The organism is Streptomyces sp. BA2, assembly GCF_009769735.1.
In the GTDB taxonomy this organism is placed as follows: Bacteria; Actinomycetota; Actinomycetes; order Streptomycetales; family Streptomycetaceae; genus Streptomyces.
This window is the reverse complement of the sequence record NZ_WSRO01000002.1, coordinates 9,308,519-9,366,189: the sequence shown is the minus strand read 5'-3', so window position 1 is coordinate 9,366,189 and position 57,671 is coordinate 9,308,519. Positions and strand designations below refer to the sequence as shown.

46 protein-coding genes and 6 pseudogenes (2 of these 52 running past the window's edge) are annotated in these 57,671 nt (G+C 69.9%); 22 read left to right on the top strand and 30 right to left on the bottom strand.

What is annotated here, in order from left to right:
- From E5671_RS44840 to E5671_RS44795, 10 genes are all read right to left on the bottom strand, one after another.
- On the bottom strand, positions 1 to 1,684 hold the 5' portion of the coding sequence (locus E5671_RS44840; protein WP_160509909.1) for a condensation domain-containing protein. It extends 347 nt beyond the left edge of the window; 1,684 of the gene's 2,031 nt are visible here — the first part of the coding sequence; it begins with the start codon at positions 1,682 to 1,684; its stop codon lies off the left edge, out of view.
- Entirely contained in the window at positions 1,681 to 3,108 is a 1,428-nt protein-coding gene (locus E5671_RS44835) for a class I SAM-dependent methyltransferase (RefSeq protein WP_160509908.1), read from the bottom strand. The genes E5671_RS44840 and E5671_RS44835 overlap by 4 nt, the downstream gene beginning before the upstream one ends.
- Positions 3,105 to 4,499 (bottom strand): class I SAM-dependent methyltransferase, encoded by a 1,395-nt coding sequence (locus E5671_RS44830; protein WP_160509907.1) that lies wholly within the window; start codon positions 4,497 to 4,499, stop codon positions 3,105 to 3,107. The genes E5671_RS44835 and E5671_RS44830 overlap by 4 nt, the downstream gene beginning before the upstream one ends.
- 13 nt (positions 4,500 to 4,512) lie before the next feature.
- The gene (locus tag E5671_RS44825; protein ID WP_160509906.1) at positions 4,513 to 6,117 is read right to left on the bottom strand and encodes an ABC transporter ATP-binding protein; all 1,605 of its coding nucleotides are present in this window, start codon (positions 6,115 to 6,117) and stop codon (positions 4,513 to 4,515) included.
- A complete protein-coding gene (locus E5671_RS44820) occupies positions 6,114 to 6,899 on the bottom strand; it encodes an ABC transporter permease (RefSeq protein WP_160509905.1) in 786 nt (261 codons plus the stop codon). The genes E5671_RS44825 and E5671_RS44820 overlap by 4 nt, the downstream gene beginning before the upstream one ends.
- Positions 6,899 to 7,876 carry an ABC transporter permease subunit gene (locus E5671_RS44815; RefSeq protein ID WP_160509904.1) on the bottom strand — a complete coding sequence of 326 codons (978 nt, stop codon included), beginning with the start codon at positions 7,874 to 7,876 and terminating at the stop codon, positions 6,899 to 6,901. The genes E5671_RS44820 and E5671_RS44815 overlap by 1 nt, the downstream gene beginning before the upstream one ends.
- Positions 7,873 to 9,411 carry an ABC transporter substrate-binding protein gene (locus tag E5671_RS44810; protein WP_160509903.1) on the bottom strand — a complete coding sequence of 513 codons (1,539 nt, stop codon included), beginning with the start codon at positions 9,409 to 9,411 and terminating at the stop codon, positions 7,873 to 7,875. The genes E5671_RS44815 and E5671_RS44810 overlap by 4 nt, the downstream gene beginning before the upstream one ends.
- A 57-nt stretch (positions 9,412 to 9,468) precedes the next feature.
- Positions 9,469 to 16,395 carry a type I polyketide synthase gene (locus E5671_RS44805; RefSeq protein ID WP_160509902.1) on the bottom strand — a complete coding sequence of 2,309 codons (6,927 nt, stop codon included), beginning with the start codon at positions 16,393 to 16,395 and terminating at the stop codon, positions 9,469 to 9,471.
- Positions 16,392 to 20,399, bottom strand: a complete 4,008-nt coding sequence (locus E5671_RS44800; protein WP_160509901.1) for a non-ribosomal peptide synthetase — start codon at positions 20,397 to 20,399, stop codon at positions 16,392 to 16,394. The genes E5671_RS44805 and E5671_RS44800 overlap by 4 nt, the downstream gene beginning before the upstream one ends.
- 64 nt (positions 20,400 to 20,463) lie before the next feature.
- Positions 20,464 to 21,201 (bottom strand): methyltransferase domain-containing protein, encoded by a 738-nt coding sequence (locus E5671_RS44795; RefSeq protein WP_160509900.1) that lies wholly within the window; start codon positions 21,199 to 21,201, stop codon positions 20,464 to 20,466.
- Between the two features lie 113 nt (positions 21,202 to 21,314).
- Here E5671_RS44795 and E5671_RS47565 point away from each other — a divergent pair, with 113 nt between their 5' ends.
- A complete protein-coding gene (locus E5671_RS47565; protein ID WP_160509899.1) occupies positions 21,315 to 22,511 on the top strand; it encodes a cytochrome P450 in 1,197 nt (398 codons plus the stop codon).
- Between the two features lie 300 nt (positions 22,512 to 22,811).
- Here the strand turns inward: E5671_RS47565 and E5671_RS44785 are convergent, their stop codons facing one another.
- Together E5671_RS44785 and E5671_RS44780 are read right to left on the bottom strand one after the other, a co-directional pair.
- A complete protein-coding gene (locus E5671_RS44785) occupies positions 22,812 to 23,015 on the bottom strand; it encodes a hypothetical protein (RefSeq protein ID WP_237330993.1) in 204 nt (67 codons plus the stop codon).
- A gap of 17 nt (positions 23,016 to 23,032) precedes the next feature.
- A complete protein-coding gene (locus E5671_RS44780) occupies positions 23,033 to 23,473 on the bottom strand; it encodes a Fur family transcriptional regulator (protein ID WP_336606024.1) in 441 nt (146 codons plus the stop codon).
- Positions 23,474 to 23,824: 351 nt separating this feature from the next.
- Between E5671_RS44780 and E5671_RS44775 the strand changes: the two genes are divergently transcribed.
- The 7 genes from E5671_RS44775 (at position 23,825) to E5671_RS46770 (ending at position 29,960) form a co-directional block, all read left to right on the top strand.
- Positions 23,825 to 24,760, top strand: coding sequence for a metal ABC transporter solute-binding protein, Zn/Mn family (locus E5671_RS44775; RefSeq protein ID WP_160509896.1), 936 nt, complete (start codon positions 23,825 to 23,827; stop codon positions 24,758 to 24,760).
- 8 nt (positions 24,761 to 24,768) lie between these two features.
- Complete coding sequence (locus E5671_RS44770) at positions 24,769 to 25,656, top strand: metal ABC transporter ATP-binding protein (RefSeq protein ID WP_160509895.1); 888 nt, start codon at positions 24,769 to 24,771, stop codon at positions 25,654 to 25,656.
- Positions 25,656 to 26,570, top strand: a complete 915-nt coding sequence (locus E5671_RS44765; protein WP_160509894.1) for a metal ABC transporter permease — start codon at positions 25,656 to 25,658, stop codon at positions 26,568 to 26,570. Before E5671_RS44770 ends, E5671_RS44765 begins: the two co-directional genes overlap by 1 nt.
- Before the next feature lie 56 nt (positions 26,571 to 26,626).
- The gene (locus E5671_RS44760) at positions 26,627 to 26,938 is read left to right on the top strand and encodes a DUF1490 family protein (RefSeq protein WP_160509893.1); all 312 of its coding nucleotides are present in this window, start codon (positions 26,627 to 26,629) and stop codon (positions 26,936 to 26,938) included.
- A gap of 2 nt (positions 26,939 to 26,940) precedes the next feature.
- Positions 26,941 to 29,124, top strand: a complete 2,184-nt coding sequence (locus E5671_RS44755; protein WP_160509892.1) for a heavy metal translocating P-type ATPase — start codon at positions 26,941 to 26,943, stop codon at positions 29,122 to 29,124.
- Between the two features lie 362 nt (positions 29,125 to 29,486).
- Positions 29,487 to 29,624, top strand: a complete 138-nt coding sequence (locus tag E5671_RS44750) for a hypothetical protein (protein WP_443032772.1) — start codon at positions 29,487 to 29,489, stop codon at positions 29,622 to 29,624.
- A 123-nt stretch (positions 29,625 to 29,747) separates the two neighbouring features.
- Complete coding sequence (locus E5671_RS46770; protein WP_237330401.1) at positions 29,748 to 29,960, top strand: hypothetical protein; 213 nt, start codon at positions 29,748 to 29,750, stop codon at positions 29,958 to 29,960.
- On the opposite strand, the gene aztD is transcribed toward E5671_RS46770, so the two are convergent.
- The 4 genes from aztD to aztB all read right to left on the bottom strand — a co-directional run bounded on the left by aztD (position 29,954) and on the right by aztB (position 34,343).
- Positions 29,954 to 31,153: a zinc metallochaperone AztD gene (gene aztD / locus E5671_RS44740; RefSeq protein ID WP_160509891.1), complete on the bottom strand. Its 1,200-nt coding sequence runs from the start codon at positions 31,151 to 31,153 to the stop codon at positions 29,954 to 29,956. The genes E5671_RS46770 and aztD overlap by 7 nt on opposite strands.
- 88 nt (positions 31,154 to 31,241) lie before the next feature.
- The gene (aztC, locus tag E5671_RS44735; RefSeq protein WP_160509890.1) at positions 31,242 to 32,201 is read right to left on the bottom strand and encodes a zinc ABC transporter substrate-binding protein AztC; all 960 of its coding nucleotides are present in this window, start codon (positions 32,199 to 32,201) and stop codon (positions 31,242 to 31,244) included.
- Positions 32,198 to 33,436, bottom strand: coding sequence for a hypothetical protein (locus tag E5671_RS44730; protein ID WP_160509889.1), 1,239 nt, complete (start codon positions 33,434 to 33,436; stop codon positions 32,198 to 32,200). Before E5671_RS44730 ends, aztC begins: the two co-directional genes overlap by 4 nt.
- 10 nt (positions 33,437 to 33,446) lie before the next feature.
- Positions 33,447 to 34,343, bottom strand: coding sequence for a zinc ABC transporter permease AztB (gene aztB, locus E5671_RS44725; RefSeq protein ID WP_160509888.1), 897 nt, complete (start codon positions 34,341 to 34,343; stop codon positions 33,447 to 33,449).
- 14 nt (positions 34,344 to 34,357) lie between these two features.
- Here aztB and aztA point away from each other — a divergent pair, with 14 nt between their 5' ends.
- The 6 genes and pseudogenes from aztA to E5671_RS46765 form a co-directional block, all read left to right on the top strand.
- Complete coding sequence (aztA, locus tag E5671_RS44720) at positions 34,358 to 35,101, top strand: zinc ABC transporter ATP-binding protein AztA (protein ID WP_443032771.1); 744 nt, start codon at positions 34,358 to 34,360, stop codon at positions 35,099 to 35,101.
- Positions 35,102 to 35,285: 184 nt separating this feature from the next.
- Positions 35,286 to 36,335 (top strand): permease, encoded by a 1,050-nt coding sequence (locus E5671_RS44715; protein ID WP_160509886.1) that lies wholly within the window; start codon positions 35,286 to 35,288, stop codon positions 36,333 to 36,335.
- Positions 36,332 to 37,084 (top strand): TIGR03943 family putative permease subunit, encoded by a 753-nt coding sequence (locus E5671_RS44710; RefSeq protein ID WP_160509885.1) that lies wholly within the window; start codon positions 36,332 to 36,334, stop codon positions 37,082 to 37,084. The genes E5671_RS44715 and E5671_RS44710 overlap by 4 nt, the downstream gene beginning before the upstream one ends.
- A 374-nt stretch (positions 37,085 to 37,458) precedes the next feature.
- Entirely contained in the window at positions 37,459 to 38,400 is a 942-nt protein-coding gene (locus tag E5671_RS44705) for an NADP-dependent oxidoreductase (protein ID WP_160509884.1), read from the top strand.
- Between the two features lie 70 nt (positions 38,401 to 38,470).
- A pseudogene (locus E5671_RS44700) lies at positions 38,471 to 39,260 on the top strand (IS5 family transposase).
- Between the two features lie 352 nt (positions 39,261 to 39,612).
- Positions 39,613 to 40,035 (top strand): annotated as a pseudogene (locus tag E5671_RS46765) (hypothetical protein); the annotation flags it as partial.
- 13 nt (positions 40,036 to 40,048) lie between these two features.
- Here the strand turns inward: E5671_RS46765 and E5671_RS44695 are convergent.
- The 4 genes and pseudogenes from E5671_RS44695 to E5671_RS44680 form a co-directional block, all read right to left on the bottom strand.
- Positions 40,049 to 40,366 (bottom strand): annotated as a pseudogene (locus E5671_RS44695) (transposase); the annotation flags it as partial.
- Complete coding sequence (locus E5671_RS44690; protein ID WP_160509883.1) at positions 40,336 to 40,611, bottom strand: hypothetical protein; 276 nt, start codon at positions 40,609 to 40,611, stop codon at positions 40,336 to 40,338. The pseudogene E5671_RS44695 and the gene E5671_RS44690, both read right to left, overlap by 31 nt.
- Complete coding sequence (locus E5671_RS44685) at positions 40,599 to 41,123, bottom strand: hypothetical protein (protein ID WP_160509882.1); 525 nt, start codon at positions 41,121 to 41,123, stop codon at positions 40,599 to 40,601. Before E5671_RS44685 ends, E5671_RS44690 begins: the two co-directional genes overlap by 13 nt.
- A 350-nt stretch (positions 41,124 to 41,473) precedes the next feature.
- Positions 41,474 to 42,574 carry an FAD-dependent monooxygenase gene (locus E5671_RS44680; protein WP_160509881.1) on the bottom strand — a complete coding sequence of 367 codons (1,101 nt, stop codon included), beginning with the start codon at positions 42,572 to 42,574 and terminating at the stop codon, positions 41,474 to 41,476.
- 165 nt (positions 42,575 to 42,739) lie between these two features.
- On the opposite strand from E5671_RS44680, the gene E5671_RS44675 reads away from it, so the two are divergent.
- From E5671_RS44675 to E5671_RS44660, 4 genes and pseudogenes are all read left to right on the top strand, one after another.
- The gene (locus tag E5671_RS44675) at positions 42,740 to 43,702 is read left to right on the top strand and encodes a TetR/AcrR family transcriptional regulator C-terminal domain-containing protein (RefSeq protein WP_336606023.1); all 963 of its coding nucleotides are present in this window, start codon (positions 42,740 to 42,742) and stop codon (positions 43,700 to 43,702) included.
- Between the two features lie 255 nt (positions 43,703 to 43,957).
- A complete protein-coding gene (locus E5671_RS44670) occupies positions 43,958 to 44,458 on the top strand; it encodes an NUDIX domain-containing protein (protein WP_237330979.1) in 501 nt (166 codons plus the stop codon).
- Between the two features lie 302 nt (positions 44,459 to 44,760).
- Positions 44,761 to 45,660, top strand: a complete 900-nt coding sequence (locus E5671_RS44665; RefSeq protein ID WP_202122775.1) for a CocE/NonD family hydrolase — start codon at positions 44,761 to 44,763, stop codon at positions 45,658 to 45,660.
- A pseudogene (locus tag E5671_RS44660) lies at positions 45,621 to 45,851 on the top strand (MMPL family transporter); the annotation flags it as partial. The gene E5671_RS44665 and the pseudogene E5671_RS44660, both read left to right, overlap by 40 nt.
- 56 nt (positions 45,852 to 45,907) lie before the next feature.
- Here the strand turns inward: E5671_RS44660 and E5671_RS44655 are convergent.
- Positions 45,908 to 46,831 (bottom strand): serine hydrolase, encoded by a 924-nt coding sequence (locus E5671_RS44655; protein WP_160509878.1) that lies wholly within the window; start codon positions 46,829 to 46,831, stop codon positions 45,908 to 45,910.
- A 654-nt stretch (positions 46,832 to 47,485) separates the two neighbouring features.
- On the opposite strand from E5671_RS44655, the gene E5671_RS44650 reads away from it, so the two are divergent.
- Positions 47,486 to 48,493 carry a phage baseplate protein gene (locus tag E5671_RS44650; protein WP_237330400.1) on the top strand — a complete coding sequence of 336 codons (1,008 nt, stop codon included), beginning with the start codon at positions 47,486 to 47,488 and terminating at the stop codon, positions 48,491 to 48,493.
- 192 nt (positions 48,494 to 48,685) lie between these two features.
- Here E5671_RS44650 and E5671_RS44645 read toward each other — a convergent pair whose 3' ends face one another.
- The 5 genes and pseudogenes from E5671_RS44645 to E5671_RS44625 form a co-directional block, all read right to left on the bottom strand.
- Positions 48,686 to 48,970, bottom strand: a complete 285-nt coding sequence (locus tag E5671_RS44645) for a type II toxin-antitoxin system PemK/MazF family toxin (protein WP_160510829.1) — start codon at positions 48,968 to 48,970, stop codon at positions 48,686 to 48,688.
- Between the two features lie 303 nt (positions 48,971 to 49,273).
- A complete protein-coding gene (locus E5671_RS44640) occupies positions 49,274 to 50,308 on the bottom strand; it encodes an NADP-dependent oxidoreductase (RefSeq protein WP_160509876.1) in 1,035 nt (344 codons plus the stop codon).
- A gap of 166 nt (positions 50,309 to 50,474) precedes the next feature.
- Positions 50,475 to 51,371: an RNA polymerase sigma-70 factor gene (locus E5671_RS44635; protein ID WP_160509875.1), complete on the bottom strand. Its 897-nt coding sequence runs from the start codon at positions 51,369 to 51,371 to the stop codon at positions 50,475 to 50,477.
- Between the two features lie 93 nt (positions 51,372 to 51,464).
- Entirely contained in the window at positions 51,465 to 51,758 is a 294-nt protein-coding gene (locus E5671_RS44630; protein ID WP_202121504.1) for a hypothetical protein, read from the bottom strand.
- A pseudogene (locus E5671_RS44625) lies at positions 51,742 to 52,083 on the bottom strand (pyridoxamine 5'-phosphate oxidase family protein); the annotation flags it as partial. The pseudogene E5671_RS44625 and the gene E5671_RS44630, both read right to left, overlap by 17 nt.
- 1,058 nt (positions 52,084 to 53,141) lie before the next feature.
- On the opposite strand from E5671_RS44625, the gene E5671_RS44620 reads away from it, so the two are divergent.
- Positions 53,142 to 53,702, top strand: coding sequence for a nitroreductase family protein (locus E5671_RS44620; protein WP_160509874.1), 561 nt, complete (start codon positions 53,142 to 53,144; stop codon positions 53,700 to 53,702).
- A gap of 55 nt (positions 53,703 to 53,757) precedes the next feature.
- Positions 53,758 to 54,450 carry a maleylpyruvate isomerase family mycothiol-dependent enzyme gene (locus tag E5671_RS44615; RefSeq protein WP_160509873.1) on the top strand — a complete coding sequence of 231 codons (693 nt, stop codon included), beginning with the start codon at positions 53,758 to 53,760 and terminating at the stop codon, positions 54,448 to 54,450.
- A 62-nt stretch (positions 54,451 to 54,512) separates the two neighbouring features.
- On the opposite strand, the pseudogene E5671_RS44610 reads toward E5671_RS44615, so the two are convergent.
- The 4 genes and pseudogenes from E5671_RS44610 to E5671_RS44595 form a co-directional block, all read right to left on the bottom strand.
- Positions 54,513 to 54,660: pseudogene (locus tag E5671_RS44610) on the bottom strand (IS5/IS1182 family transposase); the annotation flags it as partial.
- Positions 54,661 to 54,677: 17 nt separating this feature from the next.
- Complete coding sequence (locus E5671_RS44605) at positions 54,678 to 55,004, bottom strand: DUF1048 domain-containing protein (protein WP_160509872.1); 327 nt, start codon at positions 55,002 to 55,004, stop codon at positions 54,678 to 54,680.
- A gap of 1 nt (position 55,005) precedes the next feature.
- On the bottom strand, positions 55,006 to 55,362 hold the full coding sequence (locus tag E5671_RS44600) for a DUF1048 domain-containing protein (RefSeq protein WP_160509871.1): 357 nt from the start codon (positions 55,360 to 55,362) through the stop codon (positions 55,006 to 55,008).
- Positions 55,359 to 55,685, bottom strand: coding sequence for a PadR family transcriptional regulator (locus E5671_RS44595; RefSeq protein ID WP_160509870.1), 327 nt, complete (start codon positions 55,683 to 55,685; stop codon positions 55,359 to 55,361). Before E5671_RS44595 ends, E5671_RS44600 begins: the two co-directional genes overlap by 4 nt.
- A gap of 1,265 nt (positions 55,686 to 56,950) precedes the next feature.
- Between E5671_RS44595 and E5671_RS44590 the strand changes: the two genes are divergently transcribed.
- Positions 56,951 to 57,671: the 5' portion of a sensor histidine kinase gene (locus E5671_RS44590; RefSeq protein ID WP_160509869.1), read on the top strand. Its footprint extends 479 nt past the window's final position; only the first 721 of its 1,200 coding nucleotides appear in the window; its start codon is at positions 56,951 to 56,953; its stop codon lies off the right edge, out of view.

The window sequence follows — 57,671 nt, the reverse complement described above, 5'->3', positions numbered from 1 at the left end:
CGACCTGTGCCGACCAGCCCTCCTTGTCCACCAGGGATTCGACGGTGGTCAGCACGTCCTGGAACATGCGGTCCACCTCCTCGGCCGCGAAGAGCTCCTCCACCAGCGAGAAGACGACGACGAGTTCGCCGCGCAGCTCGAAGAGGCGGACCTCGAGCGCAACCTGAGGGGTCCTCAGCTGCTGGTGGTGGCTGAGCAGATCGATACGGCCCAACGGGCCCGCCTCATGGGGGACTTCACTGCCCAGCGCGGCGTCCACCCCGAGGGTGCTCTGGAAGACGACAGGGGCGACCGGGCGGCGGGTACCGCGGCGGCGGCCCAGCTCCCGGGATACCTCGACTCCGGTGATCAGGTGGTGGGCGAGGGCGTCGCCCATGGCCTCCTGTGCGCTGACCGCCAGATCGGCGAAGGCGGGGTTCCGCGGCAGCTCGACCGGCATGAGCATCGTGGACGAGAACGCGCCCACCAGGCGCGGCACATCGGGGTGCAGCGGAAGACGGTTGAGCTGGAGGGTGTTGAGCAGGAAGCGCCGGTGTCCGCAAGCACGGGCCACGGCAGCGGAGAACACGGCGAACATCGCGGCCGACGGTGTGACCCCGTGCTCGGCGCAGTGGGCGCGCAGCGCGGCCCACCGTTCGGCGTCGAGGACGGCCTGCCGGGTGCCCATCAGCGTCGGCCGGACGTCGGCCGGGTCCGCCACGAGGGGCAGCGCCGGGGGCAGCGGGAAAGCGTCGAGGCGCTCCCACCACCAGTCCCGGTCCTGGCGCCACTGCTCGGTGTCGGGCAGGTCGCGCAGGCTGGTGACGTAGTCCCCGAAATCGACGTCCAGCGGGGCGAGTACCGCGTTGTAGTCGGACACGAGCGCGAACAGATCCCGGTAGAAGACGCCGGACGACCAGCCGTCGATGATCAGCAGGCTGGTCGAGGAGTGCAGGCGGGCACGGTGTCCCGGGAGCAGGGTGAGCCGCATGTCGAGGCCGCAGCCCGTGGCCGGGTCGGGGCCCTCGGTGCTCATCTCCTGCCGGATCACCGCGAGGGTGGTGGCGACCTCCTCCTCCCCCGCGGTACTGAGGTCCATCACCCGCAGGCGCGGCATGGCGTCGGGGTCGTCGAGGGGGAGGATCCGCTGCCTGCCGTCGGGCAGGACGCGGGCCCTGAGTACCGACTGGTGTTCCGCCAGGCGCTCCAGCGCGTCCTGGAGCGCCTCGGCGATCTCTTCGCTGTCGATGTCCTCCAGACCGATGTCCACGTAGTGGTGGGCGGAACGGTAGGACAGCTCCCAGGCGTCCTGCTGGCCGACGAAGTACCCCTGCTGGAGCGGAAGGAGCGGGAAGGGCGCGTCCGGGTCGGCGCGCCGCTCGACGTCCAGATCCAGCGTGCGCGGCACGCCGCTGCCAGCGGTGCCGCGCTCGTGGAGGAGCGCCGCGAGGTGCACGGCGGTGTGTTCGACGCGTACGTCCGACAGGGCGAGACTCACCCCTAGGCGCTTGCGGACCAGGGCGGCCATGCGGACGGCGAGGACCGAGTCGCCGCCCAGGCTGAGGAAGCTGGCGTCGCCCGGTATGGACGCGGTGTCGGTGTCCAGTACGTCGGCCCATACACCGCGCACGGCCTGCACGAGGTCGTCCGGGGCGGCGGGGAATGAGGGGGAGGTCGCGGTGGCGGCTGCGGCGGGCGGGGTCAACTGGTGGCTCCAGACGTGGTGGTGGGAAGTACGCGGTCCACGGCGTGGACGCGGGCGGGTCGGGCGGCCCCTGGCAGCCGGGCGAGCGCCTGGGCGACCCGGGCGGGGTCGGGGCGTCCGTGGCCGGGACTGGGGCGGCCCGCGATGACGTGCTGGCCGAGGGCGGCCAGGGGGTGCCCGGCAGGTGGCAGGACCGGCAGGGGCCGGAACCCTGCGGCGTCGAGCTGCTTGGCCCACTCCTCCTCGCTGAAGAAGACCCGGTCCTGTCCGGCCCGCAGGTCGGTGAACCAGCCCTCCTCGTCGGGCTGCGGCGACATCAGCAGGTACATCGAGGTGAGCGCCTGATAGCGCTCCCGGCAGGACTCGACGAGCACCAACAGGCCATCGGGTGTGAGGAGTTCGCGCAGGGCTGCGAGTGCGCGGCCCGCGTGGCGGGCGTTGTGCAGGACGTTCGCCGCGAGGATCACGTCGTGGGAGCCGGGGGCGAAGCCCTGCACGGCAGGGTCGGCGTTGATATCGAACAGCGCTGTGCGCAAGCCGGGGGTGGCACCGAAGCGGGTGCGGGCGGCCTGGAGGAAGAAGTGCGATACGTCGGTGAAAAGATAGTCGATGCGGGCGTCGCGGACCGCATCGAGCACGGCCTCCGTCGTTCCGCCCACCCCCGCTCCCGCCTCCAGGACCCGGAGCGGCCGCCCCCCGTTCTCCCGTCGGTGGGCTTCCTGCGCAATCAGGTCGGCGGCGGCGTGGTTGGCCCACCGACTCGGTGCGCTGTCACGGTAGTTACCCTCGGCCGTTCCCGTGTCCCCCTCCGGGAAGAGCACTCCCTGCAGGCTCGTACGGTCCTGGAGGAGGAGCGGCAGCCGGTCGGCAGCGGCGAGGAAGAACCGCGTCATGGACTCCGGATAGCCCATGCCTCGGCGCGCTTCGTCGAGGGTTCGGCGGGCGCGAGCGTGCTGCGCGCGATCTGGTGCGGTGAGATCTCGGTAGCCGCCGGCTACCGGGTCGTGTGCGAGCCGCCCCTCGTCGACCAGGGTGCGCAGCCAGCGCCGGACGATCCACGCGTGGCGGGGCACGGCACCCAGGGCATTCACCACCTCGGCGGCTGTGCGGGGCTCCGGGCCACGGAAGAGCCGAGTGCGGTCGAGGATGCGCGCGATGGTCAGCAGGGCGTTCTCGTCCAACAGCCGCATCAGCGCCGGGAGTTCGGTGAGATCCGTGCCGCTGATGGCGGCATCGCCGGAGGCGGCGGCGTGGGTGGCGGAGGCGGAGCCGGCGCCGCTGACGCCCTCCTCCGCGGTGGCCGGACCGGCGACCAGCAGGGTGTCTCCCGCGGCGCTCGGGACCAGTTGCCAGGCGGCGACCTCGGTCAGACCGGACAGGACTTCGGCCAGGGCTTCGGTCGCCGGGGTGGAATAGGTGGTCATCCCGATGCCTCCGACGCCTCGTCCACCACGATTCTTGGCGGCACGGTGCCGGGTGCCGTGCGGCGGATGTGGTCGCGCAGGACTTCCGGCAGCCGGCGTCGCACGAACGCCGGCAGCGGCTCGTGGGCCAGTCTTCCGGCGAGTGCGTCTGCCGGAGGGTGGGCTGCCGCGGTGGCACAGTGTGCCGGTGCGGCGACGGCGAGCATCCGGGGGTCAGCGGGGTCGAGCAGCACGGCGGCGTCCATACCTGTCAGCACCTGCCGCAGGTCGTAGGGCGTGACGGCGTCCGGGGCGTCCGTGAGGAGCGCGTTGGCAATGCCGTGCAGGACAACAGGGCCGGAAGTGAGGGCCGCACGCAGCTCGGCGGGGAGCTGTTCGCCTCCGGGACCCTGCCACGGCAGTCGGCGCACCTCGGACGCGTCCGGGGCGCCTGCGGTGGGGCCCACGTGCAGGACGAGGTCGTAGCGGTAGCGGGTGAGTTCCGAGTCCTCCGCCATGGTGCGGGCGTGGACGCTCATGCGGACGGTGCGCGGGTGGGCAGCGAGGATCTCGCGTACGGCCTCGGGGGCGAAGGAGAGTTCCCCGTCAGCGGCCACGGCCGCGGCGACCCGCGCGGTGATGTCCGCGTCGGACGCCTCGGGGTCGCGGGCCCTCTCCATCCGGCCGAAGTGATCTTCGAGGAGCGCCGAGTGGCGGATGTCGCCGATGATCACCGTGCCGCCGTCCTCCACCGCGGCCAGGGCATGGTGCAGGAATGCCGTCAGATACAGAAGGTTGGGGAAGCACTGGGTGACGGAGTTCAGCAGAACGCAGTCGGGGCGTGCGCCGGGGCCGAACACCCCTTCCATCGCCTGCCGCACGGCGGACGACTCCGCCTCGTGGGCTGCCGCACGGACGAAGGCGGTGCGGGGCAGGCCGGCGGCGCGCAGCCGGTCGACCGCCACGTCGGTCACGTCGGTGCCGACGTAGCCATCGAGCCGGGTGTGCAGCCGGTGGGCCAACAAGCCGGTCCCACAGCCGAGTTCCAGCAGTCGGCGGGGCCGCTGGGCAAGGATGAGTTCGACCGTACGGTCCACCCAGTCACGCATGTGAGCAGCGGACAGGGGCTCCCCGGTGCCGGAGGTGCGCCAGCCGGACAGATCGAGATCATCGGCATGCCGGCCTTCTCCGGTCTCGTAGACCCACTCGTACACCTCGGCCCAGTGCGCCAGGTGCTCGCGCACCAGGGGGCCAGGGGTCGGGAGGACGGCTGTCGCGCTCGGACGGGGCGTGACAAGCAGGACTCCATCAGGGCCGGGGCGTATGTGGGCCACCCAGGGGTGGTCGGCGATGAGTTCGGTGATCCTCCGCTGATCGGTGGCGGCTGTCGATTCGGTCGTGTCATCGGGCATCTGGAGGCTCCGTTCAGTGGGTGAGGGGGCGCGCGGGCGCGGCGTAAAGGGGGGCGGCGTGTGGAATCGGGACAAGGCGGCCCTCACGCAGTTCGAGTACGTCGTCCGCGCGGGCGGCGACCGCCGGGTCGTGGGTGGCGGTCAGGATCGCGGTGCCTGTCGCACGGACCCGGTCGAGCAGGTCCAGTACGGCCCGGGCGGTTCCGGCATCGAGGGATGCGGTGGGTTCGTCGAGGAGCAGTACGTCGGGGCGCGCGGCCAGGGCCCGGGCGAGGACGACGCGCTGCCGCTGACCACCGGAGAGCCGGTGCGGGCGCCGCGCCTCGGAGCCGGGAGGCAACCCGACGTCCACGAGGAGAGTCCGCGCCTCAAAGAGGGCGGCGGCCCGGCCCAGGCCGTGGAGCACGGACAGCGGCCTGGCCACGGCCCGGTCCACGCGGTGGGCCGGGTTGAGTTCGTCGACGGCGCTCTGCCCGACAAGCTGCACGGCGCGCAGTTGATCGCGGCTGCGGTGCCGGGTGGGTCCCGGCACCGGCGTGCCGTGCAGCACCAACGTCCCGCCCGCTGCGGGCCGCCGCCCGACAAGCGCGTGCAGAAGTGTCGTCTTGCCGGCCCCCGAACTGCCGATCACGACGGTGGAACTCCCGGCTGCCAGCTCCAACGCCCCGTCCTCCAGGAGCACGCTCCCGTCGGGAGTGGCCAGGCGGAGGTGTTGTACCGAGAGGAGGGGATGGCGCCGGGCCTCATCCGGCGGACCGTCGCGGAACGGCACGGCCTCCCGGCCGCCCCGAGGCATCGGCCGCTTTGAGCGCGAAATCTCCGCGGGCTCCAGCAACGGCTCCCCATCGCTGAGAGCCACTTCAGCAACGCCGTCCCCCGATCGCCGGTCGCAGCGCGCCCCCCGGAGTACCCCCGCGCCGCCCTCGGAGCGGCGCAGACCACCGGCGGTCGCAGCGACGCGCAGCGTCGTGTCCGCCAGTTCCCCGAACAGGGACTCGTCGTGACTCACCACGAGCACGCAGTGGTGCGGTGAGCCACGGCGGGCCGCGACGGCCCGCGTCACCAGGGACGCCGTCGTGGGATCCATGGCCGATGTCGGCTCGTCCAGGATCAGGAGTGCGGGGTCGGTGGCCAACGCGCGGGCCAGGGCCACCCGTTGGGCCTGGCCGCCGGAGAGTTCGGCCGCGCGGCGCGCGGCTGTCTCGGGTGGCAGGTCCAGGAGGTCGAGCTGTTCGGCGACGTACGAGGATCTGGTGTCGCGGTCGGTCGTGAGGTTCTCGCCGATCAGGCGGTCGACCCGCCACAGCGGATGGAGCCCCGCGCCGGGGTCCTGGCCCAGCCACCCGCACCGCGTGCGGCGCCATGTGCGGGCGGCCCGGCCCTGCCTGACGGGGGTGCCCTGCCAGCGCACGGTCCCCGCCGACCGGTGAAGGGACGGAGGCAAGGTGTCCAGGAGGGCGTGCAGCAGCGTCGTCTTGCCCGACCCCGAAGCGCCGGTGATGAGCACGACCTGGCCCGCTGCGGCCCGCAGGCCGGTCGGCGGCAGGATGACAGAACCGTCCCCCGCCCGGCGCACGATCAGCCCCTCCGCCGCGAGCAACTCCGGAGTTGTCGTCATGCGACGTACTCCCTTCCCTGCCCCACCCGGTGCGCCGCCGCGGCCAGCGCCCACGCGCAGCCCGCGAGCAGCGCGGCGGGCGCCAGAAGCGCCCACGGATTGAGAGCGGCCCCCGGCAAGTTCTCACTGAGCATCAACGCCCAGTCCGCTTCCGGAGGTTGAGGGCCGAGCCCCAGGACGGCGAGGGCCGATGCGATCTGCAGCGCGGTCACCAGGCGGAGCCCCGCGTCGGCCGTCACCAGGCCGCGCAGCGCGGGCAGCACCTCGCGGGCGAGGACGTAGGGCACTGTCTCGCCCCGTTCCTGGGCTGCCCGCACATGCCCGCTCTCCCGCAGCAGAGCCGCCTCACCGGCCACCACACGTGCGGTGAGCGGTGTGCCGCTGAGCACGGACGCCACCACCACCGCCGTCGCGCCCGGCAGGGCGACGGCGAGGACCAGCGCGAGGACCAACGCGGGCACCGAAAGGAGCAGGTCGCACAGCCAGAAAACCGCTCGGGCGACAAACCCGCCGGTCCACCCGGCGGCCAACCCGAGCACGGTGCCGCAGCTCGCTGCCACCACCGCGGCCAGTAGTGACACCGCCATCAGGTCAGTGCCTCCGTACAGCACACGTGACAGCACGTCACGGCCCAGGCCGTCCGTCCCAAGGAGCGCTTCGGAGCCCGGCGGCCGCCAGGGCACACCGACTTGTTGTTCTGGGTGGTGCGGGGCCATGTACCGCCCCAGGAGGACAAGGGCAGCCGTGGCCGGTGCCACGGCGAGGACAGGCAAAGCCCGCATCAGGCCCTCCCCCCGGCCACCGCCGGGACGGTCGGCGCGCTACCGCGCCCCGTGGCCCCCGCCCGCCCCGAGGGACGTACGTCAAGACGGTCGGCGACCAGCATGCACAGCAGAAGGACGACGATCGGGGGCAGCGCGGCGGCCTGCACGACGGGTACGTCCCGCACGGCGACCGCCGACACCAGCAGGCTGCCGGTGCCGGGGTAGCCGAACACCGTCTCCACCAGCGCCGTGCCCGCCATCAACCCGCCCGCCACCAGCGCGGTCACCCGCGCCGCCGGAACCAGCAGGAAGGGCAGGACGTGCCGAATCAGGACGAGGCCGGGTGGCAGGCCCCGCATACGGGCGTCGTCGACATGCGGGCGGCGCAGGGTATCGAGGAGCGTTCCGCGCAGCAGTGCGGTGGCGTACGCCGCCGAGGGCAACGCCAGCGTGAGGGCAGGCAGCACCAACGCCTCCGGTGCGTCGAAGGGCGAGCCGCCCGGCGGCAGCAGGGACACGGCCGGAAGCCAGCCCAGGATTCCGGCGAAGACCGTGCCGAGGACGGCCGCGTGCACCGACTGCGGTATCGCGGCGACCCCGGTCGCCGCCGCGCCGCCGCGACCGCCGCGCAGAAACGCGACGGTCAGGGCGGCGGCCGTCAGCAGCGCGGTGAGGGCGAGGGCGAGGGCGGCGAGGACGGCCGTGGCGGGCAACCGCTCGGCGAAGAGCCCGGTCACGGCGCGACCGCTCACCAGAGACCGGCCGAGATCGCCGCGCACCGCGCCGGACAGCCAGTCGAGATAGCGCACCGGGGCGGGCCGGTCGAGGCCGAGCCGCTCCCGTTCTTGGGCGAGCTCCCCCTCCGACGCCCGCCCCGCGCCACGGACCTCGCCCGCGTCGCCGGGCAGCAGCGCGGTGGCGGCGAACACGACCGCCGTAGCCGCCACCGTCAGCAGGACGGGTCGGAGTACCGGGAGGAACGGGCGGAGCGTCACTTGGCCATCCAGACCTGGTCGATGAACATCCGCTGGAAGCCGGGGCCTTCGGGCAGCCCCTGCACGCCGCGGGCCGCCAGGTCGAGACCGTCGCCGGTGCCCCACACGACGTATCCGCCGTCCTTCCACAGGTCCCGCTGGATCCCGGCGAGCAGGGTGTTGCGCCGGTCGGCGTCGAGCGTGCCCATGGCCCGCGTGAAACCGGCGTCGAACTTCTTGTTCTTCCAGGCCGTCTCGTTGGTCGGGGACGTGGAGAGGAGGCCGACCCGTACCAGGTCGGGGAAGGAGATGCCGCCGTAATAGCCGGTGTAGAAAGCCTTCTTCGCGTACACGGCCGTCCAGTACGTGTCGGCGGGTTCGACCTTGACCTTGGCCTTCACGCCGATCTCGGACAGCTGGCGCGAGTAGAGGGTGGCCGCGGTGTCCATGCCGGGGTACGCGGTGGTGGTGTGCAAGGTCAGGCTAAGACCGTCGGCATGGCCTGCCTCCTTGAGTAGCCTCTTCGCCTTCGCGACGTCACGGCGACGCTGCGGAAGGTCGTCGGGGTACGAGGGGTCGTACGGGGTGGGCAGGTCGTTGGCGATCTGCCCGTAGCCCAGAAAGACCGTGTCCACGAGAGCCTTGCGGTCGGTGGCCAAGCGGAACGCCTCCCTGACCCGGGCATCGTCAAACGGCTCGGTGTCCGTACGCATGATGAAGGGGTACTCGGTGACGCCCTTGCGCCGTACGACCTGTGATCCACCGGCGCCGCCCGTGCTCTTGACCGCGGCGGGGCTCACGCTGCCCGCGACGTCGGCCTGTCCCGAGGTGACGGCGTTGGCGCGGGCCTGCGGATCGGCGACGGCCTGGATCTCCAGGCGATCCAGATGCGGGCGAGGCCCCCACCAGCGGTCGTTGCGGACCAGTACGGCCGCCTGCGCCCCGGACTTGCGCACCTTGAACGGCCCGGATCCGGGGACGGCCTTCGCGAAGTCCTTCGTCCCCTCGGGCACGACGAAGCTGATGGACTCCAGGGCCTTGGCCGCCTCGGCCATAGGCGCGCGGGTGGCCAGGACCACCGTGTGATCGCCGTCCGCCTTGGACGCCTTCATGTCGAAGTCGGCGAGCCGGCCGTAGTTCTCGGCGGACTTGCCCGCGATGCGGCGCAGGGAGTACAGCACGTCGTCGGCGCGCACCGGGCTGCCGTCGGTGAACTTCGCGTCGTCGCGGAGCCGGAACGTCCAGCGGTCCAGGTCCTTGTTCGGCTTCCAGGACGCGGCCAGGCGCGGCTTGGGCGAACCATCCTTGCCGGGGACGGTCAGGACGTCGTACGTGAGCGCGAAGCGCAGCAGGTCGGATTCGTTGCCCAGTCCGCCGTGCGGGTCGTCGCTCGCGGTGGCGGGCGAGCCGGACACGGCGTAGCGGAGTGTTCCGCCGTCGACCGGTTTCTGGTCGGAGCCGGCCGCCGTGTCCTGGGCGCCGTCGGATGACGAGCATCCGGTGAGCAGCAGGGCGCCGATGGCGGCCACAGCGAGTGAAGGGGTGTTGAGTCTCATTGTTCTTTCCGGGTCAAAGGGAGTGGTCGTGAGGCGTGTGACTGACGCGCGGCCAACTCAGCGGCGTTGATGCCGCCCGGCGGTCACGGCGGCGAGCGCACGGTCTGTCAGGGCGGCGATCCGGGCTGCCGCCGGTCCGGTCAGGAGGGAGTAGTGGTGGCCGTCGACGGACACCTCCTCGACCGGGCCCGGCACATGGGGCCGCCAGCCCAGGCAGTCGAGGTCGGGGGCGTCGTCGACCCCCATGCCGACTCCGGCGTTGCTGGGCGATGGCTGCGCGGCGCGGAAGAGCAACAACCGCGTGTCGGAGGAGGCCAGTTGGCCCGCCTGATGATCGCCGAGGGCACGGAGATGCCGCTCGAAGGTCTCCAGCCGTACGTCGGCGGTCTCCCGAGGCCCGACGAGCCCGGCCTCACGCAGCCTTGCGGCGACCGCGGACCGGGCGTCCGGGGACGGCTTCGCGAGCAGTCGCCGGGCCTCGTCCTCACCGAGGCCGAGGTCCATGTCGAGGAACGCTTCGAGGGAGCGCAGATAGCGGACGGCGGCGATCGCCCGGTCCTCGTCGGGCCCGGCTCCGCCGAGGGACCGGATGCGGTCGGGCACGTTCGAGTCGATCATCACGAGGAGGTCGGTGCGCTCTCCACGCCGTTCCAGCTCGCAGGCCATGGCGTGGGCGAGGGTGCCGCCCATGGACCAACCACCCAGGAGGTAGGGGCCACCTGACTGGTAGGAGCGGATGGCCGCCAGATACTGGTCGGCCATCCCCGCGATGTCCTGGGCGCCGACTCCGCCGGTGAGTGCCGGATCGGTGAGCGCCACGACGGGACGTCCGTCCGTGAGCAGCCCGGCCAGTTCGCCGTAACAGAGCACGTCGCCCCCGGAGGGGTGGATCAGGAACAAGGGCCGGTCACTGTTGCCCTCACGCAGCAGCAGCGCGGCGTCGACATCAGCGCCGCCACCGGCGCCGCGGGCGTGGGCAGCCGGGTCGGCCGCTCCCGTCTTCGGCTCCCGGAGTTCCTCCCAGGCGGCCTCGCCCCGCGCCAGGCGGCGCAAGTGGGCGACGTACTCGGCGAACACCCTGTCCGCCTCGTCGGCGGACAACTCGCTTTCCAGTACGTCCCACTGGAGCAGCAGCGCACCATGCTGTTCGAGCACCTGATGGTCGAGCCAGGTCTGCGGGGTGCTGCTCACTCCGTGGACCGGCGTGCCGACCCAATCCAGGTCATGGCCGCCGCCGAGCGGCCCGGACAGACCCAGGGCGCTGGTGAAGACGACGGGCACGGACTCGGTGCGTCCCGTGCGCACGGACTTCTCGGCGAGCAACTCCAGTGCGGAGAACTCTCGGTGGTCGAGATCCTCGAAGAGCGTGCGTTGCGCGCGGGCGGCGGCACTCGCGAACGAATTCTCACTCGACCGGTCGACGGTGTGAAGCATCAGGGAGGTGAAGTCGCCCACGACCTCGTCCGCACCGGGCAGCCCGGAGGGGCGGTCGAAGAGAGTCAGCGTGAGGGAGAACCGGTCCTGACCGGACCAGTCGGCCAACGCGTCCCCGTACGCAGCGAGCAGGACGGCGGTCGGCGTCAGGCCGCGCCGGGCCGCCTCCGCCTTGAGCGAGGCCCAGTCACCCGGTTCGAGCTGGGCGCTGCGCCGTCCGAAGCGGGGACGCTCCTCGCCCTGCGCGGTGCTCAACGGCAGGGCGGGAGCACCGGGCAGGGCGTCGATCCGTGCCCGCCAGTAGGCCGCCGCGCGGGCACGCTCGGGAGACCCGGCGCGTCGCTCCAGGGCTGCCACGCACTCCTCGAACGTCGTGCGCACCGGAGGCAGTTGGTGCTCCGGCTTCTCGTACAGGGCCCGCAGCTCGCGGTCCCAGATCAGATAGCTCGCGGTGTCGCAGACCAGTACGTCGACATTGACGAAGAGCCGCACGATGTCGCCGGGCAGCCGGGCCGCTCTGATGTCGACAAGGGGCCAGCGGCCGGGACGCGGCTCCCTGCGCACCAGGCGCGCGCGGATCTGCTCCAGCTTCCGCGCACGCTGGTCCTCGCTCTGCCCGGTCAGGTCCTGGACGCGGATGCGGTAGCGGGGCACCCGGTCGAGGACGCGGTTGCGGCCTTCAGGGGAGATGACCGCGCGGAGCATCGGGTGGCGGGCGATGACGCGGTTCCACGCCTCCTCGTAGCGCGCCGTGTCGAGGCCGGGGCAGTCGTACTCCAGGTGGAAGGAGCACGGCACGTCGCCTAGCCGGTAGCCACCCGAGCCGCCGACCCAGTAGGCGTGCTGTACACGCGTCAGGGGGAACTCGCCGCTGTCGGCAACTGGTTGCTCTCCCGCATCGACCGGCGCTGTCTCCTCGATTCTAGTTCCGGACCCGGGGGGTGCTGCGGAGCTCACGGGCATCAGCTGTGCGAGTGCCGCGACCGTGGGCCGGGCAAGGAGGTCCTGGAGGCGCAGGACGACGCCCCGTTCGTCGCGCAGCCGAGCCAACATGCGGGTGGCCAGCAGGGAATGGCCGCCGAGTGCGAAGAAGTCCGCGTCGCGGTCGGCCACAGGGAAGCCGAGCAGCTCGGACCAGAGTCCGGCGAGCAACTCTTCCGCGACGCCCTGGAGCGCGGGCGCTCCCTGCCCCGGGGTGCCGTCGGCCGTCTCGCGGCGGCCCGGAACGACGGTGGCCGTTCCGGCGGTACGTGCGGCCAGATCCGCCGGGGAGACCGCGAGGGACGCGGGTGCGCGGCCTTGTCCGGCGAGCGCGAGCAGCCGGTCCACCGAGCGCATGCCGTCCCGCAGGCCGATCGAGTGCCGTGAGGCGACGACCCGTTCGGTGCCGCCGGAGCCGATGCGCCAGCCGTCCCAGGCGACGCTGACCCAGCGGGTGCCTCCGGCCCGTTCAGCGTCCTCCCGTTCGGCCAGCGCGTCGAGGAAGCGGTTGGCCGCGGCGTAGGGGGCGAGTCCCAGGCCGCCGACGAAGGTGGTGGCCGACGACATCAGGAGTACGTGCGCGGGGCGCAGTTCGTCCGGCAGTCCGCGCAGAGCGGATCGCAGCGCCATCGCCCCCGTCACCTTCGCCCGGGCGTGGTCCCGAACGGTCTCCTCCGCCACGGCACGCAACGGGGTGACCGCGGCTGAGGCCACGACTCCGGCCGCGTGCACGATGAGGCCGAGCGGGCCGTACTGCTGCGCCACCTCCCGCAGCAGGGCCGCGGTGGCGTCGGGATCCGCCGCGTCGACGGCCCGTACGTCCAGTTCGATGCCGTCCTCGCGCAGCCGCCGTACGGCTTCGGCGCGCTCGGCCGACGGGCTGCCCGGCACCGGGTCGGCCGGCAGTCCATCGCGGCCAGTGACGACCACCCGCCAGGAGCCGCGTGCGAGATGTGCGGCCAGGGCGAGACCCACGTCGCCGAGCCCGCCGATCACGACGGCGGTGTCGCCGCGCAGCTCCGGCTCCGGCTCTGGGGGCTGCCAGGGAGTGATGCCACGGACCCAGCGGTGGCCGCCGCGGTACGCCGCCTCCAAGCCGCTCGGCCCGCCACCCGTCAGCGCGGCCGCCTCCTCGCACACGCTCCGGACGTCCTGCGCACGCACCGGCCCGGCCGGGAGGTCAAGGGTGCGCCAGCGAAGTCCCGGGAACTCCTGGGCCAGGACGCGCGGCACGGCGAGTCCCGCCGCACCGTCGGGTGCCGGCCGGTCGGCGCTCTCCACGTGCTGCGCACCGGCGCTCACATGCAGCAGGCAGGCGGTAGCAGCCCAAGGGGCGGCGGCCTGGGCCACTCGGGAGTACCCCAGCACCGAGTCGGCAACGCGCCGGGCGGGGTCGGCGGAGGCCGCTCTCGCGCTGAGACCGGCGGTGGCTTCCCGGCCCGCCAGCTCGGACGCGGCGGCTCGATCAGAAAGCTCGGCCCGGTCGGACAGGTCGGCCTGGTAGGCCCGCTCATGGCCGGTGTCGCCCTTCGCGGCCTCGCCGTCCGCGCCCTCGACACGCGCGTCGGCGCCGTGACCGGCATCGGCAGGTACGTCGACGCCATCCCCATCCGCGCCCTCCGCGTCGACCATGACGATCCCCGCACACGGCAGCGCCGGTTCGGCAGCGGCCTCCGCCAGCGTGACCGGGTGGGCCCCGGCGGCGGTCAACTCCTCGCGGACCGCGCTCAGCAGCGGCGAGTCCGCGTACCCGTCGACGAGCCAGCGCCCCTCGAGGCGCCCGAACGCGTCCACGGGAGGCGTCCGGTGCCACACCGGTACCTGGAACGGCTCCTCCTCGTCGGGCTCGGCCGGCGCATACGGCATCGGGGCGCCCGGGCGTGTCTCCTCGGGCGGGTCGATCCACAGCCTCCGGCGCTCGAACGGCAGACCGGGCAGGGCAATCCGGCGGCGTCCCGGCCGGTGGATGGCTTCGGGGTCGAGGCTGACGCCGTGTGTCCACAGCTCGCCGGCGGCCGTGAGCAGCGCGGCCCGCGCGCCCCGGCTGTCCTCGCGTCCCGGGAAGGTGGGCAGCGTGGCGACGACATTCGCCGCGCCGTGCTGACGTACGAGTTGCAACAGGCCACTGCCGGGACCCACTTGGACGACGACGGCAGGTCCCGTGCCGAGGGCGGTCGTCAGGGCGTCGGAGAACCGGACCACGGACCGCAGATGTGGCACCCAGTGGTCGGCCCCGGGCGGCGAGAGCAGCAATTGGCCGGTGAGCGTCGTGGCGAGGGGCACGGCAGGCGTGCCGGGCAGCGTCGCTTCGGCGGCGGCGCGCAGCTCCGGCAGGACGGGGTCGACCAGACGGGAGTGTGCGGCGGCGTCCAGGTGGAGCCGCGCGGAGTGGACGCCGTCGGCGGTGAGGTCGCGCTCAAGGGCGACCACAGCGGCCACGGGTCCGGAGACCACGCAGGACCGCGGCGCGTTCACCGCCGCCAGGTCAAGGTCCGGGTGATCGCCGAGCAGCTTGACGGTCTCGTCCTCGGGCAGGGCCACGCTCAGCATCACGCCGCCGCCCGCTGTGCGGGACATCCCGCGGGAGCGCACGTCGACCAGGGTGGCGGCATCGCTCAGCCGGAGCGCTCCGGCGGCCACGGCGGCGGCGTACTCGCCGAGGCTGTGTCCGACCAGCGCGTCCGGCTCGATTCCCCAGGAGCGCAGGGTGCGCGCAGTGGCGAGCGAGACGGTGAACAGGGCCGGCAGGCCGTACACGGGGTCCCGCAGCAGCCGCCCGGCCGACTCGTCCGAGGGAGCGGCGGCCAGGAGCGCGCCGAGGCCGGACCCCCTGCCATCGCCCCGCGCGTCGAAGAGCGCGGCGCACTCCGCGACCGTGCGCGCGAACTCCGGTTCATCGTCCAGGAGTTCCCGCCCCATGCCCGGGTACTGGGCTCCGCCGCCGGGGAAGGCGAGGACGACCCTTGGCCGGGTCGGCGGGACGGTGCGCCGGGGTGCGGAGGTGAAGGCACGGAGGGTGTCGCCGGGCCGGTCGCCGATGATCGCGGCCGCCCGGTGGGACCGTTCGCTCCGGCCGGTGTGCAGGGTGTACGCGGCGTCGGCCGCGTCGGCACCGGGCTGTTCCAGGGCGGCAGCCGTGGCATCGGCCAGGCGCTCCAACGCATCGTCCCGATGCGCGGAGAACAGGGCCAGTTGGGGTCGGCGGTCGGCTGAAGCGACCGCCCGCCGCGGCGCGCTGCCGAGGACCACATGGCAGTTGGTGCCGCCGATCCCGAAGGAGCTGACGCCCGCGTGGCGCAACCCCGCCCACTCGCCCGCCTGGTGGGGCACGGTGAACGGCGAGTTCTCCAGGTCGAGATCGGGGTTCAGCGGCAGCGCGCCGAGCGAAGCGGGCAGCACCCCATGGTGCAGCGCGAGCACGGTCTTGGCGAAGCCGGCGATGCCCGCCGCCGCGTTGGCGTGCCCGATGTTGCTCTTGACGGAGCCGAGGGCGCACCAGGCGGGGCCGTTCTGACCGAACACCGTCTTCAGGGCGGCGAGTTCGACGACATCTCCGAGCCGTGTCGCGGTGCCGTGGGCCTCGACGTAGCTGACCATGTCGGGCGTGACACCGGCCAGGGCGAGGGCCTCGGAGATCGCGCGTGCCTGACCGCGCGGCGAAGGCGCCGTGAAGCCCGTTCGGTCCGCTCCGTCGTTGTTGACCGCGGAACCGTGCAGCACGGCGAGGACCGGATCACCGTCGGCGAGTGCGTCCGCGAGGCGGCGCAGGACGGTGACGCCCACCCCTTGGCTGTGCACGATGCCGGTGCCCTCGGCGGAGAACGTGCGCACCTGCCCGTCCACGGAGAAGATCCCGTCGGGTACGTGGAGGTAGCCACGGCCCTGCGGCACGATCAGCGATGAGCCACCGGCCAGAGCGGTGTCGCACTCCCCTGCCAGCAGGGACTGCGCGGCCAGATGGACGGCCACCAGCGAGGTGGAGCAGGCGGTTCCCACGGCGAGCGCCGGTCCGGTGAGGGCTAGGCGGTGGGCGACGTGCAGCGGCAGGTAGTCTCCCACGCCCGAGATCGCCGCCTGGAGACTGCCCACCGGGTCGGCGGCGGAGTCGGCGTACCGGCGGGCGAGGTTGCGCGTCAGGTAGTCGCTGTGGGCGGACCCGGCGAAGACTCCGACGGCGCCCGCCCCCGCACCCCCACCGTGCCCGGCCCGTTCCAGGGCCCGCAGGCACGCCTCCAGGAACAGCCGCTGCTGCGGGTCCATCAGGGCGGCCTCGGCATCGGTCAGACCGAACGGCTCCGGGTCGAACAGGTCCTGCCCTTCGATCACGCCGCTCACCGGCACATGCGCGGGACTGCGCCGCAGTCGGCCCGGCAGACCGCCCTCAGCAAGTTCCTGCTCGGTGTGACGAGTCAGCCCGCTGCGTCCCGCCACCAGCAGGTCCCAGAAAGCCTCGGTGTCCGGGGCGCCCGGGAAGCGGCAATCGAGGGCGGTGACAGCAATCAGCTCGTCCTGTGCGGCCCGGTCGGCTGCCCCGGGTGCGTAACTCTGTTCCGTGGTCGGCTCGTTCATCGGGCGGTCTCCCGGGCGAGGGCACGCGCGGCGACCCGTGAGGCCCGGCGTTGCTGAGGTACGGGTGCGGCGGCGACCCGCGGGTTCGCCTCGTCTGTCACAGTCGGCACGTGTAGTTCGCTGATACGGGCGGCGAGAGAGCCGATGCCGGCGTGCGCGAACATGTCGGCGAGCGCCAGGCGCGGTGCAACGCTCTGCCGGAGCCTGCGATGGGCGAGGACCAGGGTGAGCGAGGTCGCCCCCAGCGCGGCGAAGGTGCTGTCGGCCGTCACCGGGCTTCCCGTCAGATCCGCCAGGACGGCGGCGACTTCATCGAGCACGGCCCGTTCTCGCGCGGGGTTGGCGTGCCGTGCCGCGGGCGTACTCGATGCACTGGTGCCCGGAGGCGGGACCGGACTGGGGGTCGTCGCGCTGCCCGGGGACGCCGGATGGTGGACGACCTCGGCCAGTCCGCCCGTACAGAGGCGTGGTTCGAGACGGGACGGTTCGGCCAGTTCCTGCACCCGTCGCAGCCAGAGCGCGGTCGCCTCGAGGGCTTGGTCGGGGGCGAGCGCACCGGGCCTGAGCACGATCGCGGCCTCAAGCCCGAGCGCGGCGGCCTCGTCGAGCGCTTTGGCGGCCCAACCCGCGCTCGTTGGCCCGTCGTTCATACCTGCGGGCTCGACAGCGGTCGCCGGTTGCGCGACCGTGGCGCGGACTTCGCCGCTCGCAGCCCGTTCCTGATACGGATTCGCCAGCGCCGCATGGTCGATCTTCCCGTTCGCGGTGACCGGCAACTGCTCCAGGACGACGAACCGGCTGGGGATCATGTACTCGGGCAGCCGCTCGCGCAGCGCACCCGCCAGCTCCTCGGGTGACGGCAGAGACGCCGGGCCCTCTCCGGTCCCCTTCGGCGAGAGATGGGCGACAAGCCGGGGCCGCCCGTCGGGCCCGGGTACGGAGGAGACGACGCACTGGCGCACTCCGGGGTGTCTCGCGAGCACCGACTCGATCTCGCCCAGCTCGATCCGGTGCCCTCGGATCTTCACCTGCCGGTCGGCGCGGCCGAGGAACTCGATGGTCCCGTCCACCCGCCAGCGGCCCAGGTCACCGGTGCGGTAGAGGCGGCGCCCGAGAACCGGGTGGCGGGCGAAGCGCTCCGCGCTCTGGACAGGGTCACCGGTGTAGCCGCGGGCGAGCCCGTCGCCGCCGATGAACAGTTCACCCGCCTCACCGACCGGACATGGAGCGCCCTGTTCGTCGAGTATGTGGAAGGACTGGCCGCGCAGCGCCCGCCCGTAGGGAATGCTGCGCCAGTCCGGGTCGGTGCGCTGGACGGGGTGGGTGATGGACCAGATAGACGCCTCGGTGGCGCCGCCGAGGCTCATGAACTCTGCCTGCGGGGCAAGGGCGCGCAGCCGGTCGGGCAGGGTCAGCGGGATCCAGTCGCCGGAGAGCATCACCAGACGGAGGCTGCTCAGGGCTGCGGTGGCCGCTTCCGTTTCCATCTCCGCGTACTCGACGAGCATTTCGAGGAGTGCGGGGGCGGTGTTCCACACGGTGACGCCATGACGTCCCGCCTGTTCGAGCCAGTGCTGCGGGTCGCGTTGGCGTGTGGGGTCGGGGAGGACGAGGGAGCCGCCCGCGCCCGGGACTCCGTAGATGTCGAAGACGGAGAGGTCGAAGCTGAGGGCGGACAGCGCGAGTACGCGGTCATCGGGGCCGATAGCGAACCGGTCAACGATGTCGTCGATGGTGGTGCGGGCAGCGCAGTGCTGGATCTCAACACCCTTGGGACTGCCCGTGGATCCGGAGGTGAAGATCGTGTACGCGAGGTCGTCCGGGCCGGGCGTCTTCGGCTCCGTCACGTCTTCTGGGACGGACCCGCGCGTCGGCCTGCCCGCGGCAGTCAGCCGATGCACGGTTACGCCCTGCGGCCAGTTGATGCTCACCCCGCGTCCGGCCAGCGCGTGCCGCACACCGGCTCGTTCGCAGACGGCGGCGATCCTGACCTCGGGCCAGTCCGGCTCGACGGGCAGATAGCCCGCCCCTGCCGCGCTGACACCCAGCACCGCGGTGATCTGCGCGACGCCCTTCTCGCAGGCCACGGCGACGAGTTCGCCGGGCCCTGCCTGGTGGGCGGCGAGCAGCGTGGCCGTGGCGGCGGCGTTCTCCGCGAGCCGCCCGTGGGTGACGGTGCCGGATGCCCCGTGCAGGGCGGGCCGTTCCGCGTGCCGGTGGGCGGCCTCCTGTACCGGGGAGTGCAGCAGGGGCCCGGCGTCCGGGAACGGGTTGACGTCGAGCGGTTCCTCCGGATTGAAGGTCGGGTCCCAGCCGAGCGCGGGATCCTGCCACGCGGCGCTCTCCGCGAGACGGCACAGCAGCCGGACATGAGCGTCCAGCAATGCCCGTACGTAGCCGTCGGGGAACGCCCCTTCGACGGAGTCCCAGGCGAGCCGGAGTCGGCCGCCCTCGTCCCACACGATGTGGTCGAGGAGGACCTGCGGGGTCTGGGAGATGCCGTAGACCTCGTCGCCGATCCACGCGGCGGGCGGTTCCTCGTCGCCGCTGATGCCCACTCCGCTGGTGAACACCACCGGGTAGCGGGGGCCCGCAGCGGTGGCGGCGCCCTCACCGGGCGCTTCGGGCACTAGGTCCCTGAGCACCTCGACGCCCGAGACGGAACGGTGGTCCAGGTCTTCCCAGAAGCGACGGTTGACCTCCGCGGCATAGGAGGCGAACCCGTCCCAGTGTCCGGGGGTGAACGGCGGTGTTGCGACGAGTGCGGTGGTGGTGAAGTCTCCGACCACGTCGGCGGCCTCGCCCGAAGTCTCGGGCCGGTCGAACAACGTGGTGTTGAGGGTGAGCCGCTCTCCGGCTCCCCAACGGCCGAGCACCGCGGCGAAGGCGGCGAGCAGAGTGGCGGTCGGCGTGACCCCGGCTTCCGCGCAGCGGGCCCGGACCGCGGCCCAGGTGTCCGCGTCGAGGGAGGCCGCGCTCCGCACGAACCGGGGAGGAGTAGTGTCCGCCGACTCGCGCAGCACGGGAAGCCGTGGGGCAGGGGGCAGGGCGGAGGCGCGCTCGGCCCAGTACGCACGGTCGCGTATTCGTCGCGAGGTCCATTCCGGATCGGCGGCTCGTTCCCGCTGAAAGCGCGCGAACTCCGTGGCAGGGCGAGGAAGGTGCGCGGTGGGGTCGGCGACGAGCCGACCCCACTGACGCATGAGGAGCATCCAGCCTGCGAGGTCCGTGATCAGTACGTCCACGCCGATATGGAGCCGTGTCCTGCCGTCCGGCAGCAGCGCCGCGTGCAGGTCGAAGAGCGGCCAGGTGCCGGTCGGCCGGACCTGGTGGGAGAGTTCGTCGCGCAGGCGGGACAGCGCGGGGCCGATGTCGTCCGGGGAGGCGTTACGGAGATCGCTGGTGCCGATCCGGTAAGGCCCGACGTCGGTGAGGATGCGCTGCTGTCCGCGTTCGTCGACGGTCATGCGGAGCATCGGGTGGTGCTCGATCAGCCGGTTCCAGGCCGCTTCCAGACGCTGGAGATCCGCGACGGGGTCCGTGGCGACGCGGTCGTACTCGTAGTAGTAGAAGGTGGCGACGCCGCCGAGCGGCAGTCCCTCTTCCCGGCCGACGAAGTAGGACGCCTGGACGGGAGTGAGCGGGAAGGGCGCGCCGTCGTCCTCTGACTCTGAACCCGCTGTAGCGGCAGGGGCGTCGAGGGCTCCCGGCGCATGGGCCCGCAGTGCGGCGGTGAGCCGGGCCGCGATGTCCTGTGCGGTGGCGCCATTGAGGAAGGCCGTGAGGGGAAGGTCGGCATCGGTCCGCTCGCGGATCCTTCGCCGCAGCCGCACGGCGGTGAACGACTCGAGACCCAGGGCCGACAGAGGCGTGTCGGGGGTGATCAAGTCGCTCTGCGTGCCGAGCACTTCACCGATGCACTCGACGGTGTCGGCGAGCACGTCGGCGCTCGCGAGAACGCCGTTGCCCGCGAGGACTTCTCCGGCAGGGACGAACTGGCTCATCCGGACTCCGCTCCGTAGATTCCATGGCTGATCTGGGGAAACGTTCAAAGGCACGGGGCAGGCGCTAAGCGCCCTGGCGCGTGAGGAGGTGGAGACCGAGCCCGGGCTCTCCCACGGGCCGCATCGCCAGTCCGGCCGTGGCGGCCTCCTCGGCCAGCGTGCTTTCGCTCGCCACCCACCAGCGGTAGTCGACCGTCACCTCGGACAGAGGTCGGCCGTCCCGCAGGACGCGGTACTCCATGCGCCAGGTGATCTCGGCGTCGCCCGAGGGCTCCGCACTCCCCCACCCCTCGTAGTGGAGTGCGCCAACAGCCACGGAAGCCATCCGGGTGCGCGGCACGCGCTCCGGCCTGACGGGTGGGGTGACATTGACGACGAGTACGCCGCCGGGGGCGAGGCGATGGGCCGCGCTCGCCCACAGGGCCCGCCGTTCGGCCGGTGGCAGATGCCCCAACACGTTCAGGGCGACGATCGCGCGCGTGCCATCCGGAAGCGGCGTCCGTGCGGCGTCATCCGCCAACACCGTGACCCGGGAACGCAGTTCGGGATCGTCATGCACACGGGCCAGGAGCACCGCGCGCATGGCCGCGGAGGGCTCCACCGCGAGAACGGGCCCGTCGCCCGGCAGGGCCGCGCAGATGACCGCGGCTCCGCGGCCCGTCCCGGCCCCGAGGTCAACCACCGGGCCGGTGCCCGCCTTCACTTCCTGGAGCACTCCGCTCAGCGCCGGCGCCAGCGCCTCCCAGGCCCCGGCGATCATCAGGTCCAAGTACTCGGCTGAGCGTTCGTACGGATCCACCACGTCAACCACCCCCCGCGATAGTTAAACACGATTGTCATTTCCATTTGAAGTATTGCAGAGTTCGACAACGAACGCACCGAGATCGCCGACGCATCCGCCTTGAGGAGACGCCCGTGCCCAACTCCCCTGATCTGCTTGCAGAGTTCCCCTTGAGGCGACCGGACGGCATCAGTCCGCCGCCACTCCTCGCCGAGCTGCGGGACGGCGAGCCACGTCGCGTGCGGCTCCCCTACGGCTCCGAGCCATGGCTCCTGACCCGCCACGCCGACGTGCGTGCCGCCCTCGCGCACCCCGGCCTCAGCGCCGACTCCAGCAACCCCGGCCTGCCCCGGGTGTCACCGCTGCCGCCGGGGCCGAGTCAGGTGTCTTTCCTGCGGATGGACGACCCGGACCATGGGCGCCTGCGGCGCACGGTCACCCCAGAGTTCACCCATCGCCGGATCCAGGAGCTGCGTCCCGGGATCCGCATGACGGCCGAGCGGGTCTTCGACGCACTGGCCCGGCGCACGCCCCCGGTCGACTTCATCGAGGCCGTGGCGCTGCCGCTGCCCGCACTCGTCATCGGTGGCGTACTCGGCGTGCCCGAGGAGGATCTCGACTTCTTCGGCGGCAAGTGCGCGGTCATCGCCTCGACCGTCGCGAGGCCGGAGGAGATCGGCGCCGCCTACGCGGAGATGACGGCCTATCTGGACGACCTCATCGCGGCGAAGGAGAAGGAACCGGGCGAGGATCTGCTCGGTCGGGTGATCCGGCGGCATCTCACCACCGGCACACTGGACCACGGTGAGCTGGTAGCCGTGGCGCAGCTGCTCATCGCGGCGGGGCTCGACACGACGTCGAACATGATCGGCCTCGCCTGCGCGATGCTGCTGCGGCACCCGGAGCAGTTCGCGGCGCTGCGCGCGGACGCGGACCTGATCCCGTCCGCGGTCGACGAGCTCCTGCGGATCCTGACGATCGTCCAGCACGGCACGGTGCGCGTGGCGACCCGCGACGTGACAATCGGCGGGTTGCGGATCGCCGAGGGCGACGGCGTCATCTGCTCGCTGGTCGCCGCCGATCACGACGAGGGCGTGTTCCCGGACGCGGGCCGCTTCGATGTCCGCCGGGACGCGAGCGCCCATCTCGCCTTCGGTCACGGGGTACACCAGTGCCTCGGGCAGCCGCTCGCCCGGGCCGAGTTGGAGATCGTACTGCGGTTGCTGTGCGAGCGGTTCCCCACCCTGCACCGCCCCCACGATGCGGAAGAACTGCGCTTCCGGGAGGAAAGCTTCGTCCACGGGCTGCACACGCTGCAGGTCGCCTGGTAAACGCGCAGAGGGCGCCGGGCGGACTGGAAGGCTCCGGGCCACCCGGAGTTCGGGGCCGAACTCGGCGAAACCGGAGGTTGACGGCGCGCCCCGGGGCGAAGCCCCTACGCGGCCAATTCCACCGCCTTCACAGCGAACGGCGTCCGGTACAGCTCCGCGTAGCGCCCACCCGCTGCGAGCAGCTCCTCATGTGCCCCGCGCTCCATGATCCGCCCGACCCTCGACCACGAGGATGGGCCCCGGAGGGGCCCCTCTTCTCCGCGGCCCATGGTGTGGCGCCCCGGGGCTGGTCAGCGTGGGTCAGGCTCCTTCGTCTGCGCGGCGCAGAAGCGCGGCCCGCAGGTCGTCGTAGCTGATCTGTTCGGCGGAGTGGTGCAGCGTCCAGCGCCGGGACGGCCCGTCCATGGGGAGTACGGCGATGACCGTCTCCACCGGCGGGCAGCCGGGCTCGGCGCAGGCCAGCTGGCGAATCATGACGGCGGTGTCCTCGTCCAGCGTGAGCACCTCTCGTACCGTCTCCTTCAGCTCGCGTAGCTTCGGGCTCGATGTGCCGGGGTGCGCCGGCCCGAATCCGGGTGACATGACAGGGATTCTCCTTCATCCGAGGCAGGCTGGCAGTCACCGCAGACACCGGTGAGCTCGACGGTGTGCTCCACTGCCGCGAACCCGTGGTCGGCCGCGATGCGTTCGGCCCACTGCTCGACGTCCTCGGAATCCACCGGCCAACTGCGGCCGCAGCTACGGCAGATCAGGTAGTGGCGGTGGCCGTCCTCGGGCCGCAACCTGTAGAGCCGCTCACCGACGTCATCCCGGACGACATCGACACTGTCCGCGGTTTCCAGTTCACGCAGCGCCCGATAGACGGTGGACAGGCTGATCCGCAGGTCCTCCGCGACCAGAAGGCTGTGCAGTCGCTGCGCGGAGATGAAGTCCTGACAGCGCGCGAGGACTTCCAGAACCACCAACCGCCGGGTAGGCCGACCGTTCACAACAGCACACCCCAACCGGTGCTCGTTCGAATCACTGCACGGCGACACTAAATGGTAATGACAGTCATGTCCATATGAATAAACAATCATTCAACGGCCATCGCCGACCGAATGGATCACGGCCAGCGGCCCGCCCATCTGATTGGAGGTACGGGTGGCATCAGCGGCCAGGCCGCCCTCGAGGCCCGGCACCATGGCCAGTTCCGCCCACGCCGGGCTCCGCAAGGAAGGCAATCGGCAGCGACTCCGGTGGAGGGCGAGGAGTACCGGGGCGATAATTCAGGTGAAAACCGTTTCGGTTTCGCTGCGTTTGGGAGGCCGCGTATGCAGGTGTCCTCGGCCCGCGGTCCGGCCTTGCTCATCGTTGTCGCCCTGGCCCTGACGTGCGGCTGCGGCGGTTCGTCGGTCTCCGGGGCCTCCGACAGTTCCCGGAGTGCGGCCGCGTCGGACGCCGTCCCGGTTGTCGCCTCGACCAACGTGTACGGCGACCTTGTCGAGCAGATCGGCGGCGACAAGGTCGACGTCGTCTCGATCGTCAGCGACCCGGCGCAGGACCCCCACTCGTACGAGGCCAGTACGCAGAATCAACTAGCCCTGTCCAAGGCGGAGTTGATCGTCGCGAACGGCGGCGGCTACGACGACTTCATCGGCAGGATGCTGCGCAGCGCGGACAACCCGTCGGCCGAAGTCATCGACGCCGTAAAGGTCTCGGGCAAGGCACCGGCAGCGGGCGGGGAATTCAACGAACACGTCTGGTACGACGTCCCCACGACGGGCAAGCTCGCCGACCGCATCGCGGACTCCCTGGCCGAGGCCGCTCCCGGCGACGCCGACACCTTCCGGCAGAACGCCAAGACGTTCAAGGAGAAGCTGACGTCCCTCCAGGTCAAGGAAGAGCAGATCAAGGAGGACCACGAGGGCACCGCTGTCGCCGTCACCGAGCCCGTTCCGCTGTACCTGACCGAGGCGAGCGGGCTGCGGAACAGCACGCCCGAGGACTTCAGTGAAGCCGTGGAAGAGGGCGACGACGTCTCTCCGGGCGTCCTGCAGCAGACGCTCGAGCTGTTCACCGGTCGTCAGGTCGAGGCCCTCGTCTACAACGAGCAGACCTCCGGCCCTCAGACGGAGAAGGTCAAGGATGCCGCCGAGGACAACGGGATCCCGGTGGTACCCGTGACCGAGACCCTCCCCCGGGGCGAGGACTACGTCAGCTGGATGGCGGCCAACCTCGATGCCCTTAACAGCGCGCTGGACGGCTAGGACAGCTCATGGACCGGACAGAGGAGGCCCTCGCGCCGCTCTCCCACCTGGGCGACACCGCCCGTGAGAGCGTCGGCCCCGCCGCCCCGGTGATCAGCCTGCGTGGTGCGGCGTTGGCGTACGGCGACCGTGTGCTCTGGCGCGACCTGGACCTCGACGTGGCGCCCGGCGAGTTCCTCGCGGTCCTCGGCCCGAACGGGTCGGGCAAGACCAGCCTGCTGCGGGTGCTGCTCGGCCGACAGCAGCTCACCGCGGGCTCGCTGACGGTTCTCGGACGGGCCCCGAGGCGCGGCAGTCGGCACATCGGCTACGTACCCCAGCACAAGTCCCTCCCGGAACACACGATGCTGCGGGGCCGTGACCTGGTACGGCTCGGCGTGGACGGCCATCGCTGGGGGCCGCGGCTCGCCCGGCGGACGGTCCGCCGCCAAGTCGACGACCTCCTCGATTCGGTCGGGGCTGCGCCCTATGCGGATGTTCCCGTCGGCAGGCTCTCCGGCGGTGAGCAGCAGCGCATCCGCATCGCACAGGCTCTCGCCACCGACCCGCGGATCCTGCTCTGCGACGAGCCGCTACTCTCCCTCGATCTGCAGCATCAGCGCACGGTGACCACGCTGGTGGAGCGGCGGCGCCGCTCCGCGAACACCGCAGTCGTCTTCGTGACGCACGAGATCAACCCTGTCCTGGGGCTTGTGGACCGGGTTCTATATCTGGCCCAGGGGGGATTCCGGATCGGTCCGCCGGACGAGGTGATGACCTCGTCCACGCTGTCTGAGCTGTACGGGACGCGGGTCGACGTGGTCCGAGTCCGGGGCCGCATCGTCGTCGTCGGGGTACCCGACGCCGCCAGCGTGCACAACCACGCGGGCGGTCCGAACGGAGGCGGACGGCTGTGATGGGGCGTGGGGCCCTCGCCGACGGGGACGACACGGGCGTCTGGCAGCAGATCTTCAATTTCGACAACTACGGCGACCTGCTGGGCCTGGTCCAGAACTCCCTGCTGGCCGGGGCGCTCCTGGGCTTGGTCGGCGGCCTGGTCGGAGTCTTCGTGATCATGCGTGACCTGCCGTTCGCCGTGCACGGGATCAGTGAGCTGTCGTTCGCCGGGGCCTCGGCGGCGCTGCTGCTCGGACTGAACATCGTGGCCGGGTCCATCGTCGGTTCCCTGCTGGCGGCGGGAGCGATCGGTCTGCTGGGCGTCCGCGCCCGTGACCGTAACTCGATCATCGGCATCATCATGCCGTTCGGCCTTGGCCTCGGCGTGCTCTTCCTGTCCCTCTACAAGGGCCGGGCGGCGAACAAGTTCGGCATTCTGACCGGCCAGATCATCGCCGTCGGCACGCCACAGATGGCGTGGCTCGTCGGCACCTCCGTGGTGGTGCTCCTCGCTCTCGTCATCGTATGGAAGCCGCTGACCTTCGCCAGCGCCGATCCGGAGGTGGCTCAGGCGCGGGGTGTTCCCGTACGCGCCCTGTCCATGGCGTTCATGCTGACACTCGGGCTCGCGGTGGCCCTCTGCGTACAGATCGTCGGGGCGCTGCTGGTGCTCTCGCTCCTCGTCACGCCGGCTGCCGCTGCCGCGCGGATCACCGCTTCTCCCGTACTGCTGCCCGTGCTGAGCGTCGTCTTCGCGCTGGTCTCGATGGAGGGCGGGATCCTGCTCGCCCTCGGCAGCACCGTCCCCATCAGCCCCTACGTCACCACGGTCTCGTTCGCGATCTACCTCGTCTGCCGCCTGGCCGGCAACCGGCGGGCCCGCGTGCACGTCGATCTCGGTTCGACGCGGCGGGCCACGGAGGCGCAGACTTGAGGAGAGTCCCGTCGTGTCCGATCGATCCCGTTCGGCACCGGCGGAAGGAGCCTGTTATGCATCCCGTCGCGCTCGTCGGTGCCGCAGGTGGGCGCCTCGTGCACTACGCGGTCTCCGGTGTCGTGGGCGGCCTGATCATCAAGGGAGCCGCCAAGCGGCTTCCGGAGGCCAAGCCCGCAGCCCGCAAGGCGCTCGTCGGAGGCATCGCGAACGGAATCGTCGCCGGCCGGTGGGTCGCGTCGGCCGCCGAAGAGGCCCGGCTCAAGGCGGGCGACATGCTCGCCGAGGCCCGGACCACCCTGGGCGAAGAGGTACCGCCGCCCTCCGCTGTCAGCGTCGATGACCACGATCACGGACACGAGCACTGATCATGTCCGGCGTGGTCGTCTGCTCCGTCGCCACCGGCCGGGCCCGTCTGACCGTTCCCTGGGTGCGCGCCCGCCCGGGCAGCGCGGGTCTTGTCGACGAGCGCCTGACCGGTCTCGCCGGGTTCCGGGCGCTGCGGATCTTCCCGCGTACCGGAAGCGTGGTCATCTGGGTGGCCCCGGACCGCATGGACGTCGACCGTCTTGTCGCCGTGCTCGAAGAAGCGCCGCCCGACTCCGCGCCCGCCACCCCCACCCGTTCCACACCCGACTCCTCCACCGGTGAGGTCGCCCGCCTCGTGGTCGGGGGCGCGGTCCTCGCGCTCGTGGCGCTGCGCCGCCTGCTGCGCCGCCCACGGCTCACCCTGGGCTCCTCGGGACTGCTCGGCGCGGTGACCCTCTTCACCGGTCTCCCCTTCTTCCGCGGCGCGCTGCGATCCCTCCGTGGCCGCAGCTCGCCGGGGACAGACACCCTGGTCACGGCAGCAACGGTGATCTCACTGGTGCTCCGCGAGAACGTCGTCGCCCTCACCGTGCTGTGGCTCCTGAACATCGGTGAGTTTCTCCAGACCCTGACGCTGCGCCGCACCCGGCGCGCCATCGAGGAGCTGCTCACCATCGGTGAGGAGCGCGTCTGGCTCGTACGGGACGGCGTCGAGGTCGAGTCGGCGATCGAGGACGTCGAGACGGGCGACGTGGTCGCCGTGTACGAGCACCACCGGATCCCGGTCGACGGTCACGTCGTCTCCGGCGACGCGCTGGTGGACCAGGCCGCGATCACCGGCGAGGCCCTGCCCGTCTACGCGCGGACCGGATCCCACGTCTACGCCGGCACCATCGTCGCCTCCGGATCGCTCACCGTCCGGGCCACCTCGGTCGGGCCGGACACCACCGTGGGCCGGATCATCAGCCGGGTCGAGGAGGCCCAGGCGGACCGGGCGCCGATCCAGACCGTGGCCGACCGCTTCACCCAGCGCTTCGTCCCCGTCTCCTTCGCCTTGGCCGCGCTGACCTACGTGTTCACCCGCGATGCCCGCCGCGCGATGACCATGCTCCTGATCGCCTGCCCGTGCGCGGCCGGCCTGGCCACGCCGACGGCCATCAGCGCCGCCATCGGCAACGGAGCGCGCCGTGGCACCCTGATCAAGGGCGGTACACACCTGGAAGGTGTCGGACGGGTCACCGCCGTCGTCTTCGACAAGACCGGCACACTCACCTTCGGGCGGCCACTCGTCACCAGTGTGGTCACCCTCAGCGATGCCTTCACGGCCGACGAAGTGCTGAGCCTGGCCGCATCCGGGGAGCTGCACGCCCGGCATCCGCTCGCGCAGGCCATCGTCGCCCGCACCGAGGAGCAGCACCTGCACGTCCCCATCCATCAGGCATGCGAAGTCGTACTCGGCATGGGCATGCGAGCCGAGCTGGACGGCACCCGCCTGCTGGTCGGCAGCCCCGCCCTGTTGCGCCAGCACGGCGTCGAGCTGACCAGACAGGCCCAGGGCTGGACGGAGCGGCTGCGGGGCGCCGGCGAGACCGTCATCTGCCTCGCCCACGACGCGGACGTGATCGGCATACTCGGGGTATCCGACGCCGTACGTTCCGGGGCCGAGACCGTCATCCGCCAGCTGAGGGATCTCGGTGTGTCCCGCCTGGTGCTGCTCACCGGCGACGCCCCCGAGACGGCACAGGCCGTCGCCGACACGCTCGGCATCACCGAGGTGCACGCGCACGCCCTTCCAGAGGGCAAACTCCAGCTGATCCGCGACCTGCAGGCCGAGGGGCACACGGTGGCTATGGTTGGCGACGGCACCAATGACGCCCCCGCCCTGGCCCTCGCCGACGTCGGGATCACGATGGGCGAGCACTCCTCGCACGTGGCGATGGAGACCGCCGACATCGCCCTGGCCGGCAATGACCTGCGGCAGGTCGCCGCCGTCGTCGAACTCAGCCGCCACACGCTGCGCGTCGTACGCCAGAACTACGGCCTCGCCATCGGCGTCAACCTGCTCGGCCTGCTCGCCGGCGCCGGGGGATCCATGAACCCCGTCCTCGCGGCCCTGCTGCACAACACCAGCAGCATCGCCGTGGTCGGCAACTCGGCCCGCCTGGTCAACCACACACCACACCTGCCCAAGACGCACGACGACGTACTGAAGGCAGCACCGCTGGAGGACCGCCGAGTACGTTGACATCAGTACCGGTACACGACCCGTGCCACGCCTGCGTCGGGGCGCGCGACACAGGTTCCAGCTGCGTCAGCTTCAACCACGTTCAGGGTTGCTCATTGGTAGAGGCACCGCCCCGCCGCGGCAACTAACTCTGTTGTCAGAGGCAGGACTTCCTCTCAGACACGACCAAGCGCGTCAGACCTGGGAAACCCCGACCGCCAAGGGTTCATGACCATCGTCGAGAAGAACGGCCGCTACCACGCCTGGCACGTGACCCGAGGCAAGGTGTCCGAGACAACGGGCGAGAGCGAGCTGCACAAGGCGCTCAAGAACCACACCGCCGAAACAGCCAGTCGAGAGGGCTTCAGGAGGTCGAGGCCGCCGTGGTCGAACGTTGGGCGGAGGACGTCGCCGAGTTCATGGGCTTCACCGAGGTCGAGCACACGGTGGAACTGACCGGCGTCTGTGACCGGCGCCGCTTCACCCGGCCCACCCCGGGCTCCGCGGAGCAGCACGCCTGAACGGCGAGATTCTCGACGGACGCACAGGACGAACGACAGGATGCGTACGGGGACTTCGCGTGGCCCGGTGACTAGACCGAACTGGTTGGCCACCCGGCGCCGCTCACCACCTCTTTTGCGCTCATGCCCTTGCTCAGCGTGGTCTTCGCGGTCGTCTCGATCGAGAGCGGCATCCTGCTCGCCCTCAGCTTGGTGGCCTCACCGGCCGGCGTCGAGGGGCACGACGGCCCTCCGGGAAGCTCGCGTGAGCGCCTGATGCGGGCAGCAGGGAACGCCCGTCGGCACAGGGCCGGCGGGCGTTCCGTAGGGAGTGCGGGGAGCGGTAGCGGTCAGTGACCGTCCACCGTGCCGGACAGTTCGTTGGTGCCCTTCGGCAGGGGCACGGACGTCCGCTTCTCGCCCGAGTCCAGGTCGAAGGCGTGCAGTTGGCGCTTGCCGGGTTCGGAGACGTACGCCGTGTGGTCCCGGACGAACAGGGTGGGCCTGGGCTGCTGCCAGTCCAAGGGTTCCGTCCAGTCGCCGACTGCTTCGATCTTCTTCTCCACCTTGCCGGTCTCCGGGTCGATGACATGGAGGACGCCGTTGGTGCCGAGCACGAGGGCTTCGCCGTGCGGGCCACGGGCGAGCGAACGGAAGGAGTAGCTGGTGTCGAGATCGACCAGCTTCATCTTCTCCGTGCGGGTGTCGATCAGCGATATGCGGGTCGGCCGTTCCAGTTCCGCCTCGGGGTCGGTCTTGTAGTCGCCCAAGAGGATCGGGGAGACGTCGCTGCCGGCCTGGTTGCCGATGCGGGCGTAGTCGTCGGGGGCGTCGACCTTGGTGAACTTGCCGTCCTTGTAGAGCAGTACGCCGTCCTCACAGCCCAGACCGACCACCTCGCCCTTGGCGGCGGCCTCGCCGTGGACACCCGGGCAGTTCTCGGCGCGTGCGATCTCCTTGTTGTTCTTGTTCAGGACGAGGGCGCCGGTGCGCTTCTCCTCGGTGCCCAGGGTGGTGACTAGTTCGCCGTCGGCCAGTTCGATGGCGACGCCGTGGTGGGGCTCGGCGGAGGAGTAGCTGCGGCCCTCCGGCTTCTTCCCGCCGGCCAGGTTCGCGGGATCGAAGACGTTCACCTCGCCCGTACCGTCGGTGAACAGGACCGTCTTGCCGCCGTGCCGCACGACGTGACCGGGCTTCGAACCCTTGAACTCGGCGTCCGTGAAGGTCTGCCGAGCCGCGTCGAACACGCGGAAGCCGCTGTCGGTGGAGATCATGACGTGGTCCTCGTCGCCCGCCGGGTTGACCCGGTTGAATCCGGGCAGCTTGACGGTCTTCGCCAACTTCAGGGTTGCGCCGTCGAGTACGTACAGTCCCCCGTCGTAGGAGGCGACCAGCGGGTTCTTGACCGCGGTGGCCTCGCTGCTCTTCGTCTTCTGCTCGGCGTCGGATGAGGCGTCGTCGCTGCCGCCACCACAGGCGGTCAGCGCCATGGACGTCGTCAGGGCGAGGACTGTGCCCGCGAGCATTCTGGCGCGTGTCGACCTGTTCATCGTGTGTACGTCCTCTCCGGCCCTGGGGGCACGGGGTTGTGGGGTGGAGGGTCCGGCGGCCGGTATGCCGGCCCTCGGGGGAAGCTGGTCAGTCACTGGTGAGGCCCTCGGCCATGGCCGAGGTGTTGGCGCGCATCATTTCCAGGTAAGTGCCGGCGCCCTTGCCCTCCTCGGTCAGCGACTCGGAGTACAGCGAGACGACATCCACGTCACCGCCCATTTCCTGGCGCAGGACCTCTGCGAGCCGGGTGGGCTGGGAGGAGTCGGCGAAGACGGTGCGCACCTTGGCCTTCGCCATGGCCTGGGTGAGGGAGCGCAGGTCGGAGGAGCTGGGTGAGGCGAGTGTCGTGCCGCTGGGGATGACCGCGCCGATCACGCGGAAGCCGAAGCGGTCGGCGAGGTAGCCGAAGACGTGGTGGTTGGTCACCAGGGCACGGCGGTCCTCCGGGATGGCCGCGAAGGACTTCTCCATCGAGGTGGTGAGGTTGGCGAGTTGTCCGCCGTAGTGTTCGGCGTTGTCCCGGACGGCCTTTTCGTTCACGCCGTCGACGTGTTCCACGACTTGGTCGGTGATCAGGCCGACCGCCTTGCGCACGCGGTCGGGGTCGGTCCAGAAGTGCGGGTCCGGCTCGCCGGCCTCGTCGTCGGGACCGCCCTTCTCGCCGGCGTGGAAGGTGAGGGGATCGGCCGCCTCGCCGGCGGCGAAGGTGGCCACCCCCGCCCCGTGGGCTGCCTCCACGTGCCGCAGGACGTTCTCCTCCAGGCCGAGGCCGTTGTAGACGACCAGGTCCGCGCTCTCCAACTCGGCGGCCTGTACGGCGGACAGGCCGAAGGAGTGCGGGTCGGCGTTGGGCTTCATCAGGACGCTGACGTCCGCCTCGTCCCCGACGATCTCCCGGGTGATGTCACCGAGGATGTTGGTCGTCACCACGACCTGGGGCCGCTCATCGCCACCCGCGCAGCCGGTTGCCGTACCGGCGACGACGAAGAAGGCGACCAGGGTCAACAGCGCGGCGCGCACCCGCGCTGCCCGCACACGCACGCTCATCGGCCCGTCTCCACCATCAGGGACGGCCTAATGTCCAGATCGAAGGTGCGGGCGACCCGGAGATTGTCGTTGTAGTCGATCTCGTACACGCGTTTGCCCGACGGGTCGTTGAGATAAGCCCGGCTCCGGTCGACCTCGATCACCGGTGCCGCGGCCTTACCGGTGGCGGACTTGGGGATGTTCTTCAGCAGACGCTTGGTGACGGCGGTCTCCTTGCCGGTGGATATGTCGTAGCCGTGCAGGGCTCCGCCGGTCTCCAGGACGACGAGCGGGGAGCCTTCACCGGCGGTGTTGGCGGCGGCCACGGGGCCGGTCTCCACCCGCTTCCAGGCACGCTCGGTGACGTCCAGGACCCAGACGGCGTCCTTCCCTGCGGGGGCTGTGAGCGTGGTGCTGCCCGGACGGTGCCGGAACTCCGTGGCCCGCTCCGACTTCGGCACGTCCTCGCCGTACGGGATCTTCTCGGCGGTGAAGGTGCCGTCGTCCTCGTGAACGAGCAGGGCGCCGTCGGCGCAGCCGATGACGATCCCCCGCCGGGTGACCGCGTCACCCTTCGGGTCCTCGCACGCGGACTCCGGGGCTGCGACGCGCTTGCCCGACCGGTCGAGCACGACGACCTTCGCGGGGGCGTCACCGTCGCGCGTGAGAGTGATCAGGTGTTCCGCGTACGGCACGACGGCCCCGGCGTGGGTGCCCGGGAGCTGGTCGGGGGTACCGAGGGCGCCCTTCTCCAGATCGGCACGCGGGTATACGCCTGCCTTACCGTCCGCTTCCGTGACCACCGTGACGCCCGCGTCGCTGCGGATGCTCGTGCCGGCGCCGCCCGGGAGGTCGCCCACCTCCTGGATCTTCGCGCGGTAGTAGTGCACGTGGTCCCCGTGGTCGACCATCCACGCGCCGCTGTCAAGGACATGGGTCCCGTCCGCGCCGTGGAAGTAGCCGAAACGGCCGTCCGTGGTGAGTTCGGTGACGCCAGCTCTGCGCGCGGTGTCATGGGTCTTGCCGGTGATCAGGTCCAGCACTCGGGTGTCGCCGGTGCCGGGGTCGCCGAGAAGGAGACGGGACTGCTGCTCGGCGGCCTCTTTGGCACCCTCGACGTAGCCATGGGGGGTGGCGGAGGAAGAAGGGCTCCCGGAGCTGGACTTGGCGTCGTCCTGGCCCGCGCAACCCGCGGTCACAAGGACCACGGACAGGAGTGCCGGCACCAAGGGTGTGACGTTTCTTCGGACGAACAAGGAGATCGCCTCAGGTTTCGTTCGGTCGGTTCGTGGGGGCGTTCGCGGTGAACGTGGCGGCACGGGCAGGTAGGCCGCCGTGGCGTGCACGACGCCGGTGCTGGAATCCGGATGCCAGGTGGGACAGGAAGAAGAAGCTGACCGCGAGGGCCGAGACGGTCGCGCCGGCCGCGGTGCTCAGGTGCCACGAGAGCAACAGGCCGCCGAAGGTGGCGACCGCGCCGACGCCCGCCGCAAGGACCATGACGCCGCGGACGCTGCGCGCCCAGGGCAGGGCTGCCGCCGGCGGGGCGATGAGCAGGCCGAGTACGAGCAGCGTGCCCACGATGTGGAAGGAGGCGACGATGGCCAGGGCCAGCAGGCCGAGCAGCACGGCGTGCGCCAGTCGGGGACGCAGGCCGAGCGTCCGGGCCTTGCGCTCGTCGAACGCGAGGGCCAGGAAGGCACGGTGACCGAGAACTGAGATGACCAGTGCCAGCAACAGCGCCGCCCCGAGGAGGCTCAGGTCGCTCTCGCGTACGGCGAGGACGTCGCCGAAGAGGAACCCGGTGAGGTCCACGGCGAACGACTGCGAGCGCGAGACGATGATGACGCCGAGGGACAGCATGCCGACGAAGAGCAAGCCGATGCCGGTGTCCTGGGACAGCCTCGGAGTGCGGCCGAGGGCGGTGACACCGGCCGTCATGACAGCCGCACTCACCACCGCCCCCACCAGCAGGTTGCCCCCGAGCAGCGCGGCGACCGCGACACCCGGCAGGAGGCCGTGGGACATGGCGTCACCGAGGAAAGCCATCCCCCTCAGCACCACCCACGTCCCCGCCAGGGCACATATCGCAGACACCAGAATCCCGGCCCACAGGGCCCGCTGCACAAAGGCCGCCTCGAAAGGGGCCGTCAACCACTCCATACGATGACCCTACAATGACAATCATGTTCAACAAATACCCACCGAGGTCGCCTGGTGACGAACTACGGAACGAGCGCGTCCTGTTCAGCGACCTGGACGCGGGCTACCCGGGCCGTCCCGTACTCCGCCAACTCAGCGCGCATATACCGGCCTTGGCCATGACGGCGCTCGTCGGACCGAACGGCAGCGGGAAGTCGACGCTGCTAGGCGTCCTCGCCGGCGTGATCGACGCCACATCCGGACAGCTCCGGTACGCGGAAGGCCGCCCGCCGGCCTTCGTCCCGCAGCGCGGCGCCGTCGGTGACGCACTCCCCCTGACAGCACGACAGACCGTGGAGATGGGCCGCTGGGACGAGCGGGGGCTGTGGCGGCGGCTGACCCGGCAGGACCGGAGCGTGGTCGAATCCGCCATGGAACGACTGGGCGTCGCCGACCTCGCCGCCCGCCAGCTCGGCGAGTTGTCCGGTGGGCAACGCCAACGCGTCCTGATCGCCCAGGGCCTCGCCCAGCAGTCCGACCTGCTACTCCTGGACGAGCCGACCACCGGGCTCGACCCTGAAGCCCGGGAACGGATCACGGCGCTGCTGGCGGACCTGGTCGCCGACGGCACGACCGTCGTCCAGGCCACGCACGACCTGGAGGCCGCCCGCTCGGCCGACGCCTGCCTGCTCCTCAGCGACGGACGACTGGCCGGGCAGGGCCCGCCCGAGCAGGTCCTCACCCCGACGGCCCTGTCCCGGATCTGGCAGCCGGCGTGAAGCAGCCGGACCGGCGATGCCCGACGCGCTTACACCACCACCATGTGTGCTGTGGGGAGTCGGCGGGATTCACAGGCACTCGCCAGCTCCACCCGCGGGTGGCACAAGCTGCCTCACTAGGCTGGGCAGGCACGGCGCCGCGTGACGACCGCGCCGACGGCCACCGGTTGGCCGGGAACAGTCGATGCCGACCGGTGAAGCGAGTGACGTGAGTGATCAGAAGTACGCGGGGAGGCGGGGCGCCCTCGCCGACGCCGTGCGCCTGACCGTGCGGACCTGCGTGCAGGTCCTGCTCGGCGGGTTTGCGCTCCTCACGATCGTCACGGTCGCCGGCGTGCTCGGGCCGATGCTCGCGCTCGACCTCTACACACCGCCCGTCGCGGCCTGGTGGACCGTGTTCACCGCCGTCGTCGTCCAGGGGGTGCCGTTCCTCCTGCTCGGCGCGCTGGTCTCCGCGGCCGTCGGCTCGCTCGTCCCCGAGCGGGTCTTCACCCGCTTGCTGCCGCGCAGTCCGGCTCTCGCGGTGCCTGTGGCGGGCGCGGCCGGTGCGGTGCTGCCGGGGTGCGAGTGTGCGTCCGTGCCGGTGGCCGGCAGCCTGATGCGGCGCGGGGTTGCCCCGGCGGCCGCGCTCGCGTTCTTGCTCTCCGCGCCCGCGATCAACCCCGTCGTGCTCATCGCCACGTCGCTCGCTTTCCCCGGCCAACCGACCATGGTGGTGGCCCGGTTCACCGCCTCCCTCGCCACCTCCGTGGCCATGGGCTGGCTGTGGGCGCGCTTCGGCCGTACGGAGTGGCTTCGGCTGCCGACGAGGCCGGCGGCCGAATCCGGCACCTCACGCGCGGGTGCCTTCGCGTCGGGGCTGCAGCACGACTTCCTGCACGCCGGGGGCTTCCTGGTACTTGGATCGGCCGCGGCAGCGACCTTCAACATCGCCGTGCCGCGAGCGCTGCTGGACGTCTTCACGGCATCCCCCTGGGTGTCGGTACTGCTCCTTGCGCTGCTCGCCGTGGTGCTGTGCGTGTGCAGCGAGGCGGACGCCTTCGTCGCCGCGTCGCTGAGCGGGTTCGGACCGGTGGCCCAACTGGCGTTCATGGTGGTCGGCCCGATGGTCGACCTCAAACTGTTCGCGCTCCAGGCAGGCACGTTCGGGCGGGAGTTCGCCCTCCGCTTCTCCTCCGTCACCTGGGTGACCGCAGTAGTGAGTAGTGTGCTCGTGGGGTGGTGGCTGCTGTGAGAAAGTACGGTCCCGCCGTCCTGTTGCTGCTGGTCGGCACCGCAGTGCTGCGCATCTCGCTGTTCAGCGATCTCTATCTCCGTTACGTCCAGGCAGGACTGCGTCCCTTCCTGATCGTCTCCGGTGTGCTGCTGGGACTGCTCGCTCTGGTGCAGGTCGCGCTGACTGCGCGCGCGGCACGGAAGGGCGCCTCCCGCGCCGACGAGCACGGTCACCCCGCCGAGGGCGAAGCGGGCCACGGTCACTCCCACGCGGCCGGTCCGCGCGTCGCCTGGCTGCTCGCTCTTCCCGCTCTCGCCCTGCTCTGCTTCCCGCCCCCGGCGCTCGGTTCCTACAGCGCGGCCCGGGAGGAAGCCCGGCGCGCCGAGGAGTACGTCGGCACGTTCCCCGCGCTGCCGGCCGGTGACCCGGTAGAGCTGAGCCTGGCCGAGTTCGGCTCCCGCGCCGCATACGACAGCGGGTACTCACTGAAAGGGCGCACGGTGCGCCTGACCGGGTTCGTCACTACGGGCGACGGCGGCGCGTGGTACGTCACCCGGCTGCGAGTGGCGTGCTGCGCGGCCGACGCGGCGGCGGTCAAAGCAGAGGTCCGCGGCGTGGGGGCACCGGAGGCGGATTTGTGGGTGACGGTGACGGGCACTTGGCACCCCCAGGGCAAGCTGGGCTCGGCGGCGGCCTGGCCCCCGGTGCTGGACGCCACGACGGTCCGTGAGATCGCCGAGCCGTCGGACCCCTACGAGGAGCACTGAGGCTGGGACACTCCCCCGCCGTCACGGGGCCTGTCGTAGGCGGCGAAGCGAAGGGGCGGGGGCAACCAACGGCTCTGCAGCCAGTCTCCTGCCCCTTCGAGGGGCCGACCGCTCTACGGCAAGGGACTCCACCCGGCGGCCGCAATCACACATGCCCCCTCACGGCGAAGCCCCACCAGAGCGCTCCGGTGGGGCTTCGTCTCATGGCTCCGGGCAGAGGCCCCGCCAGGATGTTCCCCGGCGGAACTCGCCCTATCGCCGGCGCTGTCACGGGCGCTGTCACGACAAGCCCCTTCGCCGCCCACAGGGAGAACTCATTCGGCTGGGGGTGAAACCGCCTTCCTCCCGTGTTCATCGGGCTCAGAATCATCTGCATGACGACGACACGGGTGATCACACAGCAGGCCATCGGCGGCTCCGATGTGCTGGAACTCGCCGAGATACCCCTGCCTTCGCCGGGCCCCGGCGAGGTCCTGGTCCGGGTACGAGCCACCGGCATGAACCCCGCGGACTGGAAGGTCCGCATCGGCAAGGTGGACTTCTTCGGCCCGCCGCCGTTCGTGCTCGGCCACGAGTTCAGCGGCACGGTGGAGGCCGTCGGCGAGGGCGTCACCCGCTTCGCGGTGGGCGAGGAAGTCTACGGCTGGACCCTCCCGCCACACGGCAGCCACGCCGACCACGTGGTGGTCCCCGAGGACCGGATCGCGCCCAAGCCGCGCACCCTCGACCACGTCGGCGCCGCCGCCCTGCCAATCTCCGGCTTCACCGCCTACCAGGCCCTGGTCGTCCTCTCCGATGTACAGCCCGGCCAACGCGTGCTGATCCACGGCGCGGCCGGCGGGGTTGGCCACCTCGGCGTACAGATCGCCAAGGCCCGGGGCGCGTACGTGATCGGCACGGCCCGCGCCGCCAAGCACGACTACCTGCGCGGACTCGGCGCCGACAAGCTGATTGACTACACGGTGGAAAACTTCTCGGCCCTACGCGGCATCGACGCGGTGCTGGACACCATCAGCAACGAATACGGCCCGCGCTCGCTGCCCACCCTCAAACCGGGCGGCATCCTGGTCGACGTCGTCGGCGTCGGCGTGGACCGCACCGAGGTGACGGCACGCGCCGCTGAACTCGGCATACGATTCGTGGAGTTCTTCCTGGAGCCGACCCCCGCCGTGCTGACCGCCTTCGCCGAACTCGTCGACACCCACGACGTACGCCCCACGATCTCCGAGACCTTCCCGCTCACCGAGGCCGCAAAGGCCCACGAGCTCAGCGAAACCGGCCGGGTACAGGGCAAGATCGTCCTCGTGCCTTACTGAACTGACCGTTTCACAATGAAGTCTGCTGTGAGCCTTGGCGGTTGGGTCCCGGGTCTGCAGGATGAGTTGGGTGGCGACTGACCTCGTGCCTGATGACTTGTGGGAGCGGGTGGCTCCGTTGTTGCCTGCTCGTCCGCCGCGGCGAGCGCGGTATCCCGGACGGTTGCCTGCGGATGACCGGGCTGCCTTGCGCGGCATCGTGTACGTGCTGTGCAAGGGCGTGAGCTGGCGGGACGTGCCGGCCGATCAGGTCGGCTGCAGCGGGGTGACCTCCTGGCGGCGGTTGCGGGACTGGACGGCGGCCGGGATCTGGCCGCAGTTGCACGAGGTGCTGCTCGCGGAATTGCGGGCGGCGGGCTTGCTGGACATGGACGACGTTGCAGTCGATGGCTCGCACGTCCGGGCTCTCAAAGGGGGGCTCACACCGGACCTTCGCCGGTCGACCGGGCCCGACCCGGCAGCAAGCATCACCTGATCGTCGACCGGCACGGCACCCCGGTAGCCGTCCTGCTGACCGGCGGCAACCGCCACGACATCACCCAGCTGATGCCGTTGCTGGACGCGATACCCCGCATCCGCGGGGTGCGCGGGCGGCCTCGCCACCGGCCGCGGCGTCTGTTCGCCGACCGCGGCTACGACTTCGACCCGCCCGCGGTATCACCCCCAAGTTCGCTCGCAAGGGCACGGCCCACGGATCGGGACTGGGCCAGACCCGCTGGGTCATCGAGCGAACCTTCGCTTGGCTGCACCAGTTCAAGCGCCTGCGGATCCGCTACGAGGTACGAGCCGACCTCCACCTCGGCCTGCTCCAACTCGCCTGCAGCCTCATCTGCCTGCGACGACTACGAAGCTCATTCTGAAACGGTCAGTAAGAAGCTTGTCACCGGCACGGAGGAGGACAAGTAGAACCAGGGTGCGGATGAGATGGACGAGGAGATGAAGTCTGAGAGGGGTTCCAACACTGAAGGCCGGGAGGGGGACAACCCCCTGGGCAACCTCGGTCAGGGCTGAAGCTGTCGAAGTGACCTTAAAAGCCTGTCTTCGCGCCCCCGCTGCGCCCCCGCTGCGCCCCCGCTGCGCCCGCGCCTCGCGCGAACGGCGGGTGTGTGAAGGCAAGCTCTGAGCGCCCTACCTGGCGCCGGTGCCAGATAAGGCGCATGCCGCCAGCGAACACCGCACCGCTGACCGTGCCGCCGTTGAAGTGGGTGGAGCGGAAGTCGGGCCGCGACTCGAAAAAACGCGGCTCCAGTCGGCTTCGCTCTCCCGCATGAGCAGGTCCCCTTCGCGCACGTAGTTCGTGTGCATGAGCGCGACGGGTTTGAGCCGTATGACAGCCGGGAGGACCCGGGCAAGGTCGATGTCCAACTCCGTGAAGCCGATGGTCGGCTGAGGGTGTTCCCCCGAGTGCAGCCTCTGTTCGCTCTGCCGCCCCGGCCACGACGGCCTCCGGCTGTCCGGCTCTTCCCTGGTCAATGGGTTCGCTGGCAGCTCAACTACCGCTTCAGCAGCGCCCTGGGGATCCGAGGCTGGACATAATGGATGGACACGTTCAACATCGCATACGGCCCAGTGGACGCCGACGCGTTCTTGTCCGCGCCCACAGTGTTCATCGACGAGCGCGGGCCACTCCGGTAGTTCACGGGCATGCTCACGCGTGAGATCGCTCCGCCTGGGCTTTGGTCTGCTGGAGGCGGTAGGAGTCGGTGCCGGTCTCGATGATGTTGACGCCGAAGGTGAGGCGGTCATTCCGGCGCGCGTGCACCAACCAGGCCAGCGATCTCTCGGCCACCCACCGACGCGGCAAAATCACGAACCCGTGAGCGCCCTTGGGTCTGCTCACGGTCTTGATCGTCAGATGGAGGAAGGACTTCGCCCAGTCCACGAGCTTCCCTGCGTAGGCCAAGTCGGCCCAGACGATAGTGACTTCGGGATGCATCACCCGCAGCCGGAAGAGAGCTTCCCAGGCGGCGGGTCACCGAAGCGGAACGCGAGAGATGGCTCGGCGAAGTCGAAGGGCTCCGCGTCAGCCTCGCCGGCGCGGAGGAGAAGCTCGGCCAGTTGGACACCGAGGATCGACGGAGGTCGACCGTCGTGGACCTCGGCATGCCCGCCCTCGGACAGATCGCCACCCGGATCAGCGAAATCACGGCGCCACAACAGGGTGGCCAGGAAGGACCCGACATCACCGACCGCGCATGTCAGCCTTGACACGCCTCGATGTGCTTGTTCGCCGCCTCAGCGAAGCCACGCGTCTTCGCCGACATGACGGCGACCTTACTCAGCAGAGTGAGCGAGTTCATGTGCTCATCAACTGGGAAGCGGAGTCTTTGGTCTTGAGTGAAGGTAAGCGAGTGGATCTCCTCCCGCCCTTCGCGGACAGCTTCCGCATGGGGGACGAGCCACGAAGGCCCTGCGAGGACGACATCTTCAATGCAGTGAGCGATGGCCCAGTACGCTTCGCGATAGGCGATAACGAACTCCGGCTCCGGGACAGGCATCGACGGAAGGCCTCTGAGCTGCAATAACACCTTGATAGCCGCAGTCTCAAACTGATGAGCTGCAGTGATTAGGGCAGCATATGTCTCGCGCTGCTTGTCAACACGCTCGCGCTGAGACTGCTGATCCGACTGTCTCATCAGACCGCGATAAGTGATGAGCGCGGCGCCGGTTCCGCTGGCTGCACCAGCGAGTGCGCCGAGCAACGAAGCAATGCCAGCGTCCAACGTTCCCCCTGTGGTCCGAGTCGGATCCTATGACGCTGAACGTCGCTCAATCCCTGGATCTCCGCAGGCCGCCGTTCTTAGTTCAGAGAAAGGTGGCTGGACACGGTCGACGTTGCGGTGCACGGTGTTGCGTTCGTCGTCGGAGAAGGGCCGCTCGCGTAGCGAGGGGGCGCGGAGTCCTCCACCGAGGCGCGTGTACGAGACCAACAGGGGTACAAAGCTACTTCAAGCCCTCCCCGGAGGCGCTCGCCGAGCTCACCAGCCTGTTGGCCCCCAGCGGCAGCAGGCGCTGGGCGCGGGAGCGGTTCTGTGCTGCTCCTGCGTGCCTTGAGTCCGCTCGGGGTAGGGGATCAGCCGTCCAGTGAGAGTGCATTCTTGGCGCGCGCGAGGGATGCCTCGGAGGCCGGTCCGCCGGGATTCTCGGTGGCCAGGGCCTGGTTGAGAGTGACGAAGGGGCGCATCCGCTGCTCGTAGCGGGCATATGCGGTGCGGTGGTCGCCGTTGTCCTGGGCAAGGCAGTCGGCCAGCACGTGGGCGCCCACGAGGGCCAGGCTGGTGCCCTGCCCCGAGAGAGGGGAAGGGCAGTAGCCGGCGTCTCCGAGCAAGGTCACCCGGCCCAGCGACCACTGGTCCATGCGGATCTGGGCCATGGCGTCGCAGTAGAAGTCGGGCGCCTTCCGGGCGGCCTCGGCCAGGCGGGTCCCTTCCCACCGCATCGACGCGAGCATGTCTACGACGAGCTGCCGGAGGGCAGCGCCGTCGTGGGCGAGGGGGGCGGACTCGAAGCCGAAGGCGATCCTGAGTTCGGTGTTGCCGCGTACGGGCATGATGCCGAAGCCCGTGTCGCCGTCCCGCAGCCACATCTGCCAGTCGTCCAGGGCGAGGAAGTTGTCAGCGCTGAACACTGAGAGGTAGCTGCCCAGGTGATGGGCGTAGCGCTCCTCCGGACCGAAGGTCAGGCGCCGTACGGTGGAGTGGAGGCCGTCGGCCCCGACCACGAGGTCGAAGGCGCGGGATGACCCGCGGGCAAATTCGACGCGCACGCCGGCCTCGTCCTCGTTGAGTGCGGTGATGCTGTCGCCGAAGAGGTACTCGACGCCCGCCTGCGTGTGCTCGTGCACCATCCGTACCAGATCCTCGCGCAGCACCTCGATGTCTTCGCTGTCGAGCCGACCGCTGCTGAAGGTCGCCTCGGTGGAGCAGTCAACCTCGTGGCCGTCGGGGTCGAGGATCGACATGCCGCGCATCCGGGTCCTTACGTGGCTTGCCTGTTCCAGCAGGCCCATCCGCTGCACGACTTCGAGTGCGACGCCGCGGATGTCCACGGCCTGGCCTCCGGGGCGTTGGCCCGGAGCGCGTTCGACGACGGTGGGCGCGAAGCCGTGGCGGCGCAGCCAGTAGGCGAGGACGGGTCCGGCGATGCCGCTGCCGGAGACGAGTACGGTGCGCATGGGAAGCTCCTCTAGTGCTTTGTACGGTGTACGCGTCCTGAACGTACGCCGTACGCACAGCCGCTTCAACTGGCCAAAAGCGAGATGTGTGCTAGGGCAGACGCCTTCCCTTCGGCGTTGTCGCTGCTACCCTCTGCACTAGTACAGGACAGGAAGTGGCAGGACGTGACGAAGACCACAGAGGCAGCCGGTCATCCGCCCTATCTGCGCATCGTCGCCGCGATCCGGTGGCGCATCGCGGAGGGTGAACTCGCCCCTGGGGACCGGGTTCCTTCGACCCGCCAGATCGCCCGGGAATGGGGCGTCGCGCTCGCCACCGCCACCAAGGCCCTGACCACCCTGCGCCTGGAGGGACTTGTCGAGGCCCGACCCCGGATCGGCACGGTCGTCGCCAGAACCGCCCCCGCCGCGCAGGCCCGCAGACGCCAATCACCCGCCCCGGACCCCGAGCAGGAGCTGAGCCACGACCGGATCGTCCGGGCCGCCCTCGAGATCGCTGACGCCGAAGGGCTCTCGGCGCTCTCCATGCGCGGCGTCGCGGCCCGGCTCGGCGTCGCGGCGATGTCGATCTACCGGTACGTCCCGAGCAAGGAAGACCTCGTCCTGCACATGGCCGACGCCGCGTTCGGCGAGGACTCCTACCGCGCGGACGCCCCCGAGGATTGGCGTACCCGCATCGAGCTGGGCGCCCGGACCCTGTGGAGCCTGTACCGCAAGCACCCGTGGCTGGCCCAGCTCGGCTCCCTCACACGGCCGTTGCTCGTGCCCAATCTCATGGTCCACGGCGAGTGGGTGCTGGGCGCCCTCGACGGCCACGGCCTCGACCCCACGACCCTGTTCGACATCCACGTACTGATCTACAGCCATGTGCAGGGCCTGGCGGTGCACCTGGAGATGGAGGCGCACGCCGAAGCCGCCACGGGCCAGTCGGAAGACCAGTGGATGGACAGCCGCGCCCCTGCCCTCCAAGAACTGGTGGAATCCGGCCGCTTCCCGACCTTCACCAAGGTGGTCGGAGCCTTCAAGGACGGCTACGACCTGCGTCTCGATGCGCTCTTCGAACTCGGCCTCAAGGCACTCCTCGACGGCCTGACTTCCATCATCGAAGGTCAGGAAGCTGTCACGTAGAAACATGAACGAGTTCATCGAGGACCGGACCCCCACACCCCTTCGCGCTATCGGGGCACCCGTCGGCGACGTGGCGGATACGGCCAGAGATCACCCGCGTTCATGGTCCCGGCCAGAACAAGCGCTTCACTCCTCGGCAGGTCCGCCAGCTGCGGCGCGAACGCGAACCCGGCGAGCGTGCGCAGCCCGCAGACGCTCTCGCTGTACGAGGCGCTGTCAGTGGGCTATGCCAGGGTATGCGTCGTGGACGAACTGCTGGAGCGTGTCGATGATCAGGATCGTGTCCTGGGGGTGGTCAGCCGCCGGCAGGCAGTTCGGGAGAGTTGGCTGCACCGGGTCGCCGTGACGGTGTGTCGTGATGAGGGTGGGCGGATCATCGTTACCCGGCGGTCGGAACAACTGTCGCGCTTCCCCGGGCTCTATGAGGTCGTGGTCGGTGGCGCCGTTAGTGTCGGTGAGTCCTATGAGCAGGCCGCCGCGCGGGAGCTGGCTGAAGAGCTGGGCGTTCGTGTACTGCCGCGCTTGCTGTTCACGTTCCTCAACCGCAGCGGTTTGAGCCCTCACTGGCTCGGCGTTCACGAAGCCGTGGTGCCGAACGCCGTGGCCGCTGATCCTGATGAGATCGCTTGGCATGGCTGGCTGACCGAGCCGGAGCTGCGGTCGGCCCTGCTGGAGTGGCACTTCGCCCCCGACAGCCACGAAGCTTTCAACCGGTATCTCGCCTTCCGGCTCCGTCCCAGAAATGCAAGGTCGTAAGCCAGGCGATGCCTAACGATCAAGGCATCGAGGGCCTGGTAGAGGGTCAGGCCCACGTGTAGCCTGAAGCAGGGACTCCGACTGCAGACCCGGACGCGGACGCTGGAGGCGGGTTTCCAGATCGCGCCGCCGTTCAAACCGCTGCCAGTCGACGTCGTCCTCGATAAAGACGTGGCAGTGACGCTCCGCGACGGCGTGACGATCTACGTGGATGTCTTCCGCCCTGTCGGGACTGAGCGGGTGCCGGTCATCGTGGCGTGGAGAGCCCCCACGGCAAGGGGCAGGGCACGTCCGCCAGCGTGATGGGCATCTTCGGGATGGTCGGCCTCGACAACGGCATCGTGTCCGGGCTCGAGAAGTTCGAAGGCCCGGACCCCGCCTACTGGTGCGCGCGGGGCTACGCGATCTGCACCCCGGATATCCGGGGTGTCGCCAACTCCGAAGGCGACAGCGTCATCTGGGACCGCCAGGAGGGCCGGGACTGTTATGACCTGATCGAGTGGCTCGGCGTCCAGGACTGGTGCACCGGCAAGGTCGCGATGAGCGGAACCTCGTACCTCGCGGTCTCCCAGTGGTTCACCGCGGCCGAGCAGCCGCCACACCTGGCCGCGATCAACCCATGGGAGGGCGTCAGCGACGTCTACCGTGACCTGGTGCTGCGCGGCGGCATGCCCGACACCGGATTCGCCTGCCTGCTCCAGGACAACAGCTACTTCGGCAAGGGCCAGAAGGAGGACTCCCTCACCGAGGCCCAGCGCCACCCGCTGATGGACGACCTGTGGGAGAACAAGATCCCTCAGTTCGAGAAGATCACCGTGCCCGCGTACGTCGTCGCCAGCTACTCCAACACCCTGCACACGGCCGGTACGTTCCGTGCCTGGCGGCGGATGGCCTCCGAGGACAAGTGGCTGCGCGTCCACAACAGCCAGGAATGGCCCGACTACTACGACGAGGCCAACGTCGAGGACCTGCGCCGGTTCTTCGACCACGTCCTCAAGGGCGAGGACAACGGCTGGGAGCAGACGCCCCGCGTGCGCTACTCCCTCCTCGACCTCCAGGGCGGCGACCGAGTCAACGTCCCGGCGGACCAGTTCCCGCCGGCCGACGTCACGTCGACGAAGTACTACCTCGACGGACGCACCCGGACGCTGCGGACGGGAGCGCCGCGACGTTCGCGGTTTTCGCCGGCCTGCCGCTGGTGACCATGGCCCAGATTGGCGTGATCGTCGGCATCGGCGTCCTCCTGGACACCTTCCTCGTACGCACCGTCCTGGTCCCCGCCCTCGCCCTGGACCTGGGCCGCTGGTTCTGGTGGCCGGGCAAGCTCTTCCACGCGCTGGGGCAACGGGAATCCGCGCGGCGTGAGGCAGAGCGGGAGGTCGAACACGCCTGATCTGTACGCCACTTGGCACGCCCCGGTGCGACGGGCATCGCACCGGGGCCACCCGTTCACCGGGCCGTCGGCGCGGCCACCAGCTCCCTCTCAGGCACCGGCCGGTCGGCCCGCCGAAGGGCCAGCGCTGTGCGGACGGTGATGACGATCCGAAGCACCGCCAGGAGCACCCCGAGCCCGGCCACCGCGACAACCAGCCAGCCCACGTCGGGCGCGAACAGCAGCACCTCACGCAGGGTCACGCCCATCTGCCCGGGCAGGACGAAGCAGGCGACGCTCGCGGCCAGCAGGCAGCCGGTGACCGCCGCGACACCGCCCACCACCACGTGGCCCAGGGCGCGCCGCTGCCCGTCGCGGGAACATACACGCGGACGCACCACCCTCAACCCCCCAACGACGGCTGCAAGAGCAACGGTGACGGCACCGAGCGCGACAAGCATCCAGGTCAACCACCCGTCCTCGTCGACCTGTTGGGGCTCACCGCCGAGCAGGATGCTCGCCGCTCCGAAGGCGGTGTTGTTGAGCAGGTTCTCCTCGTTCTTCGCGAAGGCGTTGTACTGGACGACAACCGCGAGGTTCCGCTCCGGGACGAGGACCACGATGCCGTGATAGCCGGGTGTGGCACCGGAATGCCAGACCATGCGCACGCCCGGGTCCTCCAGCTCGTCGTCCCGCCAGCCCAGACCGTAGCGGTGGCGATCGTGGACGGAGACGGTCCCCTTGTGCATCATCCGGAAGCCTTCCGGGGACAGCAGGCCGCCCGCGAAGCGCGAACTGCCGCTCAGAGCTGCCACGGCCTGCTCCGCCGCACCCGCCGGTTCGTCATCGCTCCACTCGGTACGATCCGAGGCACCCATCAACCGGAACATGGTGAACACCCCGACCGCGGCCAGGCTGAACAGCACCACGCGGGCGACAGTGAAGGCGGCATCGGGAAGCTCAGGCGCCGCGGGGTTCAGGGAGTGCGTGCCGTACCGCACGGATCCGGCCCTTGGTATTGCACCCCATGGCAACCAGTACGCCAGCCAGCACAACCATCCCCGTCAACCGACAACTCCTGCCCCATACGCGCCCTTCGGCGCCGGTCCGCCATGCGCTCGCCGCGCAGCACACTACCCATGGAACGCATGCGGGTCAGCACTCAACTCATCCCGCCTGATCTCCGCCGGCCAGGTCCAGGTCTTCAGCGCCGCGGCGACCTCGCGGACGCCCAGGCGGCCTTCGACCACCCCGGTGACCAGGGCGATGGCGTCTTTGCTGCTGACCTCGGCCTTGCCCCCCCGCCGGCGTGCAGGTAGGCATAGGCGACCTGCACAGCGAACAGCTCGTTGCTCGTTGCTGGGGAGGTTCGGGCTGACGCCCATTGGCGCTCTCGCCGATTCCCCCGTGGCGACCTTCAGTGCATCCTCGGCGCCAGTACGGGTCGCACGCTGTACGAGCGGGCGCAGGGTCAGGATCCTCGTTTCCCCCGGAGGTCGGCCGTAGCCGGGCGCAGCGAATGGCTGAACTTCACGGCACCGCCGCGCGCCCGTTCCCCATGCAGGTGTACGGGTGTTGATAGTGCTCAAATGCGACTTCGACAGGTTACCGATTCATCGACAGCGCATGGCCTCACGTCGCCAAGCCGCAGAACGGTGCTCGGTCTCAGCGGTGTGGTGCTTGCGACGGCAGCGCTCAGCGGCCCAAAGGCCCTTGCCGTTGGCCGGGACAGCGCCCCGGACGTTCTGGGTGATCGCTTCAACCTGGCCGGCCCCGGCGCCCGCCTGATCCACGAGAAGACGCTGCATCACGCGACGGTGATGCAGTCCTTCGCCTTCGACGAGCTCCACGGGCACGTCTACGCGCTCCAGTTGATCCCGGGCGGGGTCCGGCTCCCGGGCGAATCGCGCACCTACAGCCATGCTGAGCGGCACGATGCCGGTGACCTGTGCCTGAACCGGCTGTCGATGCGCGGCAAGGTGCTGGGCCGGATGTACCTCAAGGGCTTCGGTCACGGCACCGCGATCAGCGTGGACAGCTCCCGCAGCATCGTGGGCGGAGCCGTCAGGCTGTGGGTCGAGTGCGACGCCAACCCGGCCTCCGGGTACGGGCGCGCGATCGGCCGCTTCCCGTACGCCGAGAACACCGTGCTGCACAGCGCTGACCGCCGTGTCACCGTCTACCGCCCGCGCCCCGGCTCGAGCGCCAACTGTGCCGCCCTCGACCTGAACAACCGCCGTCTGCTGCTGCGCTACGCGCTCCCCGACCGCCGTCGCTACGCGCTCTACAACCTGGACACCTTCACTGCCGGGGTCTTCAGGCCGCTGATCGACGTCGCTCAGCCGGGCCTGGACCTCGGCCTGCCCTTTCAGGGCATGGCACTGGACGGCGATTACGCGTACCAGTTGATTGGCTCCGGCCGCGGTGCCAAAAGCTCCTCAGGGCCGGACAACACAGTGCTGCTGCACTGCATCGACCTGCGCACGGGGGCGGTAGTGCAGAGACACAAGTCCCAGGTCGCCCGTCGGCTCACGCACCGCGAGCCCGAAGGCCTTGCCGTGCTGCACGGACCCCAGGCAAGGGAACCGCAGCTGTGCATGGGCTTCGCCTCGGGCCCGTCCGGCGGACGAAAGTTCTCCCTCTACGGCCTGCCCACCCTGTAGCCATCGCGCCCACCTGGCGGCCACCGAAACGTCCGTACCGGACGAGCGTCCTCGAACCTGCCCGGCACACAGTCCAACAGCGGACCTGTCTCTTCGATCACGATCGGAGCCAGACGAGGAGTGCGTTGGCGGTCACGGTGCAGGCTCCTGCTCAAGTCCCCCGAGGCGGAGGAGTTCCTGGAGATCGCCAAGTTACGCAGACGACAGGACTCCCGCCCGCTCGACCAGGTCTTTGCGGGTCAAAGTGACCAGCCACGTGCAGGGGATGAGGCCAGGGCGGGGCAATGCGACTCGCAGCACGCCTTCAAGCGGTAGTCGTTCGGAGGCACCTACTGCCAGCTCAGCGGCCACCCCGCCGAGCTCGATGCCGGCGGGAACGACGACCTGCATCGCCCGGAACTCGGACGCTTCCCCCGAGAGCAGTACGACCGGCCGCCGCTCGTCGATATCCGCCCACCAGATTTCGCCACGTTGCACAGGTCCTCCTGACATAGAGCGGCGGGCGAACTCTGCGGTGCGCCCCGGTTCGAACACCTCATCGTCGGCTCCATCCATGTGGGCTCCGGCCGATCATGAGCAGAGCCAGATAACGCCTGCGGCGGCGGTGACAGTGCCGAGGTAGACGTGTCCGCGCTTGTCACAGCGGGTGGCCACGGTTCTGAACTGCTTCAGTTTTCCGATGGCCCGCTCCACTGAGCATGTCTGGGCAGGATGCGAGCATCACCCGGCCGTTTCAGAGGGTGCCATCACGTCACCGGGCCGGCGCCGACGTCGCTCGGGTCAGGGGGTCAGGACGGTCTTGCCGGCCAGCTCTCCGGCGGAAGCCGGGGCTCGGACCGCGGCCCGGTCGGCGCGCAGCCGCTCGGCCAGGTCTCCGCCCTCGACCTGGGCGGCCAGCTCGGCGATCCGGGCGAACCGGCCGGCGGCGCGGGCGTGGACCGTGGCCAGGTCGGCCAGTGGCAGCCGCTCGGCCACCTCGATCACCAGCTCTCCGGCGTCGACGCGGGCGACCAGTTCGGCGAGCTGGGTGACGTCGCTGCGCCCGAACACGTGCGCCGTGCGCACCCCCCGTCCGGCATCCTGCGGGCCGGGAGTGGTGACGCTGACGAAGGCTCCGCCGTCGGCGACCAGGCCCACCAGCTGCGCGTTTTCCTCAGGACCGGCGGGAGCCAGCTGCAGCACCACGTCGAAGTGCTGCCCGGCCAGCGCCTGCACAACGGGAGTCACGGCGTAGTCGACGATCCGGTCCGCGCCGTAGGAGCGGACACGGTCGCGGCTGCGCGCACCGGCGGTCGCGGTCACGCCCGCACCGGCCTGAGCGGCGAGCTGGACGGCGTACCCGCCCACCGCGCTGCCCGCGCCGTTGATCAGGATGTTCTGCCCGGACTTGAGGTCGGCGTGTTCGAACAGGGCCTGCCATGCCGTCAGCCCGACGAGAGGCAGGGCCGCGGCGTCGGCCAACTCGACAGTGCGGGGGGCGGTGGCCAGCGCCTCGGCGGATACGGCGACGTATTCGGCGGCCGCGCCGGGCACGTCCGCCGGCAGCAGCGCGACCACCGCATCCCCCACCCTCCAGTCGGACACCCCCTCGCCGACCGCGGTAATGACTCCGGCCAGGTCGAGGCCGGGAATGTGCGGGAAGGCCAGTGGGAGCAGGTCCTGCCGCAATCCCGCGCGCAGGCCCGAGTCCGCGTCGTTGTACGAGGTGCCGGCCACCTGCACCACTACTTGGCCCACACCTGGCACCGGCCGGTCTGCCTCCTCGTGGACGAGGACGTCGCTGCCGCCGTAGGAGTGGTAACGCACTGCCTTCATGATCTCTCCTCTTCGCTCGCTTGAATGGCTCATCGGTTATCTCCCCGGCAGGTCAGCTGGTGAAGGACTCACGGCCGAGGTGGCCCCACGCCATGCGGCCAGGGCGCGGTAGGCCAGGTCCGCTGCGTTGGAAGGAATGACGTCCGTGGTCCGGGACCGTCGGTGTTCAGCGCAAGGTGAGCGGGGTCGCGGATGTGAGGTGGGACAGTTTCTCGGGGTTGCGGACGTAGTAGAGGCCGGTGATGAGGGCGTCCTGGACACTGATCGCCATGACGCCGTCGATCTCGCCGTCCAGGCGGACGAGGAGTGCCGGGTTGCCGTTGACCACAGTCCGTTCGGCGGTGAGCGCGTCTTCGAACTTGCCGATGCCGCCGGCGAACATACGGGACACCCGCTCGGCGCCAGTGACCGGCCGCAGCGCGGCGTGTTTGATGCCGCCACCGTCGCTCATCAGGACGACCTCAGGGGCGAGGACCTCAAGGAGGGCCTGCGAGTCCCCGGTTTCGACCGCGCGGTGGAACGATTCCAGGACCGCCTGGCCCTCGTTCGAGGAGACCACCCGGCGGGGGCGGCGGGCGTCGACGTGCCGGCGAGCGCGGTGGGCGATCTGGCGGACGGCCGCGGGACTCTTGTCGACGGCCTCGGCGATCTCGTCGTAGCTGATGTCGAAGGCTTCACGCAACACGAAGACGGCACGCTCGGTCGGTGACAGCGTCTCGAGGACGAGCATGAGCGCCATCGACACGCTCTCGGCGAGCTCGATGTCCTGGGCCACGTCCGGCGTGGTGAGCAGCGGCTCGGGCAGCCAGGAGCCGACGTACGCCTCCCGCTGGCGTTTGATGGTGCGCAGCCGGTTGAGCGCCTGGCGGGTGGTGATCCGGACGAGGAAGGCGCGCGGGTCGCGTACCTGGCCCGGGTCGGCCTTGACCCATTGCAGCCAGGTCTCCTGGAGGACGTCTTCGGCGTCGGCCGCCGATCCGAGTACCTCGTAGGCGACGGTGAAGAGCAGGTTGCGGTGGGCGAGGAATGCCTCGGTCGCCGGGCCGGTGGCGTCGTCGCTCATCTCTCGTCCCTTCTCCTCGTCCTTCGCAGTCGGGCGGGGCGGCCGACCGCGTTCGCGTGCGTCCACAGCAAGATCCTCCACAGCACCCACCGGTCAGGCTGCCCGGTCGGCTGCGGCCGGTGTCCCGGCGCGGTGGGCGCGCAGCATCTGCTTGCGCTTGGCGACGCCTCCCGGCATGCGGTGCAGCCTGAACGAACCGGGCTTGTGCGCCTCCCCGGCCAGGTGCTTGGGAATGCCCGTGCAGACCAACTCCTTGATCCGGGCGCCCAGGCCGTCGTCGATGTGCAGCCGCACCGCGATGTCGGATCTGTTGGCGAACTGATAGATGCCCGCGCTTCGGCCCAGGCTGATGCACTGGGCGTACATCGACTTCACCCGGATTGCCATACAGATAGCCCACGAACCGCGCATCCCAGAGAGCCTCATCCACCCCCAGATAGCGGACCAGCTTGCGTCGGCCTCTCGGCACGTCGAACGGCACGAGCTCAGCCCGCCCCCTCGCGATCACCTGCCGGACACGTCCCGTCACGAGATCGCACTCATCCACCACGAGAGCGACGTTCGGATCGTTCTTCACCCGGTCGAACAACCGGGTCCACGGACCCGTCAGCACCCAGAATGCACCGTCCTCCCACAAGAACCAGACCGGGCGCACGGTGGGCCCATTGGTGGCTAGGCGAGCGGTGAGCGGCTGCCGCAGGAACGTGTCCACATCGAAGCTACGAGATGTCACATCGCCAATCTTGTGCTGCCATGCGTCTCTTGCCTACCGACCTCCGACCTAGGACCACAGCAGCACGGCAGGGACGTGACACGACCTGACGCCTCGGAGAGATGGGGAATTACGTGAGGTTAGGCTCATCGGCACAGGGCAAGGGTTCGTTATTGGGCATCCACAAAAGCGGCCAATATCCTGTTTGCCGTGTGCCCACGAGCGCGGTCTACTTCAACACGCCGAACTTGACAGGGAAACCCTCCCATCGACGGCCTCGACGGTCTCGAGTAGACGGATCCGACGCTCCTGCCCCGTCGACAGACGCAGCCGGACCTGGTCAGCACCTGGCACTTCAGCTGCCAGCCAAGCCGGAACACCGTGCAAGATGCCGCCCCCACAAACCCGTGTCAGGCAGGAACACTCCCACATCAGCCTCAACCGGAGCCTGCTGGCCCCCCACCACGAAGAGCGTGGCGTTGAAGTAGCCCGGCAGATCAGTCACTTGCCCAGCCTGCACCAAACGAAACACCCACGACCTCCGACAGAGCCGAAAGGCAAGTGACATTAAAAGCCAGGTTCTGGCTCAACTTCTGTGGAGCAGGACAGAATTCCCTCGGCGCAACCTTGGTGGGCGCGTCTGACCTGCACCGCAATGCGTCCTCCGCTACCCAGCGACCAGGTGCTCGACCGGCTCCACAAGAAGTGGACCAGAGCCCTCGCAAAGTGACACAGCCGGCGGCTGGAAGCCCGCTTCCATCTGGTGCCGCAACGCTCCAGCCGGGACCGACCACTCGCGATCAAAACCAAGTCCCAGGTCGAAGTCCGGGGCTCCGTTTAGTTCTCAGAGCCTGGTCCACGGCCGCCGTTTCGATGAGACCGTCGCCTTCCCTTCTTCTCCTGCAAGGACGACGGCTACTTAGGGCGCGTATCGAGTCGTGATCAATGTGTGAGCTTTCCCCTCGTTGAACTTCGTTCTGGTAGATCGTCTGGCGTGGCCGGTGTCTGTGCTCGCACCGGCCGGAATACGCACTCACGGTCGCCGGTTGCAGCGGAACGTGCACCATCCTCAGGAGCCGCCCAGCGGCATACACCCACTGCTTGCCGGGCGCTTCAGCCCCTACCGGTTCGATCCGTCAGCGGTGGTCGACGACCATGCCCTCGGACTGCTGCTGGAAGCCGCGCGGTGGGCACCATCGGCAGGGAACTCCCAACCGTGGGGCTTCTTCATTGGCAGGCCCGGTGAGCCGGAGCACGACCGGGTGCTCCCTCACCTTGCACCGAGCTCGGCCCGCTGGGCTACGGATGCGAGCCTGCTCGTCGTCACGCTGACGCGCCGACACGTCGATGACACCCAACTGCTGTACTCCGAGTTCGCGGACTACGACCTCGGCCAGGCCGTCGCCCACATGACTGTTCAGGCCCAGGCCATGGGACTCGCCGCGCACCAATTCCGGGCCTTCGACCTGGAAGGGCTCACCAAGGAGCTGGACCCGAACCCGGGCTGGGTGATCGTCTCCATGGTCGCGGTGGGCAAGGCGGCTGACAGACCCTCAGAGGTCCGTGACCGGCGTAGCGTCGCGCACTTGCGCTCTGCTCCCTGGTCGCCGACGGAGTAGGCGACGGGTCGGAACCGGGTCGCGATGTCAGTGGGCTGGGTTAGGTTCGCTGGTCATGGATTCGGAATCCCTGCTGCAGCACCTGAGCAACGAACTCGACGCGTTCCGCGCATGCCTCGATGGTGACCTGTCTGTACCCGTCGAACACTGCGGCGAGTGGACGCTCCGCGACTTGGCCGAGCACCTGGGCAGCTCAAATCTGTGGGCGGCGGCCGCAGTCACCGAGCAGCACGGCAAGCACGAGCCCACCTCGGCTCCGCGTGATCCCGATGAGTTTCTGCGGTGGTTCGAGGAGAGTTCAGAGACTCTGCTCAAGGCCCTCGACACCGACCCGAGTGCGAGCGCCTGGACTTTCCATCCGCCGCACACGGCGGGTTTCTGGCAACGGCGCCGTGCGCTGGAGGCGCTCATTCACCGCTGGGATGCCGAGAACGCAGTGGGCAGAAGTCGACCGCTCGACCCGGTGCTGGCCGGCGAAGGCGTGGCCGAGGTCTTCGACACGATGGCACCCAGGCACATAGCCCGGGGACGAGCCCAGCACCCGCAGCACGCCCTGCGACTGCACGCGACGGACACCGGAACATCCTGGGTGTACGGCCCTGGCACTGCCGTGGCCACGCTCACAGCGACGGCGGAACAGCTGGTACTGCTCCTGTGGGGTCGGATGCGCAGCGCGGATGCCGCCTTTAGCTGGACCGGCGACCAAGAGGCGGGGCTGCGCATGCTGGCCGGCACCTTGACGCCCTGACCCTGTTCAGGAGCGTAGCCAGAGGCGGATTGCGGCGATCCAGGACCTGCATCGGGTCGTCATCATGTGGTCCGGTTGAGGGCCTTGATCCAGATCATGGAGACGCGGAGGTGGAGTCCGGCCAGGTAGCTCTCGGGGGTTGTCGAACCGGGTAGCGATGCCCCGCCACGCCTTGAGTTGGTTGATCAGACGTTCGACGGTGTTGCGTCGAACCGGTCCAGCGGCTGTCACTTCCTGGCCGCGCCGGGTCCCCCGCCAATGGATTCCTGGTAGGCATCCGCGTAGGTGGGAGAGTCCTTGATCAGGTCGTCGCAGAACGCGGCGACGTCGGTGCCGATGAGTTCCAAAACTCCCTTGCCCGCGGCGACGCCCTCCTCGAAGAAGTCGACGATTCCGGGGAGGAGAGAGCCGTCGGACAGGCTGGCCGGTCCGACCTTGAACAGGTACTTCTGCATCTCCTTGTAGACGATCTGGTAGTCCGGCGGGAGTGCCTTGACCCGGGCCACGTGCGCCCGCCACTGTTTCTTGCCTTCGATGATGTCTTGGATGCTCACGTCAGCCTCCCAGCCGGCTCAGTTTCCGTGCGACGTTCCTGTTCAACTGCTCACGCCACCGGTCGCGATGAGTCCGGGCCCCTGCTCCGCCGGCCAGCGCCGTGCAGAAGCCCTGGATGTCGTCGCCGAGCACCTCGTGGACGCTCTGCCCGTCCGCTGCCGACACTTCGAGCAGCCCAAGGGCGGAGTCGAGGATCGGTGTCAGGTTGCGGCCGGTGAAGTCCCCGTAGGGGAAGAGGTGGGCGACGATCTGGTCCCACGCCTCCCGGTAGTCGTCCGGCAGGGCCTCGACCCGGGCTCCGAACGCCTTCCAATCCCTGGTGAGATCGCTGCCTGTGGCCTTCTCCCAGAAGTTCATCTCCCGCCCTCCTTGAGCCTGTTGATGCGTGATGAGAGGAACTGCCATTTCGCCCAGAACTTTGCGAGTTCCTCGCGCCCGGCGTCGTTGAGCGCGTAGAACTTGCGCGGCGGACCGACCCCGGATGGTCGTTTCGTCACTTGGACGACCCCGTTCCTCTCCAGCCGCAGCAAGATCGTGTACACCGTCCCCTCGATGACGTCGGCGAAGCCGAGCTCATTCAGGTGGCGAGTGATGGCGTACCCGTAGGTTTCCTCGCTGCCGATGATTTCGAGCACGCACCCTTCGAGCGTGCCCTTCAACATCTCCGTCAGGTCATCCATCGCGGGTACTCCTCAGCCCTGCCGGTACTGCGTGATACCGAGTACAGCTATACGGTATCACCGAGTAGTGGAACGGCAACGTCTCCGGTGGACACAACCTCGGGCCGAGTCGTTCGGCGAGGGAACCGGGTTCCGTCGAACGCTGCAGCCCGGCCATCGGTTGAGCTAACGGGTGGGCCGTTGTACGTCAACATGCTGAACTTGACAGAGAAGCCGCGGCGTGGGGCACCCGTGACCCGCTCGATTACCTGCCGGTGCGGCCCGAGCTAGTTGCGGAGTTCGTCGCCGACACCGCCGTGGACGCGGGCCGCTACCGCCATCCCGTCCGTTTCCTGCGCATCCGAGCCGAGTTGCATCCGATGCATGTCCCGCTCTTCGGAGAGGAAGACGATTCGGCTGGTCGAACCGGCGGCCAGTATGAGGGGTAGACAGCCCTGAACTGGGTCTTCCCGAGAAGCGGCGACACGGTGCATCGATGTTGTACTAGGTGCAACGCATGGATAAGCGTGCCTTCGTCTTCCACGGGACAGTCACTGTTGCCGCGCTCCGTCTCTGGCTCCGGTCGTAGTTCAACCGAGCTCAGGGCGTCAAGGTTCCAGAAAGCATGTCCAGGCCAGCCCGCCGGTCACCACGCCAGGTGAAGGCTTCGCTGGTGCTGAGTGTCCGGCCCCACAACAAGAGCAACAGCTGCTCCTCGGACAGTTCATCTGACGGCACGGGTTCCCCAATCCGGATCTGCCGGCGGGCAGTAAATCCCAGGCCCACGAGGGCGTCAAGGTCGGCCAGGGCGTGGCGACTTGATGCCCCGCTGCGCGCACGCCTGCGTTGACGTCTCGACTCCCCCAGCCGCGCCCAAATTAGCCATCTTGCGCTGAGCGGACACCTCTCGTCCGCGCTTCGCCTTGCCGGCCCGCGTTCCGGTGTGGGCATCCGGTCGCCAGGTGAGGGCATCCCTGCGCTGCGGAAACTCGGACAGCACACTGCTGGGCCACTCAGTGCGTGGCCCGCTGTTGCGAGTCTCCACGTCGCGCTCACATCTTCTTCACTGACCTGAGCATGCCTTTTTCGCCAACGTAGCGACGGCGTGGCGCACTTGACAAAGTGTCATGATCGTTTGGTGTTACGATCTCGGGCACATGCCACGTGGGCTTTTCCCTCGGCTTGGCTACAGCCAGGGGGCTCTCCGGGCGGTGAAGGCTGCCCACGCCGAGGGTCCGCATGGATAGATTCCGAGAGCTGGACTCCAGCCGCTCAAAGAGAGTCACATGACAATTTTGCAGGATCCGACGGTCTGGGCGCTTGCTGCCGGCGTCCCTGTCGCCACCATGGTGATCGTTCGCCAGCGGAAAACGACTGAGTCGTTGCGCCGTCAGAAGCGGGGACTCGAAAGCGATCTGACCGAACTTCAGGGCAGCCACGCTGACCTCCAATCCACCATCGCAGAGCTCCGCAGGGGCTACGACGAGGTGGTCCGGCAGGCAAAGGAAGAGGCGGAGAACGCCACCAATACCGTACTGAAGTCTGCGATGCAGACCCTTCAGGGCCTCGCGGCGGAACAGCAGCGGGCCATCTCCGGGCTGCAGAAGAGGTACGGCGATTCGGCCGTGCTGCGAGATCTGCTGGACGTCGACCACATGAACTCGCAGTTCAACCGGCGTGCACAGTCCATTGCCGTGCTCTGCGGCGGGTGGCTCGGCCGGCAGCGGGATGCGGCATCCATCTACGACGTGATCCGCGCAGCTCAGGGCCGTATCCGGCACTACCAGCGCATCGACATCGCCTCGCGGGTGGACATCGCGGTGACCAGCCGCGCCGTCGAGCCGGTCGCGCTGACGGTGGCCGAACTGCTCGACAACGCCACCAGCTATTCGGCGCCGTCCTCCATGGTCGACGTCGAAGTGCGGACGGTACCCAAGGGCATGTGCATCGTGATCGACGATGCAGGCGTCGGGATGAGCGAGGAAGAGAAGACGGCCGCCACAGCTC

Coding starts and splice junctions, on each gene's coding strand:
- E5671_RS44835 (WP_160509908.1), bottom strand. CDS start 3,108: ATGACCACCTATTCCACCCCGGCGACCGAAGCCCTGGCCGAAGTCCTG.
- E5671_RS44830 (WP_160509907.1), bottom strand. CDS start 4,499: ATGCCCGATGACACGACCGAATCGACAGCCGCCACCGATCAGCGGAGG.
- E5671_RS44825 (WP_160509906.1), bottom strand. CDS start 6,117: ATGACGACAACTCCGGAGTTGCTCGCGGCGGAGGGGCTGATCGTGCGC.
- E5671_RS44820 (WP_160509905.1), bottom strand. CDS start 6,899: ATGCGGGCTTTGCCTGTCCTCGCCGTGGCACCGGCCACGGCTGCCCTT.
- E5671_RS44810 (WP_160509903.1), bottom strand. CDS start 9,411: ATGAGACTCAACACCCCTTCACTCGCTGTGGCCGCCATCGGCGCCCTG.
- E5671_RS44805 (WP_160509902.1), bottom strand. CDS start 16,395: ATGAACGAGCCGACCACGGAACAGAGTTACGCACCCGGGGCAGCCGAC.
- E5671_RS44800 (WP_160509901.1), bottom strand. CDS start 20,399: ATGAGCCAGTTCGTCCCTGCCGGAGAAGTCCTCGCGGGCAACGGCGTT.
- E5671_RS44775 (WP_160509896.1), top strand. CDS start 23,825: ATGCAGGTGTCCTCGGCCCGCGGTCCGGCCTTGCTCATCGTTGTCGCC.
- E5671_RS44770 (WP_160509895.1), top strand. CDS start 24,769: ATGGACCGGACAGAGGAGGCCCTCGCGCCGCTCTCCCACCTGGGCGAC.
- E5671_RS44765 (WP_160509894.1), top strand. CDS start 25,656: ATGGGGCGTGGGGCCCTCGCCGACGGGGACGACACGGGCGTCTGGCAG.
- E5671_RS44760 (WP_160509893.1), top strand. CDS start 26,627: ATGCATCCCGTCGCGCTCGTCGGTGCCGCAGGTGGGCGCCTCGTGCAC.
- E5671_RS44755 (WP_160509892.1), top strand. CDS start 26,941: ATGTCCGGCGTGGTCGTCTGCTCCGTCGCCACCGGCCGGGCCCGTCTG.
- E5671_RS46770 (WP_237330401.1), top strand. CDS start 29,748: ATGCCCTTGCTCAGCGTGGTCTTCGCGGTCGTCTCGATCGAGAGCGGC.
- aztD (WP_160509891.1), bottom strand. CDS start 31,153: ATGAACAGGTCGACACGCGCCAGAATGCTCGCGGGCACAGTCCTCGCC.
- aztC (WP_160509890.1), bottom strand. CDS start 32,201: ATGAGCGTGCGTGTGCGGGCAGCGCGGGTGCGCGCCGCGCTGTTGACC.
- aztB (WP_160509888.1), bottom strand. CDS start 34,343: ATGGAGTGGTTGACGGCCCCTTTCGAGGCGGCCTTTGTGCAGCGGGCC.
- aztA (WP_443032771.1), top strand. CDS start 34,358: ATGACAATCATGTTCAACAAATACCCACCGAGGTCGCCTGGTGACGAA.
- E5671_RS44715 (WP_160509886.1), top strand. CDS start 35,286: ATGCCGACCGGTGAAGCGAGTGACGTGAGTGATCAGAAGTACGCGGGG.
- E5671_RS44705 (WP_160509884.1), top strand. CDS start 37,459: ATGACGACGACACGGGTGATCACACAGCAGGCCATCGGCGGCTCCGAT.
- E5671_RS44680 (WP_160509881.1), bottom strand. CDS start 42,574: ATGCGCACCGTACTCGTCTCCGGCAGCGGCATCGCCGGACCCGTCCTC.
- E5671_RS44665 (WP_202122775.1), top strand. CDS start 44,761: ATGGGCATCTTCGGGATGGTCGGCCTCGACAACGGCATCGTGTCCGGG.
- E5671_RS44640 (WP_160509876.1), bottom strand. CDS start 50,308: ATGAAGGCAGTGCGTTACCACTCCTACGGCGGCAGCGACGTCCTCGTC.
- E5671_RS44635 (WP_160509875.1), bottom strand. CDS start 51,371: ATGAGCGACGACGCCACCGGCCCGGCGACCGAGGCATTCCTCGCCCAC.
- E5671_RS44630 (WP_202121504.1), bottom strand. CDS start 51,758: ATGGCAATCCGGGTGAAGTCGATGTACGCCCAGTGCATCAGCCTGGGC.
- E5671_RS44615 (WP_160509873.1), top strand. CDS start 53,758: ATGGATTCGGAATCCCTGCTGCAGCACCTGAGCAACGAACTCGACGCG.
- E5671_RS44600 (WP_160509871.1), bottom strand. CDS start 55,362: ATGAACTTCTGGGAGAAGGCCACAGGCAGCGATCTCACCAGGGATTGG.
- E5671_RS44595 (WP_160509870.1), bottom strand. CDS start 55,685: ATGGATGACCTGACGGAGATGTTGAAGGGCACGCTCGAAGGGTGCGTG.